Here is a 56,685-nt window from a genome sequence, read left to right as displayed (position 1 = left end):
GCCTGGTGTCCGGCGGGACCCTTCTGGCAGCACGACCAGGAGTTGTGCGGATGTGGTGCGCCGTTCACCCCGCCGGCCCATGCTGTGTGCACTGCCGGTGAAATGCGAGGTGTCGATGCCGAACCTCTTCAGCTGACGACTGATGTGCGCGTGCGAGCCGCCGCTGACGCGTACGCCGAGCAGCCGCATCACCTCGGTGATGTTGCGCGCGGCGGCGGCTGCGGCGGCCAGCGCCTCCGGCGTGTATTTGTAGCGAACCATTGACGGACCGTAGCGGCCCGGTGTGACAGTCAGTCCAGGCCGAGGTCGCGGCGGAGTTTGGCGACGTGTCCGGTGGCCTTGACGTTGTAGAGCGCTCGCTCGATCTTGCCGTCGGCGTCGATCACGAACGTCGAGCGGATCACGCCGGTGACGGTCTTGCCGTACAGCTGCTTCTCGCCGTACGCGCCGTAGGCGCTCAGCACCGCCCGGTCCGGGTCGGACACCAGCGGGAAGGTGATCGCGTCGCGCTCGCGGAACTTCGCCAGCTTTGCCGGCTTGTCCGGGGAGATGCCGACGACCTCGTAGCCGGCGGCCTGGAGCGAGGCGAGCGAGTCGCGGAAGTCGCAGGCCTGCTTGGTGCAGCCGGTGGTCATCGCGGCCGGGTAGGCGTACAGGACCACCTTGCGGCCGCGCAGGTCGGCGAGGGAGAGCTGGTCGCCGGTGTCGGTGGCGAGGGTGAACTCGGGCGCGGGGTCACCGGGGGAGAGGCGGTCGGGCGTGGTCATGGCCCGACGATACCGCCGGCCGGGCGGGTGCCGTCGGCGGCGAGGCAGGGCAGCTCGGTGCGGAGCTGGGGATCTGGTGAAGCCACGACCCGCCTGCCGATCGCACGGGCCACCCGCGAGCCCGTCGGCGTCGCCGGCTGGTGATCGACTCGTCGTCCAGGAAATCGGGGCGTCCCGGGGTCGCGGACACCCCGACATCAGGGAAGGCGAGTTGATCACGTCGTGGACGCGCCGGGTTTCAGGAAGGCGAGTTGATCACGTCGTGGACGCGCCGGGTTTCAGGAAGGCGAGTTGATCACGTCGTGGGCGCGCCGGGTCTCTGGATGGCGGGTCGATCACCCGGGTGACCGAGCGCCGCCGCGTTTGGCCGGCCGAAAGGTGATCATCACCTCGCGTTGTTGCCAGGCTCTGGCAACAACGACTCATGGGAAATAGGCTGACGCTCGCTGGCCGGGTCGGGCCCGCTGACGTGTGGGAGGTCGCGTGGAAACAGTTGCGATGCACATCTCGAACGGGATCATCGACGGTCCCGTGGCGGCGATCTTCGCTGCGCTCGCTCTTGCCGCGCTAACCGTCTGTGTCCTGCGCGGCCGGCGCGACCTGGATGACCGGCTGGCCCCGATGGCGGGCCTGGTGGCCGCGTTCATCTTCGCCGTCCAGATGCTCAACTTCCCGATCTTCACGGCCGGCGTGAGTGGTCACCTGCTCGGCGGCGCGCTCGCCGCCATGCTCGTCGGCCCGTGGGTCGGCGCCCTCTGCGTGTCCGTGGTCCTGGTGGTGCAGGCACTGATCTTCGGTGACGGCGGCGTGGCGATGCTCGGCCTCAACATCACGAACATGGCGCTGATCGGCACCGCCGCGGCGTACGTGCTGATCGCCGTGCTGCTGCGGGTGCTGCCCCGTACGCGGGCAGGTCTGGCCGTGACCGCGTTCGTCGCCGCGACGCTCAGCGTGGTGGTCGCGTCGCAGGGCTTCGTCCTGCAGTACTGGCTTGGCGGCACCACCGACCTGGGGAGCAACCTGACCGGTCTGGCTGGCACGATGGCCGGCGTCCACCTGCTGATCGGCATCGGCGAGGGCCTGATCACCGCGACCACCGTGCTCACCGTCGCGAAGGTGCGACCCGACCTGGTGTACGCGCTGCGCTCGCTGCGCACCCCCGCCGCCCCCGCTGTCCCGGTCGCTGGAGGTGTCCGATGAAGAATCGCTCGTGGGTGTTCCTGGCCGGTGGCCTGCTTGTCGCACTCCTGCTCGCCGGGGTGGTGAGCAACTACGCCTCGTCCCACCCGGACGGGCTGGATTCGTCCCTGCTCAAGGGCTGCACGGTCGACGCCGACGACAACATCGTCGGCGGTAGTTGCCCGGCTCAGCAGGCCCGCGACCACGAGTTCGCCGACAGCCCGCTTGCCGACTACGGCGTGCGCGGCGTGTCCAACAGCTTCGTCTCCACGGGCCTCTCCGGGGTGCTCGGGGTGCTTGTCACATTCGCGATCGGCGCCGGTGGGTTCTGGCTGCTGCGCCGCCGAGGCGCCACGCCGTCCGACGGCACGACGCCGTCCGACGGAGGCACGACGACACCCGCCGAGGGCGACGCCGGCGACGTCCGGCGCCGCGCCGACGCGACGAGCTGAGCAGGGGTACGCGCGATGGGTGCCGGTCACGGGCATGTGCTGTACCGCGAGTCGGACTCGCCGGTGCACCGGCTCCCGCCCGAAGTCAAGATCGTGGCGATGGTGGTTTTCACCATCGCCGTGGTGGCCACCCCACGTACGGCGTTCTGGGCCTTCGGCGCGTACGCCGTGCTGGTGGCGGTCGTGGCGGCGCTGGCCCGGGTGGGGCCGCGGTGGCTGCTCAGCCGAGCGCTGATCGAGCTGCCGTTCGTGCTGTTCGCCGTGGCGCTGCCGTTCCTCGGCAGCGGCGACCGGGTCGAGGTGCTGGGCCTGCGGTTGTCCGAGGACGGCCTGCACGGCGCGTGGAACATCCTGGCCAAGGGCACCCTGGGCGTGCTCGCGTCGCTGCTGCTCGCCGCGACCACCACCACCCGGGACCTGATCGTGGGGTTGGACCGGTTGCGCTGCCCGCAGGTGCTCACCCAGATCGCCACGTTCATGCTGCGCTACCTCGACGTGCTTGTCGGTGAGGCGCGGCGGATGCGGGTGGCTCGGATCTCCCGGGGCGACGATCCGCGCTTCCTGTGGCAGTTGCGCGGCTTCGCCGCCGGGATCGGGGCGTTGTTCCTGCGCGCGTTCGAACGCGGTGAGCGGGTCTACCTGGCGATGCTGTCGCGTGGTTACACCGGGCGGATGCCCGCCGTGTGGCAGGGCGACGGCGCTGCCAGCGCCGGTCAGTGGTTTGTCGCGTCGACAGTGCCGGTGTTGGCCGCCTCCATCGCCGCCACCGCCGTCGTGCTGTCATGATCGGTGTCGTGCAGACCGCTCTCTCGCTGGACGTTCGTGGCGTTCGGTACGCGTACCCGGATGGGCACGTCGCCCTGCACGGGGTGGACCTGAGCGTGCCGCGCGGCGAGCGGGTGGCGCTGCTCGGGCCCAACGGCGCCGGCAAGACCACGCTCGTGCTGCACCTCAACGGGATCCTCGCCCCGATCGAGGGCAGCGTGAGCGTCGGCGGCCTGACGGTCACGCCGGACCGGGCCACCCTGGCCGAGGTGCGTCGCCGGGTGGGCATCGTCTTCCAGGACCCGGACGACCAGTTGTTCCTGCCCACGGTGGCGGAGGACGTGGCGTTCGGGCCGGCGAACCTGGGGCTGCGCGGGGCGGAGCTGGCCGCCCGGGTGGACGAGGCGCTCGACGCGGTGGGGATGGCTGCGCACCGCGACCGGGCCCCGCAGCACCTCTCCTTCGGCCAGCGCCGCCGGGTGGCGGTGGCCACCGTGCTCGCCATGCACCCGGAGATCCTGGTGCTCGACGAGCCGTCGTCGAACCTGGACCCTGCCGCCCGTCGTGAGCTGGCCGAGATCCTGCGCGGCCTGCCGGTGACGCTGCTGATGGTCACGCACGACCTGCCGTACGCGGCGGAGCTGTGCGAACGATCGGTGATCCTGGACGGCGGCCGAATCGTCGCCGACGCCCCCACCCCGGCCCTGCTGAACAACGCGCCCCTGCTGGCTCAACACCGCCTAGAACTCCCCCAAGGCTTCACCCCACCCCCACCCCACCCCCGTTGATCATGAGGTTATCGCCCTTCTCTCGGCGTGTCGGGGGCAATAACCTCATGATCAACGGGGGTGGGTGGGGCGGGGGCCGGTGGGGTGGGTTGGGGGGTGCGGGAGGTTGCGTGTAGGCGGAGGACTCCTGCTGCTGTTGCTCCGGTGCCCGTGATCAGCACCAGCGCGACCATCACCCGGGCGACCTCGGCCGGCCAGGGGACTGGGGCGATGGATCGGGCGAACACGGCGGCGTTCGCCGCACCGGCGAACAGTGCCACGCAGGCCCCGGCCAGCGTCACCGCGAAGTCGGCGGCCGGTCGGCGGGCCAGCGCGTACCACCCGGCGGCGATCGCGCCGAGGCCGGTGAGCAGCGACCAGATCTGCCCGGACAGCAGCCCGAGAAGCACCCCGCCCACACCCTGGGCGCCCGCGTCCAGCTCCCGTCCCACCGGGTAGCCGACGGCCGCCACGCCGCCGGCGATCAGCAGCGCCCCGAGCACGGACAGCGCGCGACCGCCGGCCGGGGCCGCGGCGGCGACCAGGCCGAGCGCGCCCACCGCGAGCAGCCCGACGATCGTCACCGCCCACCAGGTGTAGGCGTCCGGCGGCGGCACCCAGTCCAGCGTCCCGCCGATCGCCACCGGGTCGGCGCCGTCTCGCAGGGGGATCGTCCAGTCCCGGACCCGGTGCTCCCGGTCCGGTGCGGCGCGGACCGCCGCCGGTGGTGCCGACTCCTGCCACAGCGCGCGCTGGTCGTGCCAGCGCACGGTGGTCCCGTCGGCGATCCGCCGCCAGGTCGGCGGGGCGGCCGGGTCGGCCTCGGCCGGGAGCGCGGTGTCCCCGGCGATGGTGCGGTTGAGGTAGGTGGCGGGGGAGCGGCTGTTCTCGAAGACCCCGTCCGGGGTGACCCGCAGGTACGGTTCGCCGGAGTAGCCGATGACCTCGACGGCCCGACCGGTGTCGTTCGTCAGCTCCAGTCGGGCGCCCGCCTCGACGACGCGTACCTCCAGTCCTGGCCGCTGCGGCGTGACCCCGGTGGTCCGGGTGCGGTAGTCGGTGCCGTCGGGGGCGTCCGCGCCGTGCGCGGCGGCGGGCGCCGCGGTGAGCAGGGTCGCCACGCCGGCGGCGGCGACGACCAGGCCGGCGCGAGCCAGCAGGGTACGCATCACTTGCCGGCCGCCGCCACGGCCGCGGTGAGGCTTTCCGGGGTCGGGCTGGTGAGCGGCTGACCGTTGACCATGACCGTCGGGGTGCCGGTGACCTTGCTCCGGCCGGCCTCGTCGGTGACGTGTTCGGTCCAGGTCTTGTACGTGCCGTCCTTGACGCAGCCCCCGAACGAGCCCCGGTCGAGGCCCACGCCGGTGCCGATGTCGATCAGCTGGTCGTCGGGGAGCCCGGCGCTGCCCTCCGGCGGCTGCCTGTCGAAGAGCGCCTTGGCGTACTCCCGGAACTTGCCTCCCGCCGCGGCGCAGCCGGAGGCGGCCGAGGACCGGGAGGAGTATTCGGTGGTGGAGAAGCGGTTGAGGAACGCCACCGGGTGGTAGACCACGGTCGCCTTGTTGTCGGCCACCAACTGCTCGAGCGTCGTCCCGGTGGCCTGCTCGAACTGCTTGCAGACCGGGCAGAGGAAGTCCTCGTAGACGTCGACGGTGACGGGGCCGCCACCGGTGACGATGCCGGTGCCGGCCGCGTTCGCGCCGGGCGGGGTGGTGAAGGTGTCGGAGCGCTGGTTGGACCAGACGACCCAGCCGACGACACCGGCGATGACCAGGACGACGACCGCCGTGGCGGAGACCCAGATCGTGCGGCGGCGCCGTCGTTCGCGGGCGAGCTGCTCGCGGACCACCCGGGCGGAGTCCCGCTTTCCCTTGCGACTACTCATCCTCGTCCTCCACAGCGGGTTCGCCGGACAACCATCCGTCCACCGATACCGGCGTACGTGGCCAGATCAGCAGAAATCCGGCCAGTACCAAGAATCCCAGGTCCCGAAGGATCTCCGGGAGGTAACTGGGTGCCTGCCCCTCGCCCAACTGCCCGCCGCTGCCGAAGCAGCCGCAGTCGATGGCCAGCCCTCGTGCCCAGGCCGAGGCGATCCCGACGATGAAGACCACCAGCAGCGCGGCCGACACCCCGGCGACGAGCCGGGTGGCCAGCCCGAGCAGCAACAGCACGCCCAACGCCAGCTCGACGAAGGGCAGGGCCGCGCCGATCACCGTCGCCACGTCGTACGGCAGCACCTGGTACGCGTTGACGGCACGCCCGGAGGCGGCGAGGTCACCGACCTTCGACGCGCCGGCGACGAGCCAGACGGCGGCGAGGCCGAGCCGTGCCGCCGTGCCGAGCCAGGGCCGGACGACCGGCCAACGGCCGACCGGAGGGGAAGGTGCGGTCACGCTCATTTGTCGTCCCGTCTGCGCCGGAAGTTCCCCGGTCAGCCGGTCAGGGCGTCGCCGACCGCCTCGACCAGCTCGTCGCGGGCCCGGGCGACCCGGGAGCGGATGGTGCCCACCGGCACCCCGACGACGTCGGCCGCCTCGACGTAGGACAGGCCGAGCAACTGGGTGAGCACGAACGCGGCACGACGCTCGGCGCTGAGCCGGCGGACCAGGTCCGCCGCGCCGAACTGGCCGGCCGGGTCCGGGTGCGGGCGGTCGGTGTACGCGTTCGCGGCCAGCCGCTCGTCGAGCCGCCGGCGGCGGATCACCGTGCGCAGGTGGTCGGCGCAGGCCCGCCGGGCGATGCCGAGCAGCCAGGTGCGGACGCTGGAACGGCCCTCGAACGCGGGCAGCGCCCGAAACGCCCGCAGGTAGGTCTCCTGGGTCAGGTCGTCGGCGCTGTCCGGGTCGACGAGCGCGGCGGCGAACCGCCAGACCTCGCTCTGGGTCAGCCGGACGAACGCCGCCTGGGCGCTCGGGTCACCGTCGCGGGCGATCAGCGCCCACTCGGTCGCCGGGTCCCGGGCGACGTCACCGGCCGGCTCTGCCGGACCGGCGGCACCTGTGTCACGCGGGACGGGGATCACGACAAATCAGGTTACGCGGTACCCGACGCAGCGTCACGGTCCTTTGGCGCCTGGATGGTCTGCACCACGTCGGGAACTTTCTCGGCACCCGGACCGACTACCTGCTCATGACACGCGATCCCCTCCCGCGCGGCGCTGGCGGCTGAGCAGCGTTGAGCCCTTTGCCCGACTCGGGTCGCCGAGATCCACACGTGTCGGCGACCATGGCTGGCATGACTGTCGCCCCCCGCCGCTGGATCACCCGGCTGGCTGCCGCCGCAGGCCTGCTGGTCGCCGTCGTCGCCCTGTTGATCGCGCCAGCCACCCCGGCCAGCGCCCACGCGGTGCTGGAAAGCACCAGCCCGGCCACCTCCTCCGTCGTGCCGAGCGCGCCGTCGGAGGTGGTCCTGCGGTTCAGTGAGTCGGTCCGCAAGGTGCCCGGCAAGATCAGGGTCATCGCGCCGGACGGCTCCCGCGCCGACCGGGGTGAGCCGTCCTTCGACGGCGGCGCGGTGCGCATCCCGGTGGACCCGGCCGGCGGGCGCGGCACCTACCTGGTCAGCTTCCGGGTGATCTCCGCCGACAGCCACCCGGTGTCCGGGGCGTTCACCTACTCGGTCGGCGCGCCCTCGACGCCGCCCGTCGACTCCGGCACGGACAGCCGCGCCAACCCGGTGGTGGGTACGGCCGTGAAGGTGGCGCGTTTCCTCGGCTACCTCGGTCTGGTCCTGCTGGTCGGGCCCGCGCTTGTGCTCGCCGCGCTGTGGCCGCGACGGCTCTCCCGGCGGGGGCCGGCGCGGCTGGCCTGGACGGGCCTCGGCCTGGTGACCGTCGCCACCCTCGCCGACCTGTGGTTGCAGGTGCCCTACACGGCCGGCGGTGGTCTCTTCGAGGTGACAGGTGAGGGGTTCGGCAGTGTGTTCGGCAGCACCTTCGGCGCCGCCCACCTGGTCCGACTCGGCCTGCTGGCGGCCTCCGTCTTCCTGCTCCGGCCGCTGCTGACCCGGCCGGCCGGCCGCACCGACGCGACCATCCTGGCCGTGCTCGGCGGCGCCGCCCTGCTGACCTGGCCACTGGCCGGGCACCCGGCGGCCTCCCCGGCGCCGGCGGTCTCCGTGGTGGTCGACGCGGTCCACCTGGGCAGCATGGCGGTCTGGCTGGGTGGTCTGCTGATGCTCGCCACGTTCCTGCTGCGCCAGGCCGACGAGCGGGAGCTGGGCGCGATCCTGCCCATCTGGTCGCGCTGGGCGGCGCTCGCCGTCTCGGCGCTGCTGCTGGCCGGCACCGTCCAGGCGCTGATCGAGGTGGCCACACCGCAGGCGCTGATCGAGACCACGTACGGACGGCTGCTGCTGGCCAAGATCGGGCTGTTCGCGGTGGTGATCGGCGTGGCCGCGTACTCCCGGCAGTTGGTGCGTCGACGCGTCGCGGCGCAGCGCCCGGCGCCGGTCCGCCGGGCGGTCTGGGTGGAGTTGGCCGTCACCGTGGTGGTGCTGGGCCTGTCCGCCACGCTCGTGCAGACCACGCCCGCCCGCACCGCGGTGGCCGGGCCGTCCAGCACCGAGGCCAGCTCCTTCAGCACCAAGCTGTCCAGTTCGCTCTACGAGATGGAGATCGAGGTGAGCCCGGCCCAGCGGGGCAACAACTCGGTGCACCTGTACGCCTACGACAAGAACAACCAGCCGCTGCCGGTGGTGGAGTGGAAGGCGACCGCGGCGCTGCCCTCGGCCGGGATCGAACCGATCGACGTCCCGCTGCTGCCGTTGACGGACAACCACGCCTACGGCGACATCAGTCTGCCGGCCGCCGGCGACTGGCAAATCAAGATCACCGCCCGAACGACAGACATCGACCAGGCCACGGTGACCGCCACCGTGCCGATCCGTTAGAGAGGCTCGCGAAACCCATGACCCGATTCCGGCGTACCGCAACCGCCGCTGCCGCCCTGGCGTTCACCGCCGCCGCCACCGCTGTGCTCGGCTTCGCCGGACCGGCGTCCGCGCATGTCACGGTCAACCCGAAGGAGGCGGCCCAGGGCGGGTACGCCCGGGTGGCGTTCCGGGTGCCCAACGAGAGCGACACCGCCTCGACCAACAAGATCGAGGTGACGCTGCCGGAGAACGCCCCGGTCGGCTCGGTGTCGACGATGCCGGTGCCCGGCTGGACGGTCGCGACGGAGAAGCGCAAGGTGGACCCGCCGATCGAGGTGCACGGCAGCCAGCTCACCGAGGCGATTTCCAAGATCACTTGGACGGCCACCGGCGACGCGGCCGTGAAGCCCGGCCAGTTCCAGGAGTTCCCCGTCTCGATGGGGCCGCTGCCGAAGGTCGACTCGATGGTCTTCAAGGTCCTGCAGACCTACTCGGACGGCGAGATCTCGCGCTGGATCGACCCGCCGGCGCAGGGTGGCGAGGAGCCGGAGCACCCGGCGCCGGTTCTCACCCTGGCCGCCGCCGCCGCGGCGCCGGCAGGCTCGGCCCCGGCCAGTGCCGCCGCCATTTCGTCGTCGGACGACGACGATGACGACGACGGCAACGGGCTCGCGGTCGGCCTCGGTGTGGCCGGTCTCGTCGCCGGGCTGGCTGGTCTGGTGCTGGGCGGGCTGGCGTTCTCCCGGACCCGTCGGGAGCCGGTCGCCAGGTCCTGACCCCCGTCCCACCCGCTGGCCCGCCGTCACGTTCCGGCGGGCCAGCGCGCTTTCCGCCGTCCGACCCGGCGGTGCCGTGGATATCCCCTGATCACCGCGCCTACGTCGGTAAGGTCGGCCGAGTATCTGGCTACGGAGGGAGACGGTGCGAATGCGTGTCGTGCGGGCGATCGTCGGTGTGCTGCTGGTGGCCATGGGGATTCCGGCGCTGTTCGCCGGTGGCGCGTTGTGGTTTGTGACACGACACGCCGACCCCGACGGGGCCTTCGCCGCCCGCCTCGAGACGGTCCGCACGCCCGGTCACGCGGTCGTGGTCACCGACCTCGACCGCCTGCTGCGCCAGGAGGCGCCGTTCGCGCGTACCGGGCAGACCCGGCTGCGACTGGACGCCCGCACCTCGGACGGCCCGGCCTTCGTGGGGCTCGCGCCCACCGCCGAGGTGCGGAGCTGGCTGGCGTCGGTGCCGCACGCCGTGGTCCGTCGGGTGGCGCTGGCCCGGGGCCCGCTGCCGGTTCGGCTGGACCCGGCCAATCCCGCCGCTGGCGACCCGGTCGATCCGACCGCCGTCGCGCCGGTCGGCCCGCCGACTCGGCCGTCCTGGGTACGCCAGGGTGTCGGCTCGCTGGAGTGGAGCGCGGACGACCTGGCCGGTGAGCCCATGAGTCTGGTGCTGATGCGCCCCGACGGCGTCGCCGACCTGACGCTGGACCTGCGCGCCGAGGTGCGGGCGGGCTGGACCGGGCCCGCCACCTGGAGTCTGCTGGCCGCTGGCGTCCTGCTGGTGGCGTGCGCCCTGCTGCTCCTGCTGCGACCGTTGCGCCCGCGTGAGGTCATCTTCGTGGTGGAGCCGGATCAGGTCCCGGTGCTCGCCGGCCGGCTCGGGGTCACCTCGCTGAGTGGCCTGGGCGCTCGGGACCCCGCACCGGCCTCGCCGTTTCCGGCCGTGCGGCAGCTCACCATGGTCGGTTCGGGTGCGGGGATCGGCGCCGATCCGGCCCGGTCCGCGACCCGCGCCGACTCGGAGAGGCCGGTCCGGGTGCCCCGACCACCGGAGGTGACGCTGAGTCTCGCCTGGCCGCCGGCCGGCGCGAAGGCCGCGGCGCGGCCGGTGGCGGTCGACGAAACGGCGGGTGGCCCTCCGCGCTGCCGACGCGGAGGGCCACCCTCACCGGGGGATCGGTGCTACCCGAGCGACGCTTGAGGTAGATGAGTCCAGATTAGCGCCGGTGGCGGCTACTGGGTAGATCTGTCCATTTGGTGCGATTTTTCCTCAGGGTGTGGTTGCTCGGCGCGGCGACGGCGACCGGCGCGCACCGGCAGGACCGCGAGCAGCAGCAGGCAGAGCAGCACGTAGGTGTTCTGCAGGACGAAGTCCGCCGGGTCGTGCGTGCGGATCGATCCCGCGCCCCATTTCTGGAACGTCACCACGCCGTAGACGATCACGGCGGTGATGCCCAGCGCGAGCCCGGCCAGCCACCGACGTCGACGTGCCTCGTCCGGGCGGTCGGCGCTCAACGCCGCGTCGGCGAGCAGCACCACCGCGGGCACGAACCAGTAGATGTGGTGCGTCCAGGTGATCGGGCTCGCCAGGGAACCGACCAACCCGGTCAACGTCAGCCCCGTCAACGGGTCACCGGCCCGCGCCGCGCGGGAGGCCCGCCACAGCCCGTAGGCGGCGACCACGGCGACCAGCAGCAGCCAGACCAGGCGATCCGGCTTCTCCGGCGCGGTGAATCGGCTGAGCAGGCCGAACAGCGACTGGTTGCCGACGATGTCGCTGCGTCCGACCCGCTCGGTGGTCCACAGCTCGTGCGTCCAGAACCGCCACGAGTCACGCGGGGCGATCGCCGCCGCGAGCAGGGTCGCCGCCGCCGCGGTCGCGCTCGCCACCGCGGCGGCCCGCCACCGCCTGGTCGCCAGCAGGTACACGATGAAGATGCCGGGGAAGAGCTTGAGCGCCGTCGCCAGCCCCACGCCGACGCCGGCCCAGCGCCGCGCCTGCGGTACGGCGAACAGGAGGTCGGCCAGGATCAGCACGACCAGCAGCATGTTGATCTGCCCGAAGGTGATCGTCTCTCGGGTGCTCTCCACGGCCAGCACCAGCAGCACGGCGACGATAAGCGTGAACGCCCGGGGCAGGTCGTGCCGGGCGATGACCGGCATCATCAGCCAGTGGGTGGTCAGCACCACGGCCAGCACGGTGAGCACCGTGAAGATCGCCACGGTGGCGTCGAGCCGCAGCAGGCCGAACGGCCACAGCAGCAGCGCGCTGAAGGGCGGGTAGGTGAAGTACAACTCGCCCTGCACCCGGTCGGGTTGGACGTAGTCGTAGAGCGGGTGGCCGACGCGCCACCAGTCGACCGCCGACATGTAGATCTTGAGGTCGAGGAATTTGTGGTTCAGGCCCGGCAGGTAGAGCGCTGGCAGCACGGCGATGAGGGCCACCACCGTGACCAGGCGACGGACCGTACGGCCGCCGGGATCGTCGTCCGTGACGGCGGGCGGTGCTACGGAATCGGCTGGCACCCCGAAACCCTAGCGGTCTGGTCCGCCGAGAGCGCGCAGCCGCGGGGTGTGGGCTGCGCGTAGGCTGTGCCGGTGGCTGATCTCCTTGTCTGGATCGACTGTGAGATGACCGGGCTCGACCTTGGCAGGGACAAACTGATCGAGGTTGCGGCACTGGTCACCGATCCCGATCTCAACGTGCTCGGTGACGGGGTCGACGTGGTGATCCACGCCGACGAGGCGGCGCTGGAGGGGATGCCGGAGATCGTCCAGACGATGCACGCCAAGTCCGGCCTCACCGACGAGGTCCGCCGTTCGGTGGTCACCCTCGCCGAGGCGGAGGACCTGGTCCTGGACTACGTCCGCACCTTCGTCAAAGATCCGCGGACGGCGCCGTTGTGCGGCAACTCGATCGCCACCGACCGGGGCTTCATCGCCCGCGACATGCCACGCCTCGACGCCCACCTGCACTACCGGATGATCGACGTCTCGTCGATCAAGGAGCTGTGCCGGCGCTGGTACCCGCGCGTCTACTTCGGCCAGCCGCAGAAGGGCCTCGCGCACCGGGCGCTGGCCGACGTCCGGGAGAGCATCCGGGAGTTGGAGTACTACCGGCGCACGCTCTTCGTCCCGCTGCCCGGCCCGGACGTCGAGACCGCCAAGGCGATCGCCGCCGAACTCTGACCCCCGCTCGGGCGGCCCCGGATACCCGCTGGACGGGGACGACCGCGGTGCGGCTATTATTGGTCCGCACCCCGCCCGGGGCGATCGACCGGGCGACGGCGGCATGGTGGCTGTAGCTCAGTTGGCAGAGCACCGGGTTGTGGTCCCGGTTGTCGTGGGTTCAATTCCCATCAGTCACCCAGTTTGGTTGTGCTGCTCAGGCCCCCTCTTCGGAGGGGGCCTGAGTCGTTGTGGGGGTGCGATCGGGGACCACGCGAAAGCCCCCTCCGAAGAGGGGGCTTTCGCATCGCTCGGGTCAGGCGGTCGGCGTGGGCGACGGGGTGACCGCGCCGTCCGGGGTCGGGGTGGCGGCCGGGTCGGCCGGCGGCTCGTACGGGAGGGCGCTGCCCTTGACGTACTCGTCCCAGCTCATGTTCCAGTCGGTCCAGCCGTTGCCGTTCTGCAGCTTGCGCTCGGTGCCCTTGACCGTGATCGGGTCGCCGACCTGCGTGTTGCTGAACAGCCAGTTGCCGTTGGCCATCGACACGTTCACGCAGCCGTGCGAGACGTTCACGCTGCCCTGCTGCCCCTCGGACCAGGGGGCCGCGTGGATGAACTCCCCGCCCCAGGTGAGACGCTGCGCGAAGTCGATGTTGGTGCGGTAACCCTCCTCCGGGCCCAGTTCCTCCATCGTGTCGAAGACCGTCTTGCGCAGCTTCTCCATCACCACCATGGTGCCGCTCGACGACGGGGTGCTCTTCTTGCCCAGGCTGACCGGGATGGTCTTGATCACAGCGCCGTTGCGGGTCACCGTCATCCGCTTGGTCTTGTTGTCCACCGTCATGATCACCGAAGGGCCGATCTTGACGTCTACCGCCAGGTCGGCGCGGCCGTACCAGCCCTCACCCATCGGCAGGCCGCCGGCCCGCACCCGGTAGGAGACCTTGCTGTTGGCCTTCCAGAACTCCTTCGGCCGGTACCGGACCTCGGTGGGGCTGACCCAGTGCCAGACACCCTCCTGGGCCGGAGTCGAGGTCACCGTCATCCGGCGCTGCACGTCGTCGCGGTAGTCCTCCGGGATGGCCCGGCTGAACTTCACGATCAGCGGCATGCCGACCCCGACCACCTGGTTGTCCCCGAGGAAGCTGCTCACCCGTACCTGGTTGTCGGGCTTGGCCATGGTGGTGAAGGTGTTGGTCACGGTGGCCGGACGACCGTCGTCGCCGGTGGCGGTCACGGTCGCGGTGTAGCTCGTGCCGTACGCCAACGTGCCGGCCGGCTGCCACGTCTTGCCGTCCGCGGCGACTGCGCCCTCGACCGCCTTGCCGGCCGCGTCCTTGAGCGCGACCGCGGTCTCCACGGCATCCTTCGTGGTGAAGGTGATGCCGGTCGAGGCGGGGACGTCCTTGGCGTCGGCCGCCGGCTCGCTGATCGTCGCCGCGGCCTTCGGTGGCGGGGCCTCGTCGCCGCCGTGCCACGAGGATGGCTTGCCGCCGTCGCCGTCGGTGCAGGCGGCGGTGAAGGCCAGCGCCACGGCGAGGAACCCCGCCGCGAACACGCGACGTCGTCCACGGCGCCTGATCAGCTGATCCTGGCTAGCTCGCATGATTCCCTCACAGTCGTGGTCGCTGCCCCATCGTCTCTTACTGACGCGCCAGAGCCGGCCCCGGTTGCCGAGGGTGAACCGAAACACGCCGATTACGCTGCCGGATTTTTGCTATTATCCGGCGTTTCGTGAGCGTGGCTCGTCTCCACGCGGGGGGCGCTGGGGTCGCCGCGGCATCGTCGCCTCGCCGGAGTGCAAGGGTACGCGCCGACCCTGCCATCGGCAGGGCCGGCGCGAGAAGGCCGACAGGGCTCAGAGCAGAGGGCCGGCCCCACCACTGGGTACGGGCAGCGCGCTGCCCTTGATGAACGCCGACCAGCTCAGGCTCCACGCCGTCCAGCCGTTGCCGGCGGCGATCTTGCGTTCGGTGCCCTTCACCGTGATCGGGTCGCCGATCCGCGTCTTCTCGAACAGCCACCGGGCGTTCGCCGTCGACACGTTCACGCAGCCGTGCGAGACGTTCTGCCGCCCCTGCACGTGCTCCGACCAGGGCGCGGCGTGAATGTACTCGCCACCCCAGGTGAGCCGCTGGGCGAACTGGATGTCGGTGACGTAGCGGTTGGCCGGGTCCGGATCGTCGCGGGTGTCGAAGACCGTGGCCTCCTTCTTCTCCATCACGACCATGGTGCCGCTCGACGACGGCGTGCTCTTCTTGCCCAGGCTCACCGGAATGGTGCGTACCAGCGCGCCGTTCTCGAACACGGTCATCTTCTTGTTGGCGTTGTCGACCTTCATCTGGAGCGACCGGCCGATCTTGGCGGTGGCCTTACGGTCCATGTCGCCGTATTTGCCGTTGCTCAGCGGCATCCCGGCCAGAGCGATCCGTACCGCGATGGTCGTGCCGGGCTTCCAGTACTCCGGGGCCCGGTAGTAGGCCTGCGTACCGTTGTCGACCCAGTGCCAGGCCCCCGGCTGCGGCGGATCGGTGCGGACGAACATCCGCTTCTGCACCGCCGCCCGGTCCTTCTTCGGGATGCCGGGGTGGAACTCGGTGACCACCGGCATGGCCACCCCGTAGCTCTTGTCGTCGAAGAGGTACAGGCCGGATCCGATTGTCGACTTCGGCTTGGCCATCGTGGTGAAGCTGCTGGTGCCCTGGCTGCTCGTCCCGTCGGCGGCGCTCGCCGTCACCGTGGCCGTGTAACGGGTGCCGAACTTCAGCGGGGCGGACGGCACCCAGGCGGAGCCGTCGATGCGCAGCTTGCCCTCCACCGCGCCCCCGCCGTCCGCGGTCAGGGTGACCGCGGACACCTTTCCGCCGTCCGGCAGCTTCGCGCTGATCTCCGTGCTCACCGGTCGGTTGTTCGCGCCGTTGGCCGGGCTCAGCGTGAGTGTCGGCCCGCTCGGCTCGCTCGGTGTGGAAGGTGCCGAGGGCGCGGAGGAGCCAGGTGCGGCGCCCGCGTCCGCCACCGGCGTTCCGCCGACGAATGTCGGCTGCTTCTGCTTGTCGCCGCACCCGGTCAGTGCCAGCGACGCCACCAGAGTCAGAGCGCCCACCACCGCCCCGGCTCGCGTGAACCGTGTCATCCCCACCTCTGTTCTCGCGTACCTGGCGGACATCGTGCCGCATCATCGCGCCAACCCACGCCCCCGTCGTGAGCGCCCTGGTAGGTTTGCGGGTTTTTGCCCGCAAAGCTCGACCGAAGGGGGGAGCCGGGTAACCGGATTGGAGCCCGGCTCAGGCGGGTGCTAATGTTTTCTCCGTTGCCGAACGAGCGCCGCTAGCTCAACTGGCAGAGCAGCGGACTCTTAATCCGCGGGTTCGGGGTTCGAGTCCCTGGCGGCGCACCAACGATCAAGGTCCTGACCTGGTATTCACACCCGGTCGGGGCCTTTTTCGTGTACGTGGGCGGCGGGTGGTCGCTCGGTGGGTGCTCGGCAGCCGTTGGACCCGGCCGTCGTCCTCTTGGATGCCTGGCTGTCGCCGTGGACGCACGGGTCAGATGCGTGGCTGTCTGTCCGTCGCACCGCCGGACCGCCTCGCCCTCCTCGGCGTCGACCCGCAGCGCGCGGTAGCGTCGATCGACGCGGCTGAGTTCGACAGATCGCCGGCTGGAGTATCCGAGGCCGCCGGCTCTCCGGTGTCGCACTGCGGTCATGCGACCTCAGCGATCTGGAACTGGACTCCTGCCGTCTCGACGGCGCCGATCTGCGGGGCAGCCGCCCGCACGCCTTCACGGCACCACTGGACAACCTTCAGGGCATCGCCCTCACCGAGGACCAGCTTCCGAGTTGACCCGGATGGCCGTCCTCGCGCTCAGCATCGAGGTCCGCGCGGATGCGGCGCACGGCCACGACCACTGAGTGGCGACCAGCTTGGCTACGCTGCTGGGGGTAGCAGGCTGCCAGGTGAGATCATGTTGGTGAGGTGACGATATGAAGCCCCGTTACGCCACTGACGACGGGCTGATGAGTATGCCGCCGCCGGATGCTCCCTGCCTGGTGTGCCACGCCTATACCCCCCGGCAGGCTGTCACGACGCCGCAGGGCAGGGTTTGGCAGTGCAAGCGGTGCCTGACCAACGCTGAGGACGAGAGCTACGAGTTCGACCCCCGGCGGGTGCCGTCCGGTCGGGAGCAGGGCAACGCGGCGGTGCGGGTGTTGCAGCTACTGGTGATCGGCCTGCGTAACGGGCAGGACGGCCCACTGGATGCGGACGACCTCTACGAGGTGCTGCGGCCCTACTTTGACGCTGGCTGGTGCGTCCGGGACGTGCGGCACGCACTAAATCAGCTGCCCAACGGCGCCCCTCACCCAGACACCGGTTGGAACGACCGTCTGCCACGCAAGCAACTGCTCTACCGGGTCCGGCGACGGTTGAGGGAATGGCGGTGGGCCGAAGGTGAAGACGCTGACGCCATCATGCCGGGCGGCTGGAGCGAGATGCGCAAGGCGATGGGAGTTGCCGCGCGCCGCCAAGAGGAACACTCGCGGGCCCGCGACGCGATTTGGCACGAACAGGAGGCGATTGCCCGTCAGGCCGCTTCGGCGAGCGCCCGCCAGGCAGCCCGCCGGATCGCCGTCGGCGCTGCCGCCCGTGCCCGGCACATACGTGCCGAGGGCGAGCGGCGTAGCCAGGAGGCAACTGCCCAAGCCGCTACCCATGCGCGGCGGGCCACGCAGGATGCGTTACAGAAGCTGGCACAGTTCACTGACCAAACGGACCTTCCTGACGGCCGCTGACACCGACATGTTCCTCTTCGGACAATGACCGGGGTATGCAGCGCGTCGAGAGTTGTCTAGGTTCGCGAGCATGACCACGGATCCTTCCTTCCCGGATCTAATCGCCGATCGCGCTCGCGCGACGTTGGGCAGCTTGATCAGCGGCATGGAGGATCCACCTTCTACTGCCATGCTTGAACAGCTTGTGCAGCGCAGTGTGCAGCTAGCATTCGGCTGCACCTGCCGCCAGTTGAGCAACGGCGAGTCAGTGGGCCCGCAGCAGAGCGCATGCCCGGTGCACGATCGATCGCAGCGCGTTCACGACCATGACGAGGCTGTCATGCCCTCGCAGGCCACGTCGTGGGAGGACGACCCTTACTACGACCACACCCGGATGGAGCGGCGCGAGGATGTGCAAGCCAGGCTCCGCGCCGCCGCCGAGTTCAGCAGGACATTCCGCGGGGAGCTGGCAGCCACGGTCCGGCGTGGGCAGATAGCGCAAGAGCAGCTTGAGAACGCAATCGAACACGCCCTATTTAGCGGTGGTCTTACCCACTCGGAGTTGGAGATGGCCGAGATGGCGTTGTCGGCGCTGGAATACGCGTTGAGACAGCTCTACGTCGCAGGCAACCATGTGGGCGACCAGCCGGGAATTGATCAGTACCGCTGATGACCGCCAGCACCAGCTCCACGGATTCCATGGCGCCGAACGCTTCGGCTCGGAGCCGCGTCACGTGAGACGCAGTGACGGTCCCTGGCGATCCAATGTGCTCTCGACAAGCACTTTCAGCTCGATGACCTTGTCGGTGTAGCCGAGCTGGGCGTAGAGGGCCTCGGCGTCGACGAAGTTCTGTCGAGCCGCACGCGCGTCGATGCCGAGGTACGCCTTCCCCAGGGTCGTCAGCGAAGCCGCCTGGAAGGAGTGCCATCCCCGGGTCCGCCAGATGGCGACGGAAGCCTCGAGATGCCGAATCGCGCGGGCGGAACGGCCGTCCCGCAGCTCGATCTCACCGAGGATCGCGTACGCCTCGGCGAGATGGTGCCGCATGTGGTACTTGCGGCTGAGCAGCAGGGCGGTCTCGGCGGCCTCGCGCGCCGCGCTGTCGCCGCGTTCCAGGTGCAGGCGCGCCAGTGCGAGGACGGTGAGCACCTCCGGGTAGTGATCGCGGTGCGCGCGGGAGATGGCCAGCGACTCGTTGAGCATCCGCTCGCTGGTGTCGTGGTCACCGAGTTGCCGGTAGGCGATCCCGAGGTACTGCAGACCGGTGGCGACCCAGCGCATGTTGCCCAACGCGCGCGCGTTCTCCAGTGCGGCGACACCGTGGCCGATGGCGAGGTCGACGTGTTGTTGCTCGTAGTAGGCCATGGCCAGCGCGAGGTTGCTCCGCGCCTGACCGCCGAGATGATCCGAGCGTTCGGCCAGGGTCAGCGCGCGGGTCGCCACGGCCACCGCCTCCGCGTAGGCGCCGCCGGCGCTCAGTGCCCACGAGTACATGACGGCGGCGTCGGAGGCGCCCGCGTCGTGCTTTAGGGCGGTGAACATCTCCAACAGGCGGCGGGCCTCGACACTCGATCGGGCCATCACGTCACCGTCGCGGCTGTCGGTGATCCAGGTGCTCACGTCGAGCAGACCGCGGAGCATCACGGCCTCACCCAACCGGTTGCCGGCGACGCGGCAGACCGCCAACACCTCGGTGTTGAGGTGTGTCCACTCGGTGTACCTGCCACGCAGGTCGAAGTACTTCTCCAGACTGCCGGCCAGGTCGAACGCCAGGTCGTCGAGGCCGAGCCGGCACGCTTGGCGGACTCCCGCCTGGAGCGCGGCGCACTCGGCGTCGAACCAGTCCGCGGGGGAGACACGCTCGGTGTAGTCGTCCGCCCAGTCGAGCGTGGTGTGGCGAGCGTGGCCACTGATGGCCGCGTAGCAGGGGCCCGGGATCCATCGGGCCATCCGTCGCGCCAGCGCCAGCCAGCCGCCCAGCCCACGCTGCACCGCCTGCGCGCGTTCGCCTGGTGCCTCCTCCAACTCGGCGCACCTGGCGGCGAAGAGCCGCGTCAGGTCGTGGAACCGGTACCGGGTCTGCCCGGCGACGTCAAGTGCGTCCACGGTGAGGAGTTGGGCGTCGACGAGGGCTTCGACGTGCTCGATCGCCTGTTCCACCCGACATTGGAGGACCGTGGCGGCCAGTGTCGCGGCAAAGTCCGGCACCTCGAAGAGGCCGAGCAGTCGGAACAGGCGGCGGGACTCCGGCGCCAGCGCCCGGTAGCTGGAGGCCAGGGAGGCCCGTACTGCCAGGTCTCCGGTCACCAGCCAGTCCAGGCGCCGCTGTTCGTCGCCGAGCAGTCCGACGAGATGCGCGAGTTGCAGGGTGGGCCGCGCGGCCAGGCGTGCCCCGGCGATCCGCACCGCGAGGGGTAGGTACCCACACAGCTCCACCAGATCGGCCGCCGCCGTTTCCTGCCCCACCACCCGTTCGTCGTCGGCGAGCCGGGCCAGGAACTGGACCGCCTCGGTGGGCGGAAACACGTCGAGGTCGATCCGCCGGATGCCCTCGACTCCGGTCAGCCGGGCCCGACCGGTGATCAGCACGGCACACGGGGCCGCACCGGGCAGCAGGGACCGGACCTGCTCCTCGGAGACCGCGTTGTCCAGCACCACCAACACCCGGCGGTTGGCCGTCCGGGTCCGGTACGCCTCGGCGCGCTCCGCCGGGCAGGCCGGGATGGCGCGGTACGGCATGCCGAGCGCCCGCAGAAACCGACCCAACACCTCTGCCGGGTCTACCGGGCTGGCATCCGCGTTCGTCAGGTTGGCCCAGAGCTGACCATCCGGGTACGCCGCCCGGACCAGGTGCGCGACGTGCGTCGCGAGTGCGGTCTTGCCCACCCCGCCCATGCCCGCGATGGTGGTGACCGGCAGCGCGGCGGGCGCGCAGCCGCTGGCGTGCTCGGCGGTCAGTCGGTCGACAAGCGTCCGCACCTCGACGGCGCGTCCGGTGAAATCGGCGATGTCCGGTGGGAGCATGGCCGGTGCCGGCCAGGCCGGTTCGCCGGGCAGCACGTCGGACCCCTCGTCCCGAACGGCACCGGAACCCGCCTGTGCGGTGTCGACCACGAGCGCGTTGCGCTCCCGTACCCATCGGGCGACCGACGCTTCGTCCAGGCCGCAGGCCCGGACGAACGACGCCACGAACTCCCGCCTCGGCAGGCTGGTGCGGCTCAGCACGGAAGCGATCGTGCCGAATGGGAGTATCTCCCCGGAGGCCGCCGCGTTTGCCGCGAGTTGTCGGTATGTGAAGCCTGACCAGAGGCGCAACTGCCGCAGCGCGCCGACGAACTCCATTGCGGTGGCCGTGCCCTCGGGTGCCGGTGGACTACCGTAAAGGTCGGGCTCCATCTGCTGATCTTCCCCGAATTATCGACTCAGTGCATCCGCTGACACCGCGTGGCGGTGCCGAGACGCGCTTGCTGACCAAGCCTCGAAGATATGCCCGGACGCGTCAACGAGGAGCCGCGAGGCTTGCTGGAATTTTGAGCTGGGGAGGAGCGCCGAGGGGGCCGCCAACGGCCGGCTGTCCGATGCCCGAACCCTTGACGTACAGGCGATCCGGTCCTCGTCTGCCCCTGCGGCCCCGGGTCGTCGACCGCGTTTCGCGCACGCGGTAACAGCAGGTCAGGTGAATCTCGAACACTCCCGAACATTCGCAAACACTGCCCAGCTTGCAGGGTTGAGTCTGCCGTCATAACTTCGGCCTGGTGGGGCTCTCGCCTGATTCGGCTCCGGTCCGCGGACGATATCGAGCCCCAGGATCAAGGTAATTGACGCGGCTCGGACGCCAATCAGCTTTTCGGTGTCGAGTGGAGGCCGACTGGACTGGACCCGGTGCCACCGACCGGCAGGGCTATGCAACGGGGAGGAAGCTGTGCTTGACGACCGCACCCTTGATCTCAACTGGGCGCCGCGAGCCAACGGTTACGCGCCGCACGAACCAGCCCATGACGACCCCCCACTGCGGTACCGGATGCTCGGTCCGGTCGAGGTCCGCAGTGCCGGTGACTGGATCTCACTGCCGCAGGCCAAGTGTCGGGCGGTGCTCGCCGTACTGCTGGTGAACGCCAACCAGGTCGTCTCGACCGACGCGCTCTGCCAGCAGCTCTGGCCGTGCTCGGCTCCGCGCACCGCGGCGAAGTTGATCCAGCAGTACGTTCACCAGGTGCGCCGGGCCCTGGGCGACCCGGACGGGCGACAGTTGTGCACGCGCGCGCCGGGCTACCTGCTCACCGCGGATCGGGACGACGTGGACGGGGACCGCTTCATCGACCTCGCGGCACTCGGACAGCGTGCGCTTGCCGACGGCGACGCCGAGACCGCCGCCAGGGTCCTGCGCCGGGCGCTGGCGCTGTGGCGCGGGCCGGCGCTGGTCGACGTCCCCGACACGCTTGCGACCGGTGCGGAGGCCAACCGGCTGGAGGGCTGCCGACTGTCCGCGATGGAGGCCTGGATCGAAGCCGAGCTGATCTGCGGGCAACACGCCCGGCTCACCCCGGTGATCGAGACGCTTGTCGCCGTCCACCCCCTGCGCGAGCAACTCCGCGTCCACCTGATGCTGGCGCTCTTCCGTTCCGGCCGACGTGCCGATGCGCTCGAGGCCTTCCGAGATCTCAATCGCACCCTGGACGACGAACTCGGCCTCCACCCGAGTGCCGAGGCGCAGCAGTTGCACCAGGCGATCCTGTGCGACGAGGATCTGTTGGACCGGCCGTCGTCGAGTGCCGTTCCGTTCGGCTCGGAGTCGGCGTCCCAGCACTGACCGGGAAACCCGGGCCTCGGTGCCGACACCTGGTTCACATCCCGGGTGTCGGCACGGCGGCCGGGTCAGGCGGCCGGCACTGGCACGGCGGAGGCGGTGCGGTTACCGTCGCTGGTGCCCGGCCGGTCGGCGAGACCGATCGGATCGAGCAGCAGGACGTTCGGGATCCGCTCCGGCATTACCGTGCGGAGGAGTCCGTAGCCGATTCCGGCGAGCCCCATCAGCAGGCCGGGGGTGGTGACGCCCTGCGGTACACCCGGCCGAGCGCCGCCCGCGACGACCTGTTCGGCGACCGCCCGCGCGGCCTGACGACCGACGAGCGTCAGCGTCGGGTCGGCGAGTACCGAGCCCGTCGTCAGCAACGTCTCGACCAACCCGAGATCACCGTGGCAGATGGAGTCGTTGCCGATGCCCACGTACCTGCCGTCGACGACGAGGTCTTCGCACACCGTCCCGATCGCGACGTCCAGATCCGCTCGGGCGAGGTCGTGCCAGGGAGCGAGACCCGGAAGGCGGAGCATGGCGGCGCGGGTCATCGCGATTCCGCCGGCGCCGTGGCACCAGGCGTCCATGAAGGCGTCCGGACCACTGATCGTCCGTAGATCGGGCCAGTTCCCGCGGGTACGCGACAGGTGGTGCCGCTCGAAGTGCAACGCCTGCCCGCACAGCTCGTTCAACTGCTCCTCGCCGGTCACCTCGGCGATGCTGGCCAACGCGTACGCGATGCCGCTGGCGCCGTGGGCGAACCCGAGCAACGAACGCTCGGCCTCGAACTCGGTTATCCAACCGGTCCCGCCCGGGACGGGCACGGCGCGGGCGGCCAACCTCGCCCCGGCCTCCCGGAGGCAGTCGACGGTCCAGTCGTCGGGTCGGAGGCGATGGAGCGTGAGGATGGCCAGGGCGGTCCCGGCGGTCCCACCGATGACGTCGAGGGTGGTGTCCTCGGCGATCCGGGGTCGGCACAGCAGGGCGGCCTGGTGGGCCGCGTCGAGCAGTGCCGGTTCGCACCACAGCTCGGCGAGTTGGCTCAGCACGTAGACCAGGCCACCGAGCTCACCGAACCCGCCGATCGACAGCGTCGCTCCACGGTCCGCGGTGGTGGCCAGTTGCCCGGTCACGTCGACCAGTTGGGCGACCAACTGCTCGGCGGGACGCTGGAACCGCTCGTCGCCGGTGACCGCTCCGAGCTGCGCCAGGAAGAGCGCGATACCGGTGACCCCGCTGTAGAGATCGAGGCCGGCGTGGCCGACCGTCCAGTAACGGTCGCCGAGGAAGTTCAGCGAGAGCCAGGACGGCGCGTCCGCTTCGGTGATCATCGCGGCGTCCAGCAGCAGGTCGCCGACCGACCGCGCGGCCCGGACCGCCAACTCCGCATCGAGTGGTGGGGAGGGCAGGGCCCGGGACTCGACCGGCGCGGCGCGCAGCGCGCCCACCGTGAGGCCGGACATCGAGGCCCGGATGCACCAGAGTTGGCTGCGCAGATCGTCGTCGCCGAACTCCGTCAGGCGCCTGCGCACCGCCGCCATCCCGCTGCTCTCCAGGAAGCCTGTCGCGACAAGGCCGTACCCGTCGTGCAGGTCCGTGGATCCGGGGGTGGTGTGGAAGGACGGCACGTCCTGCTCGGCGATCTGGCGCTGCTCGCTCGCCAGCAGGAGGTCGCGGTCGGGCACATCGGCGAAGCCGGCCGACAACGCCTCGGTGAAGATCTCCCGGTCGAGTCCGTCGCGAAGCAGGTCCGGATGCCAGGTCTCGTGCTGCAATCGGACGTAGGTGAGCGTGGGCCGTGGGATGAAACGCACCTCGTCGTTCTCGAACGCCTCGATCACGCCGCCGGCGGCGAGCAGTTCCTCGCGCTGCGCGCGGATGAGGCGGTAGCAGTCCTCGAAGCCAGCGGTGAGAACGTCCGCGTGGGCCAGGGGGTCGACCGGTCGCCCGGTCAGGCGTGCACGGTTGTCGGTTTCCGGCATCCTCGTTCGGGCGCGTACCACCCGCACCTGGTCGGTGCCGCTGTCGGCGTACGTCGGGACGCGCAGCGGAGAGAGCTGCCCGCCACCACCGGCGAGGCCGCTGACCTCGGCGTCGTATACGCCGTCCTCGTCGACGGCGATGATGCGTTCGGGCAGTAGTCCGATCCGGAGCACCGAATCCCGGACCACCCGAGGCGCGGCTCCGGCGACGAGGGGCGGCGGTGTGTCGGCGGTGAGCCGGGGAGCGGTCTGGAAGAGCGCCTCAAGATCGACGATGACCGGGTGTTCTCCGGCCGCGATCACGTTCTCCAGGTGCATGTCGGAACCGCAGAGGGCGTAGATGAGCGCAAGGTAGGCGCCGTGTCGCCAGAAGAACCGGTCCACCTGCTCCTCGTCCTGACACGACTCCGGCGCCACGTACTCCACCCAGCCGTGCCCACCACGGTCGAGCACGACCAACGGTCGCAGTGGATGACGGAGACCCTTGGCGTTGAGCCAGCGCAGCACCTGGTTGAAGTGGATCTCGACCTGCAGGCTGCGCGGCTTGTACACGAGCTTGCGGCCGTCGGTGAAGGTCAGGATCGCCACGCTGCGCCCGCCGGCGTGCGTGTCCCCCCGACCGAAGTCGACGTCCGCCAGGTCCGCCAGCCCCTGCCAGCCACCACCGAACGTCTCCCGGATCGCCGGCAGATCGGCGAGGAACTGGGCGGCAAACTCGAGTCTGACCCGCACCGTCGTCCGCACACAGCGGACCAGTTCCCGGGCGAGCACCGGGTACTCGGCGAGGATGGCCAGTGCGGTGGCTGGCTCACGGAGTTGCTCGACGAACGAGGCCATCCGCTCCGCCGATGACTCCCCGACCAGGCGACCTTCCAACCGGGCGACGTGCACCTCCAGGATCATGACGGGGATGATCATCGGGATGAGCTGAGCCGTCGGCGGCGCGCATAGGGGATGGCCGGGCGACAGTTCCTCGTCGACCCCCTGGCGGGCGGACTGTTCGGCCAACCGGACCGTCAACTCGTCGCGGCACCAGGCCAGCAACGGCGCGATCCCGGTGAGGTACACCGCCTTCTGGGTGTCCTCCGGACGCAGACCAGGCGCCTGCCCCGGGCCATCATCGGGCTGCGCGCCGACGGACACCGGCTCCGGCGGTTCGGCCGGCCCGAACCGCCGCCAGGCATCGGCGATGACCTCCACCCACGGCGGCCGGCCGGGGAAACGCGCGGCGAGCGATTCGGCGGGCTCGGCGAGCAACTCGACGAGACGCTCCTCGGTCAGCCCGAGTCGATCCCAGCGGTCCAGTGCGATGGCCCGTCCCCGCAGGATCCGGCCGTCCTGCCAGGCTTCGCGGCGTCGCCGGCCATGGTCGAGTTGCTCGCTGCCGACCGATACGTGCCCCTCGGCCCGCTGCGTCAGTGTCAGGCCACGCCACCAGTCGGGCGCATCGAGAATGTGATCAAACATGGTGTCCTGCCTCGGCGGTGAGATCGAAACGCGATGAGCGCTGGCCGCTCCTGGTCTCGTGCGGCTCGCGGCTGCACGGTTCCGGGGGTGGGCACTGGTTGCGGTGCCCACCCCCGGGTGGATTCACGAACGAGCGGCACCAGGCGAAGACCGGCGCGACTCCCTCGTCAACAGGTGCCGACGCGGCGCGATCAGCAGCCGCAGGTGAAGCAGGTGCGGAACGTGATGATCTGGGTCTGGCAGCAACCGAAGGTCATGTTGGCCTCGCTGCCGAAGCCCCGGGTCTCGTCGAGGCCCAACTCGTCGAGCTCGACGTCGCCGACCGGGTGAGCGGGAAGCGCGGCGAGGTCGGCGTCGGTGAGCGTCGCACGGTAGATGGGATCCTTCCACGCCTTCACTGCTTCAGTCATGACATTCCTCCTCGGTCGGGATTCATCAGGGTGGTCCACTGCTTCTCGCCCGAATTGGCGACGAAGAGCGCCGTCGGAGAACCGACGCTTACGGGGGATGAAGGCATTTACCAAACACCCCTCGGCTCAACCAGAAAGCAATGCGTCCGAACGGCGGTGAGTCCATGTTTGACGTTGGCTCTGCTTGCGGTCAAGGGCCTGTCACCCGGAATCTACCGACGCTATACCTGAACCGATACGGGCGTCGACCGCAGCCGGACCGCCAGTCGACTCGGCTTTGCGAAGCTGATTTCGCTCAGCCAGAACAACGGCGGAACTACTGTCGAAAGGGAAGGTTAATCATGACCGGCAACGAGGACTTCATGGACGACTCGATCGGCGAGATGGACCTGACGGATCTCGAGTTCGACGACGTCAACGGCGGCACGCACCCCACCGTAATCCCGGTGGTCACGCTTCTGGCCTGCACCCGCAACACCCTCTGCGGCACCTGTGGCGTGGCCAGCGTGGGCTGCTGCTGACCTGCCGAACGGCGATCGGCAACCCGATCGTCGACCTGGATGGGCGGAAATCGGCAACGGTTTCCGCCCACCCGGCTTTCCGTAGACAGTGACGACCGAAATGGAGCAATGATGGTCTCGCCCATTACCGCAACTGGCCCCAGGACCGACAACAGTTTTGATGTGTTGGCTAGCGCGGACTGGTGGGCCGCGTTGCGACTCGACGAGCGGAGAACCCGGCCGGTGCCCCCGGCCGCTGAGCCACGTGATCGGGGCGCCCGCCGCCTCTCGGCCTGGCAGACCGAAAGGGCGGTGACCGGCGGCCTCGAACCGGACCTCTCCCGGTGGCGCGAATCCGGGCTGGGTGAGGAGGAGCTGATCCTGCTGCTCGGCGAAACGCCCGACAACCTGCGAGCCCGCCTGCCCGAGGAACTGTCGTGGTTGACCACCATCGCGCAGGCCTGGTCGGTCGAGGCGGCAGAGCGTCCCCCGCTCGACGACGAGACGCTCGGTGAATACGGTCCGTCCGCGGCGTTCCTGGCACTGGTCCACCCACTGTCCTCGTGGTACCAGACGCGACTGCACGCCGAACTCACCATGCTCGCCCGTGAGCACGGCCACCAGCAGGTCATGCCACGCCAGCACCCCCTGCTCAGGCCGAACCACGGCACCCACATCGCGATGGTTACCTCGGTGCTCGCGGTCCAGCTACGGCTCGCGAGCCGGGACGGCACGCTCACCGGCGACACGCCGAGCCACCGGTTCGCCGACTTCGCGCAGCGGCTCGAAGACCCCGCGTACGCGCTGCGGATCCTGGCCCGATACCCGACGCTCGCCCGGGAACTCGTCGACGAGTTGGAGAAATGGGCGGACGTACGGCGTGAGCTGGCGACGCGGACGCTCTCCGATCTGACCGCCCTGGGTGCGGCGTTCGGCGTGGCCAGCGACTCGCTCGACGATCTCGTCGAGATTCAGATGGGCGCTGGCGACACCCATCGCGGTGGACGCAGCGTCGCGATCCTGACCTTCACCGGCGGTGCCAAGGTGGTCTACAAGCCGCGGGTCCTCGCCGTGGAGTCGCATTTCTACGAGCTGATCGATGTGCTCAACGAGAAGGGGCTGACCCATCCGCTGCGCCGGCTGCGCATCCTCAACCGTGACGACTACGGCTGGGTGGAGTTCGTCCGCGGGGAGGGCTGCTCCGACGAGGAAGGGCTGCGACACTTCTTCTGGCGCCAGGGCGCGTACCTCAGCCTGCTCTATCTGCTCCGCGGCTCCGACATCCACCTTGAGAACGTCATCGCGGCCGGAGAGCAGCCCGTGATCGTCGATTTGGAGGCGCTCTTCCAGCAACCCAGGCCGACCCTGCCCGATCAGGTCACGGGGATACCGGAGGAGGCGGCACGACTCGTGGAGGAGTCCGTGTTGGCAATCGGGCTGCTCCCGCAGCGCCTGCTGCGCCAGGAGGGCGACGATCTGGTGTCCACCGAGTTGTCCGGGATGACCGGCGGCGCTGGTGAGCTCACGCCGATGCGAGTGCCACGGTGGCATGACGTCGGGACCGACCAGATGCGGCGTACCAGGGACCGGGCGGCGATCGTCGAGGCACTCAATCGGCCCACACTGGGCGGCGCCACTGTGGATCCGGCACGGTACCGGGACGAGCTGGTCGCCGGATTCGAGTCCTGCTACCGGCTGCTGCTCACCCTCCGGAACGAACTGAGCGCGGCCGACGGGCCGATCGCCGCGTTCGCCGCCGACGAGATCCGCGTCATCGTGCAGCCAACAATGGTCTACGCCCGAATCCTCTCGGAGTCGTGGCACCCCAGAGTGCTCGGCGACGCACTGGACCGGGAGTGTCTGTTCGAGGTTGTCCTCGGCCGCCACCCCGAACTGGTGGCAAGCGTTCCCGTCGCGGCGAGCGAGATCCGGCAGCTCGCCCGGCAGGACATCCCGTACTTCTGGACCCGGCCCAACTCACGTGACCTCCACGACGACCAGGGCGTCGTCGTCGTGCCCGACTTTCTGCCCCACAGCGGGCTGGCGCTCGTCCAGGACCGGGTGGCCCGGCTCTCCGCCGATGACCTCCGCCAGCAGAGCTGGACGGTGACCGCGTCGATGGCCGCGATGCAGATCGGTGACGGCCAGCGCGAAGCGCAGCCGCGTGTCCGCGACCTGCCTGCGGCGGAGGTCGACGAGTCGGTCGCCTGCCGCGCCGCCATCCGTCTCGGCGACAAACTCCTGTCGACAGCGGTCGGTGGGTCGCCACACCGTCCGGTGTGGCTGACGCTCGGCCTGGTGGCCGACCGTTACTGGAACGTCATACCCACCGGTTTCGACAGCTTCAGCGGAATCTGCGGAATCTCGATTTTCCTGGGCCAGCTCGGCGAGCAGACCGGTCTGTTGAGATTCCGATCGGCGGCGGAGGCGACCGCGACGATGCTCAGCCGGCACGTCGACTCGGTGCTCGACTGGCGCGAGCGCGACCGGGACAGGTTGAACATCGGTGGCTTCGGCGAGTTGGGGAGCTACGTGCACGCGCTGACGCACCTCGGTGCCCTGTGGCGCTCGGAGCCGCTGCTGGCCCAGGCGCGTCGACTGGCGTCCGAGTTGGCCCGGCGGATCCCCGAGGACCGCAACCTCGACGTGATGACCGGCACGGCGGGGGCGGCTCTCGCGCTGCGTGCGCTGCACACGGTGGACCCGAGCGACCGGACGCTTGTCGCTCTGCACCTGGCGGGTGAACAACTCCTCGCCACCGCCGAGGAGTCGGCCGACGGGCTTGCCTGGCGCGCGCTGGTCGGCGCGCGGTCACCCCTGCTCGGCTTCTCACACGGCGTCTCCGGTTTCGCCTACGCCCTGGCGGAGATCGGCCGGGCGACGGGTGAGCAACGCTTCATCGACGCGGCTGGACGAGCCGTCCGGTACGAGCACCGACGGTACGACGCTGCCGCCGGCAACTGGCCCGACCACCGGGACATCACGCCGGAGGGTGTCTTCATGAACGCGTGGTGCCACGGCGCGGCCGGTATCGCCCTGGCTCGCGCCGCGATGCTCGACTCGGTCGACATCCCCGAGGTGCGGATGGACCTCGCCGCCGCGGTAGCCACCGTACGCCGGGATCTCCTGGCCGATGACCAGTTGACGGGCACCGGCAACGACTGCCTGTGCCACGGCGACCTCGGTCTGGTCGAGGCCCTGCTCAGCGCGGCTCGGCACACCGGAGACAGCACGCTTGCCGCACTGGCCGGGCGATCCGCGCGGTCGGTCGCGGAGACCGTCCTCGCGGGCGAGGAGCGGACCGGCGTACCCCTCGGGCTGCACGTGCCGGGGCTGCTGATGGGTGCCGCCGGCATCGGTTACGGCCTGCTCCGGACCGCCCGCCCGGACCTGGCGCCGAACGTCCTGCTGCTCGAACCGCCCAACACCGCACGCTCCCCGCGCCCGGCAGCAGTCGTCCCGGTGAGCGCCGGCACCGAGGAGGCGTCATGCCACGCGTACCGGTGATCATTCAGACGCACTCCACCGAGTGTGGGCCGAGCTGCCTGGCCATGGTGCTCGGTGGTCTGGGCCGGACCACCGAGGTCCGGGAACTGCGGCCCCAGTTCGGTGTCGGCCGCGACGGCACCAGTGCGCGCCGGATCATCGAGGTGGCCGGCGACTACGGGCTGACCGGGCGCGGTCTGCGGGTGGACGCCGAAGGTCTGGCCGACGTCCGCCTGCCGGCCATCGCCCACTGGGGCAAGGACCATTTCACGGTTGTCGAGAAGGTCGAGCGCCGTCGGATCAGTGTTGTCGACCCGGGGCTGGGCCGGCGGCGACTGACCCGACAGGAGTTCTTCGCGGACTTCTCCGGGACGATCATGGAGTTCACCGCGTCGGCCGAGCTGGAGCACAAACGGTCCCGGTTGCGCGACCATCTCGCGATCCGGTTCATGCGTGATCTGTTCCGGCTCGCGCCGGGGCTGATCATCCTGGCGATCGCCCTGTCCGCCGTGGTGCAGGTGCTCGGCCTCGCCTCGGCCTGGGCGACGAAGTACGGCGTGGACGACCTCGTCGGCAAGGGTGCCGACACGCTGCGTGTCTTCGCGGTCTGCGTCGTGGCGTACGTCCTGACGCAGGGGCTCGTCACGCTGTCCCGAGGCATGTCGTTGCTGTTACTGCAACGGCATCTCGACGGCTATCTGGGTCGACGTTTCATGACCCACCTGATGCGGCTGCCGTACGCCTATTTCCAGACCCGGGGCGCGGGTGACCTGATGACCCGCCTGGGCAGCAACATGGCGGTCCGCGAGATGCTCACCTCGCAGGTGTTCACGATGCTGCTGGACGTCCTGTTCGTCCTCGTCTACGCCGTCATCCTGCTGACGGTGAGCCCTTCGCACGCCGCCATCGTCGCGGTGCTGGCGGTGGCCCAGGCGAGCATCATCCTGCTCACCCTGCGGCCGGTGCACGAACGCGCCCAGCGTGAACTCAACGCCGACGGGAAGGCGCAGAGCAGTGCGATCGACACCCTTGCCGGGGCCGAGTTCCTGAAGAGCTCCGGGCTCTCCGAGTGGGCGCTGCGCAGGTGGAACGACAGGTTCAGCGATTCGGTCCAGGCGTCGTTCAAGCGGCGCCAGGTCGACGTGTTCACCGATTCGGCGATGGGCATCTTCCAGAGCGCCGCACCCCTGACCCTGCTCATCTTCGGGATCATCCAGGTCGTCGACAACGGGATGTCGCTCGGCACCATGCTCGGTCTGAACGTCATCGCCGGCCTCCTCCTCGCACCCATCACCCAGCTGATGGGCGGGCTGCGGTTCCTGCAGACGATCGGCTCCCACCTGGACCGCATCTACGACGTCCTGGGCGAGGAGCCCGAGCCGACCCGCCCTCAGGGCCTCCAGCCGAGCAGCCTCCGCGGCGACATCGAGCTGCGGGGCATCAATTTCCGGTACGACCTCGGAGCGCCGCTGGTGCTCAGGGACATCGACCTGAGGGTGGCGGCCGGCACCAAGGTCGCCATCGTCGGCTCCACCGGCTCCGGCAAGACGACGCTCGTGCGTCTGCTCACCGGTATGCTGGCACCCACGTCCGGCGAGCTGCTGGTGGACGGCCGAACGCTCGACGAGTACGACCTGGAACCCCTGCGCCACCGCTTTGGTGTGGTCACCCAGTTCCCGTACATCTTCGGTGGTTCGATTCGCGACAACCTGATCCTCGGACGCACGGACCTCGACGACGACGAGCTTCTCGCCGCGTTGGGGAAGGCACAGTTCCTCCCGGATCTCCAGCGGATGCCGATGGGTCTGGAGACCCGGGTGGGCGAGGGCGGCGGCTCGCTCTCCGGCGGGCAGCGGCAGCGGATCGCGATCGCCCGTGCGCTGCTCTCCAGGACCAACGTGTTGCTGCTCGACGAGGCGACGAGCCATCTCGACGCCCTGACCGAGGCGGCCATCGCCGACGAGCTGTCGTCGCTGGGCTGCACGAGGATCGTGGTCGCCCATCGTTTCAGCACGATCAGTGACGCGGACCAGATCGTCGTGCTGCACCACGGCGAGATCATCGAGCGCGGTGACCACCAGGAGTTGATGGCGCTGGGTGGCCGGTATGCCGCGCTGGTGCGGCGCCAGACCCCCAATCTGGCCGGAAAGTCGTCGTAGTGGACGTCGATGTCGGTGGCGCCTACCGGGCCGAATGGCCGGCAGGCGACTCACCGTAGCCAGCGGACGCGTTCTTCGATCCCGCGGACCGCTTTTCGCCACACCGTGCTGGCCTGCGCTCCTTGCAGAGACGCGAGGTGGCGGCGCGCGCCCCACCCGGCGAGTGGCCGGTGCGCGCGCCGGAACAGATCGTCGAGTTGATCCAGGGGCGAACCCGCGGCCAGCAGGTTCAGCACGTCGTCGAGGCTGAACGCCTCCGCGATCTCGCCGATGATGTCCCGGTGGGCGATGAACAGTGCCGGCACCCACTGCATGGGCGGGAAGCGCAGGCTGTGCAGGATGAGGTCGAACTCGTAGAAGTGTTCGTCGTCGGGCTCGATGGTTGTGTCGCCGAGCCGGTCCAGAAGGCTTTCCCAGCCCGGAACGCCCGACAGTTCATGTGCCTCGACCCGGGTCAGATACGTGCGCATCGAGGCGAGGGATCTGAACAGGAGGAGGTGACCCTGGGCGCCGAGGAAGGCCGCCTCGCCGCGCTGGTCGTCGAAATAGGCGCGAAGGGTGTAACCGACCTCGCCGTGCCGCAGGGCGATCGCCACCGGTTGAACGCTCGACGTCGTGCCCCACGGCGTGCCCTGCTGGCTGGTGCCACCGCATCGGGGGTGCGTCCACCGCGCCCTCGGGTGTTCGCGTTCGCGGGTCTCGCGTTCACGATCCTGGCGTTCCTTGCGCAGACGTTCGGGATCCTGCCGTTCCCGGGCCTCGCGTTCTCGGTCCTGCCGCTCCCGGTCCTGCCGCTCCCGGTCCTGCCGCTCCCGGTTCTGGCGTTCACGGTCCTTCCGCTCCCGGTCCTGGCGTTCACGGTTCTGGCGTTCTCGGTTCTGGCGTTCGCGGTTCTGTCGATCCCGGGCCTGGCGTGCACGGGCTTCACGCTCGTGGGCGTCGGTCAGGTTCTTGTACGCCGCGTTGATCCACTGCATTTGCCGGGTGACTTCGTCGCGGACACTCTCCGGGCTGGACTGATGCCGGTCGGGATGCCAGATCTGCACGAGAACGAGATAGCGCTCCCGAATCTCCGCGAGCGACGAATCGCGTGTCACGCCGAGGAGAGTGTACGGATCCTGTCCGTCAGAGGGCATGGATTCCACCGGATCTCATTGATGATCGGGTCACGCACACCGCGGCGATGGTAACAGCACCGTCGATGCGCCAGTGCCCGTCGCGGTGCGCCGTGCCTGCCGCACCGAGACCCGCGGTGCTCGGTGCAGAGAACCGGGTTGGACGCCCGGGGTATTGCCTGCTCATTGGCGCGCATCTATAGTTGCGCGGATCACAACAATCATGGCCGTGGTGGTTGCGGCCGGATTGTCGAAGCGCTTCGACGATCCGTCGTCCAGGCCCGTCAGCCGGGTGTCGAGCCTGGCCACGCCGGTCGGGGCGTCCTTTGGGCGTCTGTCGTACGACATGAGGAGAAGCAAATGGGGAACAAGCGCCTTCGGCGCGGAATCGCCGTGCTCGCGCTCGTCCTGCTGGCCCTACCGGCCGTTCCCGGCACTGCCCTCGCCGAACCCACCTACCCCTTCCGCGACCCGCACCTACCGGTGCCGGCCCGGGTCGACGACCTGCTCGGCCGGCTCACCCTGGACGAGAAGATCTCCTGGCTGCACCAGTACCAGCCGGCCGTTCCCCGGCTGGGCATCGGCCTGTTCAAGACCGGCACCGAGGCCCTGCACGGGGTGGCCTGGTCGACCGACATCGACAACAACGGCGCCGTCGTCAAGGCCCGCGGCACGACATTCCCCCAGCCGGTGGGCATGGCGAGCACCTGGAACACCGACCTGATCAACCGGGTCGGCTCGGCCGTCGGCGACGAGGCGCGCGGCTACCACGCGCAGAACCCCCGGGTGTGGGGTCTCAACCTCTGGGCGCCGGTGGTCAACCTGCTGCGCGACCCCCGCTGGGGCCGCAACGAGGAGGGCTACTCCGAGGACCCGCTGCTCACCGCCGCGATGTCCACCGCGTACGGCTCGGGGATGACCGGCGGCGATCCCGACCACCTGAAGAGCGCGCCGACCCTGAAGCACTACCTGGCCTACAACAACGAGATCCGGCGTGACGTGACCTCGTCGAACGTGCCGCCTCGGGTGCTCAACGAGTACGAGCGCGCCGCGTTCAAGCCGGCCATCGCGGCCGATGCGGCGACCGGCGTGATGGCCGCGTACAACCTGATCAACGGACGGCCCGCCACCGTGGATCCGGACCTGGCCACCGTGGTCCGCGGCTGGACGGACCAGCCGCTGATGAACGTCACCGACGCCTGGGCACCGAACAACCTCGTCGCCTCCCAGGGCTACTACGCCACCCAGCCCGAGGCGAACGCCGCGATCGTCAAGGCCGGCCTCAACAGCTTCATCACCGACGACACGAACGCCCAACCGACGGTGACGGCCATCAAGCAGGCGCTCGCGACAGGCCTGCTGACCGAGGCGGACATCGACGCCCGGATCCGGGAGATCCTGAACGTGCGGTTCCGGCTGGGCGAGTTCGACCCGGGCGGAGGTCGCCACGGCGGCATCACCCCGGACGTCATCAACAGCCCGGAACACCAGCGGCTGGCCCGGCAGGCCGCCGGCGAGGCGATGGTGCTGCTGAAGAACTCCCGGCAGGCTCTTCCGCTGGACCCGGCCCGGACCCGCAAGGTGGCCGTGCTCGGTCCGCTGGCCGACACCCTCTACTCCGACTGGTACGGCGGTGACCTGCCGTACCAGGTGACCGCGCTCGACGGCATCCGCGAGCGGCTGGGCAACTCCGCGAGCGTCAACGGGCTCGACGGGGCGGACCGGATCGCCCTGAAGGACGCGGCGACCGGCCGGTACGTCACGGCCACCGGCACCACCGACGCCGACCCGGTCGCCGCCACCGGTGCCACGGCGACGCCCGCCGCCCAGTTCGACGTGGTGGACTGGGGCCAGGACGTGGTGACGCTGCGCAACGCCGCCAACGGCCGTTACCTCGGCTACAACTGGGGGCCGTTCATCACCCGCGACGAGCAGCCGAACGGCTGGTACGTCCAGCAGCAGTTCAAGCTGGAGCCGCAGGACGACGGCACGGTGGTGCTGCGATACGCCGGCTACGAGACCAAGGAGAGTTGGTTCGCCGCCGAGAAGTACGTCACGGTCGGCGACGACGGCGCGCTCAAGCTCGGCGCGTCCACCCCGGCCGCGGCGACGCGCTTCAGCCGCGAGGTGATCAGCAGCGGAATCGACCGGGCGGTGGCGGCGGCCAAGGCGGCCGACACCGCCGTGCTGGTCGTGGGCAGCAACCCGTTCATCAACGGACGCGAGGCGCACGACCGCGCCTCCACCGCCCTCAGCGCCGGCCAGGAGGCACTTGTCAAGGCCGTCGTCCGGGCCAACCCGCGTACCGTCCTGGTGCTCCAGACGAGCTACCCGGTCACCATGACCTGGGAGCAGGAGCACGTCCCGGCGATCGTGTGGACCACCCACGCGGGCGCCGAGACCGGGCACGCCGTGGCCGACGTCCTGTTCGGCGACCGCAACCCGTCCGGCCGGCTGACCCAGACCTGGTACCGCTCGGACGGGCAACTGCCACCGGACCTGCTGGAGTACGACATCATCTCGTCCGGGCAGACCTACCTGTACAGCAACGCGAAGCCGCTCTACCCGTTCGGCTACGGGTTGTCGTACTCCCGGTTCCGCTACGGTGCGGCCCGCACCGGCGACCGGCCGGTCGCGGCCGACGGCACCATCACGGTGAGCGTCGACGTGACAAACACCGGCAGCCGGGCCGGGTCCGAGGTGGTCCAGCTCTACACCCACCAGCGCACCTCGCGGGTCAAGACCCCGAACCGTGCGCTCAAGGCGTTCCAGCGGGTGAACCTCGCACCCGGGCAGACCCGGACCGTGACGTTGCGCCTGCCCGCCGCCGACCTGGCGCACTGGGACGTGACCCGGAGCCGGTGGGTGGTCGAATCGTCTACCTACGACCTGCTGGTGGGGGCGTCCGCCGAGGACATCCGGGCCCGCGCCGCGATTCGGGTACGCGGTGAGACGGTCCCGGCCCGGGATCTGTCCCGGACCACCCGGGCGGAGAACTTCGACAGGTACGCCGGGGTCCGGCTTGTCGACGAGACGAAGGCCAAGGGTACGGCCGTCGGCGCGACCGCGGCGGGCCAGTGGATCTCGTTCGCCGGTTCGGCGCTGCGCCCGGGCGCCGACACCTTCACCGCGACCGTCGCCAGGGCCGGCGCGGAAGCCGGCACGATCCAGGTGCGCCTGGGCTCGCCCACCGGTCGGCTGCTCGGTACGGCCACCGTGCCCAGCACCGGCGACGACTACCGGTACGTCAGCGTCACCGCCGAGTTGGCCCGCGCCGCCGGCGCCCACGACGTGTACCTGGTGTTCGACTCCCCGCTGCGGCTGGCCGAGTTCTCCATCAGGTGACCGCAACCCGGGCCGGGACGACAGTCGTCCCGTCCCGGCCCGGCCCGGCCCGGCCCGGCCCGGCCCGGCCCGGCCCGGCCCGGCCCGGCGCACGCGCACGCCCGCGTTGATCATGGGGTTATAGCCACTCGCCCCGGCGTGTCGCGCCGCTAACCTCATGATCACCGAGAGTCGAAGGGCGCCCCGAGTAGCAGGATGACCAGGGGGCCGACGCCGGCGATCCGCACCTCCGCGCCCGGGTCGCGCGGCCAGACATGGGGTCGCCGGCGCGACCGTCCGGGGCGGTGTTAACGTCTCTTCCCGTTGCCGGCGAGCGCCGCTAGCTCAACTGGCAGAGCAGCGGACTCTTAATCCGCGGGTTCGGGGTTCGAGTCCCTGGCGGCGCACCAGCGATATCCAGGGGGCATGGCTCATCAGCCATGCCCCCTGGATCATGTCCCGGCCCGGCTACCGCACTGTGCAGCGAACCTGGCCCGCGAGCACCCGTTGTAGTCGTAGCAGAGGTGTCATCATCGGCCGATGAGTCGTTGCAGGTCTTCGCGGGTGGGAAGGCCGGACGGTACCGTCGCGGCCCTGGAGGACATCGTGCGTGCCACCGGTTCCGGTCGGGGCACCGGGTCGCACTTCACGTCGGACGTGCGGCCGGGGAGCCGGGCGGGCAGCTCACCCGTCGCGATGTACGCGGCGATCTTGAGGTCGGTGCAGGCGACGCCGGTGAGTGACCCGGAATGGTGGGTGCCGTTGACACCCTCGATGAGGACCGACTGGGGAAAGCGACTGCGTACTTCGAGACTGCCTTCGAGCGGCGTGGCGGCGTCCAGCGTCTCCCCGATGAGCAGGATTGGCGGGACGTCGGCACCGGTCACCGTGACCGGCGTGCCGGGTGCTGCTCCCCAGTTGAGGCACGGTGCGTTGAACCAGGTGTTGTCCCACGTCTCGAACGGGGCCTTGGCGAAGGTCAGCCAGCTGTCGGTCCGCCAGCGGCTCCACTGGGTCGGCCACGGGGCGTCGGTGCATTCCACGCCGAGGTAGACGGCGGTGACGTTGTCCGTGCCGGGACCGTGAGGGTTGCCGGAGTCGTACAACGCCCGCACTGTCTGCCAGTCTCCGTTGTTGACGTATCCGGAGAATGCCTCGGCGATGGCCGGCCAGCCGACGACGAAATACGCCGCCGGTAGGAACGTGTCCGCCCACTCGTCGGGGCCGATGACGCCGCCGGCTGGTTTGTTGATCAGCTTTGCCTGCTCGGCGTAGTAGCGCCTCTCCACCGCGTTGCCGGACGTGCCCAGGTGGTACACGTCGTCGTGGTCGGCGATCCACTGGAAGAAGATCTTGATGTTGCGGTCGAAGCCGAGGTCCTGGTTCAGGTTCGTCTGGTACCAGACCGTACGGGGATCGACGTTGCCGTCCAGCACCATGCGTCGGACCCGGTCGGGGTAGCGGGTGGCGTAGACCTGGCCGAGGTAGGTGCCGTACGAGAAGCCGTAGTAATTGATCTGGGTCTGTCCGAGTGCCTTGCGGATGCTCTCCATGTCCGCGGCCGAGTCGGTCGTCTTGAGGTGGTCGAGCAACTCGCCGCCGGCCCGGTCGCACGCCTCGGCGTAGGCCTTCGTCCGATCGAGCCAGGTCTTCTCCAGCTTCGGGGTGATCGGCACGTAGTACGGCCGGTTGTAGCCGACGTGGTTTCCGTCGCAGGTCAGGGAGGGCTGGCTTGCGCCGACGCCGCGCGGGTCGAAGCCGATCCAGTCGTAGGACATGCCCGCGCCGCCGGGCACGTAGGCGCCGAGGACGGAGAACAGCAGTCCGGATCCGCCGGGGCCGCCCGGGTTGACCAGCATGACGCCCTGGTACTGCGCGTCCGGGGAGGCGTGCCGCAACCGGGACACGGCCAGCTTGATCTTCGTGCCGTCCGGGCGGTCGTAGTCGAGGGGCACCTCGACGAAGCCGCACTGCACGCCCACGCTTGCCAGTACTGCGTTCTCGCAGGTTCCCCAGGAGACGGCGGGCGGGACGTAGCCGGCCTCCGCCGGTGGTGCGGCCTGCGGGGTATTGGTGCCGCCGCCGACGGCGATCAGCAGGGTGACCACGGATATGACGGATGCGAGTGATTTCATGTCGTGCCTTTCGACGAGGCGCCGTTCGTGACGAACGCTGCACCTCATCCGACCACCCGTGCCGATGGTGATCAGCCCGCAATTAGTTGCTACCAGGGGGCAGGAAAAGGCCCGCCGGTCCACTTGAGGGGGAACAAGTGGACCGGCGGACGTTCCGGGGCGGTGTCAGATGATGGTGCAGTTCGCCCCGGGCGCAACGAACGTGGCCTCCTCCGGCGCGCCCGGCGTGGTGCTGCAGAGGGCCAGGACGACGCCGTAGTTGACCAGCTGAACGCCCAGGGTGCGTTGCATCGGAACCGCCCCGGGACCGCATTGACGGCTTGAGTTCACCCCGGTGCCGAGCAGGCTTGTCGGCAGGTAGTACCGCACGTAGTAGCACTGGCCGTCGTTCTCGGAGACGGTAAGCGTTCCGGTGACGCTGTAGGAGCCGGGCCAGCCGGCCCGGAACACCAGGGTGCCGCTGGCCGTCGCCGAGCCCCGGGCGGCCTGAAACCCTCCCGGAACCGTGGCCGTCGATGCCGCCTGCGCCGGGCTCGCCCAGGCGATCGCCGCGACCGCCGCCGTTGCTGCCAGGGTTGCTGCCTTACGGCTTACTCGCATTCTTCCTCCCATGTGTCGTACGCGTGTGCGGTCGGCCCGCGGAGCGGGCTATCTAGACGTCGCGCCGGTTGAGGGTCCAGCCGGCTGCTCCGAGTAACACCGCCACCACTCCGGTGAAAATGATCAGGGCGACGGTCGGTGACCAGGTGAACGGCAGACCCTGCCTGTCACCAAGGAAAAAGTGGGCGTTCGCGAAGGGCAGGAACGTGGCGATCCGGTCCCCGAACTCGGGAATCAAGCTGGCCAGTCCCTCCAGCAGCAGCGGCCAGATGATCACGACTGCCACCAGGCCGGCGGTGCGCCGGATCAGGAAGGCCAGCCCTACCGCGCCGGCCCCGGCGAGAGCCGCGATCAGTGGGACGCCCCAGTAGAGCCGGTGTACGCCGCCGGTCGACGGAATCGGATAGCCGGACACCGCGGCGCCCACCACGAGCGCGACCGGAGTGAGGGCGGCGGCGACGACGGCGGACAACACGGCGATCAGCACCGCTTTGGCGGCGAGGATCCGGGTACGACCGCGCTGCACCGCGAGCGACACCCGGATGGTGCCGTTGCCGTACTCGTTGCTGACGCTCATGCCGCCGAGCACCATGAGGATGATGAGGCCGTAACCGAGCAGGCCGGCGAGCACCTGGCTCGGAATCGGCGCGGTGTGTTGGCTGCGCCCGAGCGAACCCAGGGCGGCGGCGATCAGCACGGTCGCGGCGACGACGCTCAGCAGGCAGAGGTAGGGCGATCGGGTCGAGCGCAGCTTCAGCCACTCGGCATGCAGTGTCTGGATCATCGTGAGGTCCCTTCCCCGATGAGGTGTGGCGTGGCGCCGGGGCCGCGGTACTCGACGGCCTCGTCGGTGGCCTTCAGGAAGGCCTCCTCCAGCGAGATCCGGTTGGTGAACAACTCCCAGACGGTGCAGTCGGCCGCTCTGGCCAGGGTGCCCACCTCGTCGGTCGCGGCACCGACGACGACGAGGACCGGGCGGCCCTGGTCATCGGTCTCCGCGCGTACCGGAAGGTTCTGCTTCGCCAGGGCGGCGTGCAGGTGGTCCGGACGGTCGACCCGGGCCCGGACCTCGGCCGGGCCGGACGCCGCGAGGAAGTCCGCGATCGGCTGGTCCGCGATCAACCGGCCCTTGCCGATCAGGATGATCTGGTCGACCGTGCCGGCCACCTCGGCGAGCAGGTGACTGGAGAGCAGCACCGTGCGGCCCCCGGCCGCGTAGTCGCGGACGAGCCGACGGAGCCAGAGGATGCCGTCCGGGTCGAGGCCGTTCGCCGGTTCGTCAAGGATGAGGACGCCAGGCTCACCCAGCAGGGCGCCGGCGATGCCCAGCCGCTGGCGCATGCCGAGCGAGAACGCGCCGACACTGCGCCTGGCCACCGGGGTGAGGCCGACCTGTTCGAGCACGGCGTCGACGCGGCTCGTCGGAATCGCGTTGGCTGCGGCGATCCAACGCAGGTGGCTGCGCGCCGAGCGGTTGGGATGCACCCAGTTGGCGTCGAGCACGGCACCGACGTGCCGAGCGGGCCTGTCAATCTCGCCGTACGGTCGTCCGTCGACGGTCGCGCGGCCGGACGTCGGGCGGTCCAGGCCGAGGATCATGCGCATGGTGGTCGACTTGCCGGCGCCGTTCGGACCTAGGAAACCGGTGACGATGCCGGGTCGCACGGTGAAGGACAGCTCGTCGACCGCTGTCACCGCACCGAAGCGCTTCGTCAGTCGTTGCACGTCAATCATCGCGCTCCATCCGTTCCGTTGCTCGGCGTGCGACCGCCGGCGGGCACCAGGACCCGGTCGGGGCCGTCGCTCGCGTACAGGGAGAGGTACAGGCCGCCCCGCGCGCACAGGTCGTCGTGCGTGCCGGCCTCGACGACCTCGCCGTCCCGCATCACCACGATGAGGTCCGCGTCGACGACCGAGGTGAGCCGGTGTGCGATGACGACGCGGGTGGTCCCCAGATCGTCGAAGTGGGACGTGACCAACGACTGGGAGACGTTGTCGAGGGAACTGGTCGCCTCGTCGAGCACCACGATGGATGCCCGCTTCAGGGCGGCGCGGGCGAGCGCGATGCGTTGCCGCTGCCCGCCGGAGAAGTTCTTGCCGAGGGCGGCGACCGGGGTGTGGTAGCCGAGCGGCAGCGCGTCCACCTGCTCGTGCAGCCCGACCTGCCCTGCGGCTTCGAGGACCCGTGCGTCGTCGACGTCGCCGCAGCCCCAGACGATGTTGTCGCGGATGGTGCCGTGGCCGAGTTCCACGTTCTGCGGCACGTAGGCGATGGCGTCGTAGAAGCGGTTGCGGTCGTAGTCACCGATGTCGTGCCCACCGATGCGGATCTGCCCGGTCGTGGGGCGGTGCAGACCGACGAGCAACCGGGCGAGGGTGCTCTTGCCGCATCCGGAGGGGCCGACGATGGCGACCTTGGCGCCGGCCGGCACGCGCAGCGAGGCGCCGCGCAGTACGGGCCGGGCGAACGTTCCATAGGCGAAGGTGACGTTGTCGACCTCGATGTCGCCGGCCGGGGCCCGCCGTACGGTGCCCTGGAACCGGTCGTCGGCCGGGCGGAGTAGGACATCCTCCACCCGGTGCAGCAGCGCGCCGCTCTGCACCGACCGCGACAGCGCCGACACCACCGAGCTGACCTGGCTGAGAAGCACCGCGCTGAGTGCCTGCACCGAGACCAGGGTCGCCGCGTCGACCTGGCCGCCGCGAGCGTGGGTGATGGCGGTCAGGACGGCGATCGGCCCGATGAACATGACCCCCGCCGTCGCCGCGGTGATCGCACCCTGGACGGCCTGCAGTGCCGCGAAGTGCCGCAGGACGCGGTTGTTCTCCGTGGACCAGCGGCGCAGGTAGGTGTCCTCCATTCCGTTGGTGCGGATCGCCTCCAGGCCGGCGATCGCGGACACCTGGGTGGATTGCAGTTGGGCACGGGCGCGGGTCTCGGCCAGCGAGAACCGCCGGACGAGTGTCGTGGCGCCCAGCGTCAGCAGGACGGTCCCGACGACCAACCCGAAGGTCACCACCAGCGCGGACAGCGAGACCGTACCGAGCCAGCCGAGCAGGACCGCCGCGAGCACCGAACCCACCAGGGCCTGGACGAGATCGGTGCAGACCACCGACCGAAGTTGGTGTACCGAGTCCAGGGTGAACAGCAGATCACCGGTGGAGCGGACCTCGCAGAAGTCGTACGGCAGCCGGAGCAGACGGTCGAAGACGGCCACCGACAGTGACCGGCCGACGGCCACGGAGGCGACCATCGCGACGACCGTGCGTAGGAACATCACGAGGGTGAACGCCAGGCCCGCACCGAGCAGCAGCAGGCCCGTGCCGTATTCGGTTGTGCCGCCCAGCACCCCGGCCAGCAGCTGGGGGATACCCAGTGGCAGCAGCGCCGAGACGAGTGACACGACAAGCGCCAACGTGAGGCGGCCGCGCTGCGCGAAGGCGAAGCTGGCGAGCAGCGGCCGGCGTCGGGTCGACGGGTACGCCGCCACGCCGTGATCGACCGTGATCGCGAGCCCGGAGAAGCCCTCCGCGAACTCGGCGGCGCTCACGCGACGACGGCCGTTGCCCGGGTCGAGCAGGGTCGCGCCGCGCCGGTCGTTGCTGAGCACGACGACGTAGTGCGACTGCTGCCAGTGGCAGATCGCCGGCCGACCGAGCGCGGCGACGCCGGCAGTCGTGGTGCGGTAGACGTGTGGTGTCCCGCCTTCGGAGGTGAGCACCCGGACCAGGTCGGCGACCGTCAGCCCGTCCCGGCCGACGGTGTAGCGGCTGCGCAGGTCGTGGATGGACACGGGCAGACCCGCCGCGTTCAGCAGCATGGCGCTGCAGCACAGGCCGCACTCCGTCTGGGCGATCTGCTCGACGAGTCGTATCCGGCGGCGCACCATGGCGCTCACCGCCCCTCGACCGGGCGGCTGAAGCTGAGCGGGGACGCGACGGCCTCGCCGCTCAGGGCGATCAGGCCGTATCCGATCCCGGCCAGGCCGACGTACAGGGAGTTGTTGAGCACCGTCCGCGAGCAGCGGGCGGCCAGCAGGTCCGGGATCAGGTCGCGGCAGAGCTGGCCGTGCCGCTCTGTCACGTACCGGGCGGTCGCACCCGAGTCGTCGTACGCGGCGGCCCGACGCAGGATCTCCAGGTTGCCGAGGTCGCCATGGCACAGGGTGGGGTTCAGGCCCAGTCCGGCCGTGGCCACTTCGCCGGTCAGCTCGGCCACCCCGGCGAATCCGTCGAGCGGCAGGCCGGCGTCGGCCAGCTCGCAGGCCCCGAGCAGGATGCCCGGCGTGCCGTGGCACCAGCCACGGCCGGACCGGTCGCCCGCGTGATCGCTGATCGGCCACTGCCCGGCGCTCTCGTCGTACAGGCCGCGGTGAACGTCCAGCACATGCGCGAGGGTGTCACCGCCCTGACCGGTGACCACCAGGTGCCGGGCGACGGCGGCCGCCGTACCGCTGGTGCCGTGCGCGAAGCCGCTGAACAACGCGCCGCCGCTGGTCGGGGCGGCGGCCACGCGCTGGTACGCCGCGTCGGCGACCGCCCGGGCCGGGGCGTCGGAGCGGCCGTGCGTACGCAGTACCGCAGCGACATCGTGCGCCGCTGCCAGCACGCCGGCCGGGCCGAGCAGGAAGTCGTAGCCCGTGCCGAGCAGCGCCATGTCGTCGGTGAGGTGCGCCCAGAGTTGCGCGCCCGCGTCCAACAGCGCATGGTCACCGCTGAGCCGGCCGGCCTCGATGGCCGCGTACGCGAGACCGGGATATCCGCCGGCCATGCCGCCGGTGGCCCGTTGGGCCCGGCGGGTCGGCTCGGTCAGCAACGCCTCGACGCGTGCCGACAGCGCGCGCAGCCCGAGCCGGGTGGTTCCCGTCTCGCCCAGGTAGGTCCCGGCCGCGGCCAGGAACAGGGCGATTCCGGGTACGCCGGCGTAGAGGTCGTCGCCCAGCGGCTCCACGCGCCAGGGGTGACGCAGCGTGGTGTTGCGGATGGTGGCGCCCACCCAGGTGACCGGCTGCCCGTCGGTGATCGTGGCGCTCTCGCGCAGCTCGCCCGCGATCCCGGCGACGATCCGCCGAGTCGCCGCGGCCACGGTCGAGGGTCGGGACCGGGCGCCGGCCGGACGGTACCGCGGAACGTCGTGGTCGGCGGCGACCTTGTCCACGTACGCGGCACGGATGACGCGCAGGTTGTTGCGCAGCAGCGTGGGGGACAGCTCGCGGATCCCGGTCAGGACGCTGTCCAGCGGGGCGCGATCGAGCACGTCGCCGAGAGCCGTGCCGTCCCAGTGGTAGACGGCGGTGGTGTCGGTGCGCAGCGAGAAGTACGGCACGTCGCCGAGCAGCAGGTCGTCGATCTCCGCCCGGACCACCGCGGGGGTGACGTGGGCGATGCGGCCGACGCCGACCCGGTGGTAGAGCACCTTCTTCAGCGCGGTGGACTGCTGGAAGATCGGGTGGCTGCCGGTCTGGAGCAACCGGGTGTAGTTGCGGGTCGCGTCGAGAACCGAGCGGACCGCGACGCCTGTGAAGTCGGCACGGATCCAGGTCTCGAGCTGGCCGCGGTGTGTCAGCGCCCACTCGTACACCTGGGTGAAGCCGGCGCAGACGGCGGCCAGTTCCGCCGTGCGGTCGGCGCTGTCCGGCCGGACCGCGGGAGCCGCCATGTCGCCGGTCAGGTACTCGATGCGGAGCCGTTCGCCGTCGCCGGCGGTCACGACCGGGGCGGCGGTGACCGCCTCCTGACCCGGCTCGTAGCCGAGGAAGCCGATGTCCATGGAGCGGTCCTCGTCGGCCGGGTCGGTGAGCCGGGTCGGCAGCATGCCGACCGAGAACGCGGTGCCCGCCAGGGCCCAGACCCCGGCGTCGCCGTCGCCGCCGACTCGGCGGTTCACGCTGAACAGCGACTCGGCGTCGACCACGACGGGTCCGCCGCAGTGGTTCAGGACGTTCTCGAAATGCATGTCGGACGCGCGCAGTAGGTGGAGGACGGCGAGCAGATGGCCGCAGGCGCGGTAGTAATGGTCCGGCTCGCCGGGGGCGCTGCCGTCGGCGTGTTCCTGCCAACCGCATCCCGGTGCGCACCAGACCCGCAGCACGGGCAGATCGAGGCCGGTGGCCGAGTTGATCCGGGTGACGAAGCGGTTGAAGGCGCGTTCGATCTCCATCTGGCGCGGCTTGTAGACCAGCCGGCGGCCGTCGGCGAAGGTCAGTAGGCTGACCGCCCGGCCACCGGCGTGGGTGTCCCCGAGTCCGTAGGTGATGTCGGAGAGTTCGGTGGGTCGGCCGCTCAGTGGGCCGGCCGGCCCGGCGGTGGCGCCGCTCGTCGCGGCGAGCATGTCCCGCAGGTGTTGCAGGGCGTTGTCGGTCAGGACGCGCAGCTGCCGGTCGAGTTCCGGAAAGACTCGCAGGACGCAGGTGCGGAACGCGGGCTGGGCCGCGGCCCAGCCGAACACCCGCAGCCGTTCGGCCGGGCTCGTTGCCGGCAGATGGCCACCGATCTGCAACTGGTCGAGGACGGCCACGAGGGTACGCAGCGACGCCTGGTGCGCCCGGCCGGCGAGCCAGCCGAGGAAGCCGTTGGCGAGGTCGCCGGATCGGGTCCGGGTGAGCGCCGACTGGGTGAAGGCCGCCACCACGGTGTCGTGGTGTTGGCGGGCGTACGCGCGGGCGAATGATTCGAAGCCCGACGTCTCCTGGTCACCGACCGGGCCGGCCTCGCGGCACAGTCGACCGAGGCTGGCCAGCTCGGCGGTCCGGTCCACCGGTGCCGGTGAGCTGCTCACCAGGTCGCCGGAGACGTCGGTGAGCAGGCGCAGAACGTCGGCGTCCGTGCGGTACTCCGGGAACAGCTGCCGGATCTCGGTGATCTTCATGGTCTCCACCTGGTCGCGGTCGGGCATCCGGGACGGTGCGGGCGTGGCCCCGGGGACGCGGTGTCCCCCGGGGCCGCCGCCACCTCTTGGTCAGCCGATCCCGCAGGGGATGTGCAGCGCGTTGCACTCGGCCGAGACGGTGCACACGTAGCCGATGGTGCTGGTGGTCGGAATGGTCCAGGTGCCGCCCGCGGCCTGCGCGGCGTCCAGGTCGATCTCCTGGTCGGTGAGTTCGCGCAGGATGTCGCCGGCGGCGTCGAACTTGGTGTTCTCGAACATGGTTTCCTCCTCTAGGAAACGGTGCCCACAATCCCGATATGAATGAGTGGGCGATCTGGGTTGGCGATTGCCGCAGAGTCCGTCAGTCGTGACCCCGTAACGCGCCGCCGCATTTTCGGACGACGCATTCGGCCTTCGTGGTATTCAATGTGGTCGGTGTCGGCTGTCATCTGCCATAGCAGGTACCTGCCCGTGCCCCGTGCTCGTCGTGGCGGCGCGTGAGGACCGGCACGCCGCTCCGGTCGTTTGAGAACAGTCGTTCTTGACTGACCGTTCTCGAACTGGCTAGTATGGTCCACATGGGAAGACCACGAGGGTTCGACGAGGAGCAGGCGGTGGCGGCGACAGCCGAGCTGTTCGCCCGGCGCAGTTACGACGGCACCTCCGTCGACGATCTCGTCAACCAGACCGGCGTGCACCGCGGCAGCCTCTACAAGACCTTCGGCAGCAAGCGAGGTCTCTACCTGGCCGCACTGCGACACCACGTCGACCATGAAGTGACCCGGTTCGCCGCAGGCATCGCCGACGCCGGCGGCTCACCCTCGGCCGTGCGCCGTGCCCTCGTCGCGGACACCCCCGATCTCGACCTGGCTTTCCTGCTCCTGGCCGCCGTCGAGCGGGCGGCCGCCGACGAGGACGTCGCAAAGGAGGTGGACCGCGCCTTCGGTCTGCTCGACGCGGCGATCCGCCCACTGCTCACCGACCCGGACGCGGCGGCGCTCGCGTCCGGGCTGACCGCGGTCACGCTGGGCCTGCTGCTTCGGGCCCGCGTGAATCCCGCCAGCACCACCGACGCCGCCCAGGCGTTGCTCACCCGGCTCGTCTGAGCCTCAACACCGACGGAGGAGATTGACATGGCGCAGGTTGGCATCGACGGCGAGACTCTTGTGGTCAACGTCGAAGGACTGGACAAGTTGTGGGCGCTCAAGAGCCGCCTCGCGATCCCGCTCGCCAACGTGCGGGGCGCCACCCAGGACCCGGGCATCGTCAACGACGCCAAGGGGGTACGAGGACCGGGCACCAACGTGCCCGGCGTGATCGTCGCGGGCACCTTCCGCGCCGACGGCGAACGGGTCTTCTGGGACGTCCGCGATCCCGCGAAGGCGCTGGTCATCGAGCTTTCCGACGAGCGCTACACCCGGCTCGTCATCGAGGTCGACGACCCCCGGGCGACGGTGGAACTCATCGAGCGGGCGAAGCGCTCGGCATGAGCGACACGCGGATCCGCCCGACGCCAACCGCGCGTGCCGGACCCGGCCCGGCGACCGCGCTGGCGTTCCTGCTCGTACCGGTCGTGACCGCTGTGGTCGCGGCAGTGGTGGTCGGCGGACCCGCCTGGGGTGCGGCCGGGCTGGGCGCCCTGGGCTGGTTGGCGTCCATGTGGCTGCGCATCCCCGTGGTCCTGGTCGCCCGCAAGCTCACCGGTGACAAGGGCCGGGTCGCCACCGCCGTCAGCCTGGCGTCCGGCCCGGCGGAGGAGATCGTCCGCGTGGTGGGCGTGACGCTCCTCGTCGCCGCCCTGCCGCGCGCCGTCTGGTTCGGACTCGGCTGGGCGGCGGTCGAGGTCGTCTTCGCGGCGGCGAACGCGGTCGTCGTACCGATCCTGCTGCGCCGCGGCGACGAGAAGTCACGTGAGATCAAGGAGATTCTGGAGAGCCAGGGCGTGCTCGGCGCCGCACCGGCGTACGGCGTGCTCGAGCGGGTCTCGGCGACGGCGCTGCACCTCGGGTTCACCCTGCTCGTCTTCGCCAACCCCTGGTACGCGGTGGCCACCGCTGTCGTACACAGCGCGGCAAACCTCGCCATCACCGTGCTGGTCAGGCGCTCGGTGCCGCGTGGGGAGCTGGTCTTCGCCGGCATCGCGGTGATCGTCCTGGCCCTCGCGGTCCAGGCAGCTGCTTGAGCTGCCCGGCGAGCACGCTGCCGACACACGAATAGGGTGGTCGCCGGGGCGGTGACGGAGGTATGAACCAACTCCGCCTACGCCCCGGCGCCACCAGGCCCCTCGTCAGAGGGGGTCGGACGGGCGGCTGGGATGTCCCGGCCGGCGTCCAGCTTTCAGGATCAGAGCGACCAGGAGATCGACCAGGAGACCGACACCGAGTAGGAGACGGACAGCGACAGCGAGATGCTGGTCGCGGGGGCCTGCTCGTTGGCCACCAGGTTGGTGGCCTCCTCGGCGATGGCCAGCGGGCTGGCGTAGGCCACGTAGCCACCCATGAGGTCTGCGTTCATTGTGGTTCTCCTTCAGGAAATGTTTGAGGTTTCCCCCGGGACTCCGCTGCGGCGTCCTGCCACCAATAAGACAGGCTCGCCGGCCCTCGGAACAGCGGCAGAACCGTGTCATTGTCTCGGACCGGTCTGCTAACAGACGCTGGTATTGCCCCCAGGCCTGCCGCCGCTGGCAGACAATTGTTTCTACGGCTGACCCACGCGCGCCGATAACGTCGCCGGCATGGAAACCTCGGTTGTACGCGTAAGCGATTCCAAAGGCATGGTGGAGCCCGTACCGCCCGATCGTGTTCCGGCGCTCGCGCAGGTCATGACCGGGCTCACCCTGGGCATCTTCGACAACGCCGACGTGGCCGGCTACCTCGGCCGCAACGACAACTGGGCCGGGCGTACCGACGCGGGCCGCGACGTGTTCGTCAAGCGGCTCAACGGCGCGGGCGCCGAGGCGCGGTTCGACCGCACCACCGCATTCGAAAGGTTCGTCGGCGAACGGTCCTTCGACGGTTGGAGTGTTCCCACCTACCTGGGCGGGGACCGGGCCAGCCGGATCGTGGCCTTCGAGCGGATCACCGACGGCGTCTCGGCCGCCGAGCTGCTGGCCGACGACACACTCGACACCGTGTTCGCCGAACGCGCCGGGCGCGCGCTGGGTGAACTCCACGCCCGCCCCGCGCCTGTCCAGGACGGGCAGCGCGGCGAACCGCGCGGTGGTGTCGGCAACCGGATGCGCGCCCTGGAACTCGCCGATTACGCGGATTGCAGCGGCGCCGACCTCGAGGCGTGGAGCCTGCTGCAGCACGACCGGCAGCTGGCCCGGGCGCTGGACCGGCTCGCCGGGCAGAGTGCCGTCGCGGCCCGCGTACCCAGTCACTGCGACCTGCGGCTCGACCAGTTCCTTCTGGTCGGCACCGAGATGTACATCGTGGACTGGGAAGAGTTCCGGCTCGCAGACGCGGCCATCGACCTCGGCTCGTTCGCCGGGGAGCTGCTGCACCGCGCGGCCGCCCAGATGTTCGCCGGCCTGGGAGGCGACGCCGACGCCGAACCCGTGATCGACGCCGGCGAGGTGCACGCCCAACTGGTCCGGCGGGGAGCCGAGGAGCTGGACAAGGTCCGGGTCCTGATCTCGGCCTTCTGGGCCGGCTACCGCGAACGCCGCGCCGATGCGGCCGACGCCTCCCTGGCCGAGCGGGCCACCGCGTACGCCGGCTGGCACCTCTTCGACCGCCTGCTGGCGGCCTCGATGTTCAGTGCCAGCCTGACCGCCGCGCAGCGCGGCATGGTCGGCATCGGCCGCAACGCCCTCGTCAACCCGGACAAGTTCGTCGGGTCCGTCGGACTCAGCCAGGAGTGATCATGAACCAGCACACCGAACTCGCCCCCGAGCTTGACACCTACCTGGACGCGCTCGTCATCGACGGCCTGCGAATCACCTCCGGTGAGCGTACGGTCACCGCCGACGACCCGGCTGAGCTGCGCCGCAAGCTCGGCAGCATGCTCTACAGCGCCTGGCACGCGGGAATGAGCGCGGACAACCCCAGTCAGCGGTCGCCCCGCCGTGACCCCGACTTCGAGCAGGTCCTGGCCGGCGTCGTACCGCACCCCACCGCCGAGACCGCGGCGACCGTCCGCAGCGCGACCCAGCAGGACGATCGGGGCGAGTACGTGATCGCCGAGATCGGCCGGGTCCGGGTCCGCGTGCCCGCCGACGTCGTCGCCGAGAAGGACCGACGACCCGGTGCCGAGATCAGCATCGCCGTGCCGGCCGCGCGGCCCGCCCTGTCCCCGGGCTTCCTGATGGTCAGCGGATCGGCGGGCGGCGTCGACGGGCCCGGGGAGGTGCTCCGGATGTACCTGCACGTCACCGACTCCGACGAGGTCGCCCCGGTGTGGCAGGCGACACTGAGCGCGCTGGAGGAGCACGGCGCCCGGTACCGGGCGAAGGTGCTCTCGCGGCGTACGTCGTTCGCCCGCCGCGACGCCGTGGTGGTCTACCTGCCGGAGCCGTCATGGCCGCACGTGGCCACCGTGGCACGAGCGGTGGCCGGTCTGCCCGGAATCGGCGACTCGACCTCGAGCGTGGCGCACCGGATCGGACCGGGCGTCGCTCTGGCCTGGGACCCCCGCGACCCGCGGCCAGGCTGGCAACGGATGAGTTTCGGCCAGCACCGCACCGCCGCCATCGCCGACGGTGTGCTGCGGCACGTCGCGGGCGAGGGGCCGCTGCGGGACACCGTCGCCGCCGCGCTGCGCGACGCCTCGGCCGACCCCACCAGCCCGGCCCGTAACCTCAGCTCCCCGGAGTTCCCGGTGCTGGCCAGTGAGTTCGATCTTGCGGGAGCAGTCCGATGAGCACAGTCTCCGTGTTGTTCCCGCAACAGCCAACCGACGTCAAGGAGCTGTTGCCCTTCGGTCGACTCGTCCAGCAGTCGTCGGCACGGCGGCTCTGGATGGGCCAGTCCCTGCGGATCGAAAGCCACCCGGCGTTCGCGTACCTGGCCGGGACCGGCTGCCAGATCCCCGTCGGACTGTCCGTCGGCCTGATGGCGTTACGGCACCCGTTCGACGCCGCGCTCCAGGCCCGCTCGCTGGCCGCGCTCATGGACAACCCGGTGACCATCGGGTACGGCGCGGCCGACCCGAACTTCGTCCGTGGGCTGTACGGCGCGCCCTACGAGGCCCCGGCCGCGGCGGTCGAGGAGTATGTGACCGTGGCCCGTGGCCTGCTCACCGGTGAACAGATCGTCCACCAGGGTCGGCTGTTCACCGTCGATCAGTTCCTGCCGCCGATGAGCCACCCACCGGTGGAGATCGGGGCCGGAGTTCTGCGTCCCGCCATGGCGCGGGCAGCGGGCCGCTCGGCCGACGCGGCCATCACCTGGCTGACGCCGACGGGATATCTGCGCGACACCCTGAACCCGATGATCGCCACCGCGGCGGCGACAGCCGGCCGGGCCGCCCCGCGGGTGGTCACGGTCGTGCACGTCGCGGTCGACCGTCCGGGTCGCAGCCCGATGCTGCTGGCCCAGCACGGCTGCGGCAACCACCTGCGGGCCCCGCACTACACCGACATGCTCCGTAAGGCGGGCCTGGACGTGCACGCCTCCGACCCGATCGCCGGCGCACGCGAACTCGTCGAGGAGAACGTGTACGTCTACGGGTCCGTGTCCGAGGTGGGGGCCGCGATCCGCGCGCACTTCGACGCCGGAGTCGACGAAGTGATCCTCAACTCGACGGCCGTGTCCAACCTGCACGGCACGGACGCCGCCCTCGCGGACCTGTCCGACATCCTGACCGACTTCCGCTGACCCACGATCGGATCGGTGATCCCGATGACCACGCTCGCCTACGTACCTGCCCTGCGGACCCTGCGGCGGGCGGTGCTCGGACGGCCGCTCGTCGCCGGCGGCGCCGTCCTGCTCGGCGTACTGTCCGGCGCAGTCTCGCTCGCCTCACCCCTGCTGGTGCGGGCTCTCGTCGTCGACTTCGCCGAGCACCGCTCCCCGGTCCTGGGCGCACTTCAACTGGCGGCCACAGTGCTGCTCGGCGCGATCGCGGCGGGCGTCTCGTCGTTCCTGCTCGCCTCGGTCGGCGAGCGGGGAGTGGCCGCCGTTCGCGACGCCGTGGTCACCCACCTGCTGCGCCTGCCCCCGGCGGCCATCCGCCGACTCGGCGTGGGCGACATGGTGGCCCGGGTGACCGCGGACGCCGCCGCGCTGCGGTCGCTGACCGACGTCGGCGTCACAGCCCTGCCGGTCTCCGCCCTGGTGGTGCTGGTCTCCCTGGTGCTGATGGGCACGCTGGACTGGGTGCTGCTGATCGTCGTGATCGCCACCTTCGCCGTGGCCGCGGTCGCGATGCGCGCCTTCCTGCGCCGGATGCGCAGCGGCAACGCCGCCCAGCAGGAGGCGTTGGGTGCGCTCGCGGAACGCCTGGCGGCTGCGCTGTCCACGCTGACCGTGATCAAGGCGTACCGGGCCGAACAGCACGTCCGGGCGCCGATCATGGCGCACTCCGACGCCGCCGCGGATGCCGCGATCTCGGGTGCCCGGGCGCAGGCGTTCCTGACTCCGCTGATGGGTGTGGCCCAGCAGATCGCCATCATCGGCGTGTTGGCCGGCAGCGGGGCGCGGCTCAGCTCCGGGCAGCTCAGCGCGGCCGACTTCGTGGCCTTCATGATGTACCTGTTCCAGATCGTGAGCCCGCTCACCATGGTCGCCTCCGGTTTCGGCCGCCTCCAGCAGGGGCTGGCCGCGGTCGGACGACTGGACGCGCTGGGCGCGCAGCAGCCGGAGGATCCGGGCGCGGAGCGGAATCCGGACGTGGTGCCCGGCGCCCCCGCGCTCGAGCTGCGGTCCGTGTCGGCCGGCTACGACCAGGGCGACGTCCTGCACGGCGTCAGCTTCACCGTCGCCCCCCGCGGGCTCACCGCTGTGGTCGGTGGATCCGGCGCCGGCAAATCCACAGTGCTCAACGTGCTCGAACGCTTCGTGGACGTCCGCAGTGGCGCCGCTCTGCTACACGGCCGACCGCTCGCACACTGGCCGACGGCTGCGCTGCGCGCCCGAATCGCGTACGTCGACCAGTCGTTCACGCTGCTCGCCGGCTCGGTTCGGGAGAACCTGACCCTCGGCGGCGACCCGTCGACGCCCGACGACGTACTGCTGCGGGCGCTGGCCGAGGTCGGTATGGAGGCGGCCGTGCGGGCACTGCCCGACGGACTGGACACCGTCATCGGTGCCGCCACGGACCTCTCCGGCGGCCAACGCCAGCGACTGGCCCTGGCCCGGGCCCTGCTGTCGGCGGCCGACGTGGTCCTGCTCGACGAGCCGAGTTCGCAGCTCGACGGGCTGAACGAGCAACGCCTCGTGGAGGTCGTCGACCGCCTGATCGCGGACCGGGCTGTGGTCATGGTCGCCCATCGGTTGAGCACCGTGCGCCACGCCGACCAGGTCGTCTTCCTGGATCAGGGCCGGGTGGCCGGCGTCGGCACGCACGACGAGTTGAGGCGCCACTGCGCCGGCTACCGGGATCTGGTCGGCTTCCAGACGGTCGAGAACGTCGACCTCGCGAAGGCGGTCGCGGCGTGAGCACCGCCGCCCGTTTTCCGATCGCCCGGACCCGACTGGACAACGGACTGCGGGTGGCCGTGTGCCCGGACCGCGGCGTGCCCGTCGTCGCGGTCAACCTCTGGTACGGCGTCGGCGCCGCACATGATCCGGCCGGCCGCAGCGGTGCCGCCCACCTGTGCGAGCACCTGATGTTCGACGGTTCGCGGCACGTCCGGTCAGGAGAACACCAGTTGCTCGTTCACCGAGCGGGCGGCAGCGGCAACGCCACCACCGGCTACGACCGGACCAACTACTTCACCCAGGCGCCGACCGGCGCTCTCGACCTCGTCCTCTGGCTCGAGGCGGACCGGATGGCCTCGGCCGCCCAGGGGGTGACACCGGCCGCGCTCGACACCCAGCGCCGGGTCATCGGCCAGGAGAAGGAGCAACGCCGGGCTGCCGGTCCTGCGGCGAACGGCGTCCAAGCGGCCCTTCGGGAACTGCTGCCGGCCGCACATCCCTACCGTCGGGCACCGATCGGATCCGTGTCGGACCTCGCCGAGACGACGGTGGCAGAGGTGAGCGACTTCCACGGCCGGTACTACCGGCCGGCCAACGCGGTGCTGAGCGTCGTGGGCGACGTCGACCCGGACGAGGCACTCGGTCTGGCCCACCGCTACTTCGGCGACGTCCAGGGCGTGTCGGCTGCCGGCCCCGCCGATCCTGCTCCCGCGCACGGATCCGGCCCTGGCCGGGCCGCCCTGACAGGCCACGACCTGATCCAGTACGTGTTCCTCCTGCCGGCTGACGACGCGGCGACCGGTCGGGACCTCGACGCCGCCGAGATCGCGCTCGATGTGCTCGCCGGGGGCGCGTACGCCCGGCTGTACCGCCGGCTCGTGATCAGCGGGCTCGCCGCCCAGGTCACGGCCTCCGTCAGCCGGCTCGCCGGCGTCTCGTTCGGCACTCTCACCGCGCGGCCCGCACCCGGGCGGGACAGCTCCGCGCTGTCGGCCGCGATCGAAACCGCGATCGAGGATGTCGCCCAGTTCGGGCCGACGGACGCGGAACTGGCAATCGCCCGGGCGCGGCTGGAGCACGGCTGGTTGTTGCGGGTCGGCAACCGGATCGGCCGGGCCGACGAGCTGTCCCGGCTCGCGTGGCGGGCCGGTGACCCGGGCCTGCTGAACGAACGGCTGCCCGCACTGGATGCGGTAACCGTCCGGGACGTCACGCGTGCGGCCCGGAATTGGCTGGCGGTGCCTACCACCGAGGTAGCCGCAACGGAGCTGGTCAGGAGTGCCACATGAGCAACCATCGCCCCGCCGTCCGCCCGCCCGCGCCGTGGCGGTTCCCACCGACCGTGCGCCACCAGGTCGGCGCCGGTCTGACGGTGGACACGATCGACCTGCGGGGTCAGTACCTGGCGTCGATCGTGATCCTGCTCGACGTACCACTGGACAGCGAACCGCGCGGCCTGGACGGGGTCGTGGCCGCGATGGCGAACCTGCTCAACGAGGGCGCCGCCGGGATGAGCGGCCGGCAGTTCCTGCAACGACTGGAGGCGATCGGAGCGACCTGGCGACCGGCCGCCTCGCTCGACGGCGTCCGGATCACCGTGGACCTGCCGGTATCGCGGCTTGCCGATGCCCTGGCGTTGATCGCGACCGCTCTGCGCGCGCCCCGGTTCAGCGCCGAGGCGGTCGACAGGTACTCCCGCGCGGCACACACCCAGCTCGCCCATGACCTCGCCGATCCCGCGGCCTGCGCCGCTCTCGCCTTCCACGCGGCTGTCGCCCCACCCGGCAGCCGGGCCGGCCGACGCCTCGACGGTGACGCGGATTCCCTCGGCCGGCTCAGCCCGGAGAACATCGCAGAAGCGCACCGGCGGAACGTCGCACCGGCTCGGACGACCCTTGTTCTCGCCGGCGACCTCAGCGGCGTGGACGTGCCGGCTGCCGTCGAGCGCGCGTTCGCCGGTTGGGACACCAGCACTGAACCCGCCGTACCGGGCACCGGCCTGCCACCTGGTGCGGGCGAGCCACTCATCGTGGTGGACCGACCCGGGGCGGCGCAGACCCAGCTCATGCTCGGCTGCCGCAGCGCTGACCGCCGCTCCCCGGACTGGCTGGCACTGCGGATCGCCGCACTGGTGCTGGGCCGCGGCATGAGTTCCCGGATCAACGCGGCCCTACGCCAGACGAGCGGCTACACGTACGGCCTGGACGCGCGGTTCGTGCCGCTGCGCCGCGGTGGCACCTTCTTCGTGGCCGGCGCGGTGGCTACGGCGATGACCGGGCCGGCCCTGGCCGATCTGCGCGCGATCCTCGTGGACGCCTACGAGAACGGCTTCACCGATGACGAGTGCATGGCCGCGGCCGCACACCTGGTGCACTCGGCGCCGGCCACCTTCGAAACCGCGCAGGCGGTCGCCCGGCAGCGCGCCGAACTCGTCAGCGCCGACCTTGACGACGACTTCCTGGACCGATACATGTCGGCGCTGCCGCTTCAGTCCGCTGACGACGTCTCGGACGCGTTCGCCCGGCACGTCGACGTGCCGGGGCTCACCCTCGCCGCCGTGGGTGACGCGACCACGGTGACAACCGTTGTGGCCTGAGTCCGAGAGACCCACGACACGGGATCGCAGTTCCACCCGCTGACGGAGGTGGGCGCCCCCCCGGGCGGCCCCCCCCCGCGGTTGCGCCCCGGGGGCGCAGCCGGGCGGGTGGCCCCCCCCGGCCCCCCGCCCCCGGGACGCGCCCGC

Annotated in this window: 46 protein-coding genes, 3 tRNA genes and 1 pseudogene (1 of these 50 running past the window's edge); 28 read left to right on the top strand and 22 right to left on the bottom strand. The window is 70.6% G+C overall.

The genetic code is table 11. The annotated features are described in order from the left end of the window. On the bottom strand, window positions 1–261 hold the 5' portion of the coding sequence (locus ACLQ29_RS00305) for a hypothetical protein (RefSeq protein WP_425769653.1). It extends 663 nt beyond the left edge of the window; only the first 261 of its 924 coding nucleotides appear in the window; its start codon is at window positions 259–261; its stop codon lies beyond the left edge, outside the window. A 29-nt stretch (window positions 262–290) separates the two neighbouring features. Further along, window positions 291–767 carry a thioredoxin-dependent thiol peroxidase gene (gene bcp / locus ACLQ29_RS00300; protein WP_425769652.1) on the bottom strand — a complete coding sequence of 159 codons (477 nt, stop codon included), beginning with the start codon at window positions 765–767 and terminating at the stop codon, window positions 291–293. Window positions 768–1,250: 483 nt separating this feature from the next. Between bcp and ACLQ29_RS00295 the strand changes: the two genes are divergently transcribed. The 4 genes from ACLQ29_RS00295 to ACLQ29_RS00280 are packed head-to-tail and all read left to right on the top strand — an operon-like array spanning window position 1,251 to window position 3,951. After that, window positions 1,251–1,967 carry an energy-coupling factor ABC transporter permease gene (locus ACLQ29_RS00295; protein WP_425769651.1) on the top strand — a complete coding sequence of 239 codons (717 nt, stop codon included), beginning with the start codon at window positions 1,251–1,253 and terminating at the stop codon, window positions 1,965–1,967. Beyond that, window positions 1,964–2,398, top strand: coding sequence for a PDGLE domain-containing protein (locus ACLQ29_RS00290; RefSeq protein WP_425769650.1), 435 nt, complete (start codon window positions 1,964–1,966; stop codon window positions 2,396–2,398). The genes ACLQ29_RS00295 and ACLQ29_RS00290 overlap by 4 nt, the downstream gene beginning before the upstream one ends. 15 nt (window positions 2,399–2,413) lie before the next feature. Continuing rightward, window positions 2,414–3,184: a cobalt ECF transporter T component CbiQ gene (gene cbiQ, locus ACLQ29_RS00285; protein ID WP_425769649.1), complete on the top strand. Its 771-nt coding sequence runs from the start codon at window positions 2,414–2,416 to the stop codon at window positions 3,182–3,184. Next, the gene (locus tag ACLQ29_RS00280) at window positions 3,181–3,951 is read left to right on the top strand and encodes an energy-coupling factor ABC transporter ATP-binding protein (protein ID WP_425769648.1); all 771 of its coding nucleotides are present in this window, start codon (window positions 3,181–3,183) and stop codon (window positions 3,949–3,951) included. The genes cbiQ and ACLQ29_RS00280 overlap by 4 nt, the downstream gene beginning before the upstream one ends. A gap of 8 nt (window positions 3,952–3,959) precedes the next feature. Here ACLQ29_RS00280 and ACLQ29_RS00275 read toward each other — a convergent pair whose 3' ends face one another. The 4 genes from ACLQ29_RS00275 to ACLQ29_RS00260 are packed head-to-tail and all read right to left on the bottom strand — an operon-like array spanning window position 3,960 to window position 6,955. Continuing rightward, a complete protein-coding gene (locus tag ACLQ29_RS00275; RefSeq protein ID WP_425769647.1) occupies window positions 3,960–5,099 on the bottom strand; it encodes a hypothetical protein in 1,140 nt (379 codons plus the stop codon). Next, entirely contained in the window at window positions 5,099–5,815 is a 717-nt protein-coding gene (locus tag ACLQ29_RS00270; protein WP_425769646.1) for a DsbA family protein, read from the bottom strand. Before ACLQ29_RS00270 ends, ACLQ29_RS00275 begins: the two co-directional genes overlap by 1 nt. Further along, the gene (locus ACLQ29_RS00265) at window positions 5,808–6,332 is read right to left on the bottom strand and encodes a MauE/DoxX family redox-associated membrane protein (protein WP_425769645.1); all 525 of its coding nucleotides are present in this window, start codon (window positions 6,330–6,332) and stop codon (window positions 5,808–5,810) included. The genes ACLQ29_RS00270 and ACLQ29_RS00265 overlap by 8 nt, the downstream gene beginning before the upstream one ends. Window positions 6,333–6,364: 32 nt before the next feature. After that, window positions 6,365–6,955 carry a sigma-70 family RNA polymerase sigma factor gene (locus ACLQ29_RS00260; protein ID WP_425769644.1) on the bottom strand — a complete coding sequence of 197 codons (591 nt, stop codon included), beginning with the start codon at window positions 6,953–6,955 and terminating at the stop codon, window positions 6,365–6,367. A gap of 203 nt (window positions 6,956–7,158) precedes the next feature. On the opposite strand from ACLQ29_RS00260, the gene ACLQ29_RS00255 reads away from it, so the two are divergent. The 3 genes from ACLQ29_RS00255 to ACLQ29_RS00245 all read left to right on the top strand — a co-directional run bounded on the left by ACLQ29_RS00255 (window position 7,159) and on the right by ACLQ29_RS00245 (window position 10,782). Continuing rightward, complete coding sequence (locus ACLQ29_RS00255) at window positions 7,159–8,823, top strand: copper resistance CopC/CopD family protein (protein ID WP_425769643.1); 1,665 nt, start codon at window positions 7,159–7,161, stop codon at window positions 8,821–8,823. Window positions 8,824–8,840: 17 nt separating this feature from the next. Beyond that, a complete protein-coding gene (locus tag ACLQ29_RS00250; protein WP_425769642.1) occupies window positions 8,841–9,581 on the top strand; it encodes a YcnI family protein in 741 nt (246 codons plus the stop codon). A gap of 151 nt (window positions 9,582–9,732) precedes the next feature. Continuing rightward, window positions 9,733–10,782, top strand: a complete 1,050-nt coding sequence (locus tag ACLQ29_RS00245; RefSeq protein WP_425769641.1) for a hypothetical protein — start codon at window positions 9,733–9,735, stop codon at window positions 10,780–10,782. A gap of 32 nt (window positions 10,783–10,814) precedes the next feature. Here the strand turns inward: ACLQ29_RS00245 and ACLQ29_RS00240 are convergent, their stop codons facing one another. Next, window positions 10,815–12,107 carry a glycosyltransferase family 87 protein gene (locus ACLQ29_RS00240; protein ID WP_425769640.1) on the bottom strand — a complete coding sequence of 431 codons (1,293 nt, stop codon included), beginning with the start codon at window positions 12,105–12,107 and terminating at the stop codon, window positions 10,815–10,817. Between the two features lie 66 nt (window positions 12,108–12,173). On the opposite strand from ACLQ29_RS00240, the gene orn reads away from it, so the two are divergent. Continuing rightward, window positions 12,174–12,770, top strand: a complete 597-nt coding sequence (orn, locus tag ACLQ29_RS00235) for an oligoribonuclease (RefSeq protein ID WP_425769639.1) — start codon at window positions 12,174–12,176, stop codon at window positions 12,768–12,770. A 106-nt stretch (window positions 12,771–12,876) separates the two neighbouring features. Next, window positions 12,877–12,949, top strand: a tRNA-His gene (locus ACLQ29_RS00230). Window positions 12,950–13,065: 116 nt separating this feature from the next. Here ACLQ29_RS00230 and ACLQ29_RS00225 read toward each other — a convergent pair. Together ACLQ29_RS00225 and ACLQ29_RS00220 are read right to left on the bottom strand one after the other, a co-directional pair. Continuing rightward, window positions 13,066–14,355 carry an Ig-like domain-containing protein gene (locus ACLQ29_RS00225; RefSeq protein WP_425769638.1) on the bottom strand — a complete coding sequence of 430 codons (1,290 nt, stop codon included), beginning with the start codon at window positions 14,353–14,355 and terminating at the stop codon, window positions 13,066–13,068. 252 nt (window positions 14,356–14,607) lie between these two features. After that, window positions 14,608–15,882 (bottom strand): Ig-like domain-containing protein, encoded by a 1,275-nt coding sequence (locus ACLQ29_RS00220; RefSeq protein ID WP_425769637.1) that lies wholly within the window; start codon window positions 15,880–15,882, stop codon window positions 14,608–14,610. A 188-nt stretch (window positions 15,883–16,070) separates the two neighbouring features. Between ACLQ29_RS00220 and ACLQ29_RS00215 the strand changes: the two genes are divergently transcribed. From ACLQ29_RS00215 to ACLQ29_RS00200, 4 genes and pseudogenes are all read left to right on the top strand, one after another. Next, window positions 16,071–16,146, top strand: a tRNA-Lys gene (locus tag ACLQ29_RS00215). Between the two features lie 280 nt (window positions 16,147–16,426). Then, a pseudogene (locus ACLQ29_RS00210) lies at window positions 16,427–16,659 on the top strand (pentapeptide repeat-containing protein); the annotation flags it as partial. Between the two features lie 72 nt (window positions 16,660–16,731). Beyond that, window positions 16,732–17,538: a hypothetical protein gene (locus ACLQ29_RS00205; RefSeq protein WP_425769636.1), complete on the top strand. Its 807-nt coding sequence runs from the start codon at window positions 16,732–16,734 to the stop codon at window positions 17,536–17,538. Window positions 17,539–17,608: 70 nt separating this feature from the next. Beyond that, a complete protein-coding gene (locus ACLQ29_RS00200; protein ID WP_425769635.1) occupies window positions 17,609–18,187 on the top strand; it encodes a hypothetical protein in 579 nt (192 codons plus the stop codon). A gap of 60 nt (window positions 18,188–18,247) precedes the next feature. Here ACLQ29_RS00200 and ACLQ29_RS00195 read toward each other — a convergent pair whose 3' ends face one another. Beyond that, window positions 18,248–20,914 carry an ATP-binding protein gene (locus ACLQ29_RS00195; RefSeq protein WP_425769634.1) on the bottom strand — a complete coding sequence of 889 codons (2,667 nt, stop codon included), beginning with the start codon at window positions 20,912–20,914 and terminating at the stop codon, window positions 18,248–18,250. Between the two features lie 526 nt (window positions 20,915–21,440). Between ACLQ29_RS00195 and ACLQ29_RS00190 the strand changes: the two genes are divergently transcribed. Continuing rightward, window positions 21,441–22,328: an AfsR/SARP family transcriptional regulator gene (locus tag ACLQ29_RS00190; protein WP_425769633.1), complete on the top strand. Its 888-nt coding sequence runs from the start codon at window positions 21,441–21,443 to the stop codon at window positions 22,326–22,328. A gap of 65 nt (window positions 22,329–22,393) precedes the next feature. Here the strand turns inward: ACLQ29_RS00190 and ACLQ29_RS00185 are convergent, their stop codons facing one another. After that, on the bottom strand, window positions 22,394–25,762 hold the full coding sequence (locus ACLQ29_RS00185; protein ID WP_425769632.1) for a type 2 lanthipeptide synthetase LanM family protein: 3,369 nt from the start codon (window positions 25,760–25,762) through the stop codon (window positions 22,394–22,396). 191 nt (window positions 25,763–25,953) lie between these two features. After that, complete coding sequence (locus tag ACLQ29_RS00180; RefSeq protein ID WP_425769631.1) at window positions 25,954–26,172, bottom strand: mersacidin/lichenicidin family type 2 lantibiotic; 219 nt, start codon at window positions 26,170–26,172, stop codon at window positions 25,954–25,956. Window positions 26,173–26,513: 341 nt separating this feature from the next. Between ACLQ29_RS00180 and ACLQ29_RS00175 the strand changes: the two genes are divergently transcribed. The 3 genes from ACLQ29_RS00175 to ACLQ29_RS00165 all read left to right on the top strand — a co-directional run bounded on the left by ACLQ29_RS00175 (window position 26,514) and on the right by ACLQ29_RS00165 (window position 32,317). After that, entirely contained in the window at window positions 26,514–26,693 is a 180-nt protein-coding gene (locus ACLQ29_RS00175; protein WP_425769630.1) for a hypothetical protein, read from the top strand. 162 nt (window positions 26,694–26,855) lie between these two features. Continuing rightward, window positions 26,856–30,179, top strand: a complete 3,324-nt coding sequence (locus ACLQ29_RS00170; protein WP_425769629.1) for a type 2 lanthipeptide synthetase LanM family protein — start codon at window positions 26,856–26,858, stop codon at window positions 30,177–30,179. After that, the gene (locus ACLQ29_RS00165; RefSeq protein ID WP_425769628.1) at window positions 30,161–32,317 is read left to right on the top strand and encodes a peptidase domain-containing ABC transporter; all 2,157 of its coding nucleotides are present in this window, start codon (window positions 30,161–30,163) and stop codon (window positions 32,315–32,317) included. Before ACLQ29_RS00170 ends, ACLQ29_RS00165 begins: the two co-directional genes overlap by 19 nt. A gap of 50 nt (window positions 32,318–32,367) precedes the next feature. Here ACLQ29_RS00165 and ACLQ29_RS00160 read toward each other — a convergent pair whose 3' ends face one another. Both ACLQ29_RS00160 and ACLQ29_RS00155 read right to left on the bottom strand, forming a co-directional pair. Next, window positions 32,368–33,453 (bottom strand): J domain-containing protein, encoded by a 1,086-nt coding sequence (locus tag ACLQ29_RS00160; protein WP_425769627.1) that lies wholly within the window; start codon window positions 33,451–33,453, stop codon window positions 32,368–32,370. A gap of 162 nt (window positions 33,454–33,615) precedes the next feature. Next, on the bottom strand, window positions 33,616–33,780 hold the full coding sequence (locus ACLQ29_RS00155) for a hypothetical protein (protein WP_425769626.1): 165 nt from the start codon (window positions 33,778–33,780) through the stop codon (window positions 33,616–33,618). Window positions 33,781–33,792: 12 nt separating this feature from the next. On the opposite strand from ACLQ29_RS00155, the gene ACLQ29_RS00150 reads away from it, so the two are divergent. Both ACLQ29_RS00150 and ACLQ29_RS00145 read left to right on the top strand, forming a co-directional pair. Continuing rightward, window positions 33,793–36,777: a glycoside hydrolase family 3 C-terminal domain-containing protein gene (locus tag ACLQ29_RS00150; protein WP_425769625.1), complete on the top strand. Its 2,985-nt coding sequence runs from the start codon at window positions 33,793–33,795 to the stop codon at window positions 36,775–36,777. Between the two features lie 313 nt (window positions 36,778–37,090). Then, window positions 37,091–37,166 (top strand) — tRNA-Lys (locus ACLQ29_RS00145). A gap of 120 nt (window positions 37,167–37,286) precedes the next feature. Here ACLQ29_RS00145 and ACLQ29_RS00140 read toward each other — a convergent pair. From ACLQ29_RS00140 to ACLQ29_RS00110, 7 genes are all read right to left on the bottom strand, one after another. Next, window positions 37,287–38,891: an alpha/beta fold hydrolase gene (locus ACLQ29_RS00140; RefSeq protein ID WP_425769624.1), complete on the bottom strand. Its 1,605-nt coding sequence runs from the start codon at window positions 38,889–38,891 to the stop codon at window positions 37,287–37,289. Window positions 38,892–39,056: 165 nt separating this feature from the next. Next, window positions 39,057–39,491, bottom strand: coding sequence for a hypothetical protein (locus tag ACLQ29_RS00135; protein WP_425769623.1), 435 nt, complete (start codon window positions 39,489–39,491; stop codon window positions 39,057–39,059). Window positions 39,492–39,543: 52 nt separating this feature from the next. Further along, the gene (locus tag ACLQ29_RS00130) at window positions 39,544–40,275 is read right to left on the bottom strand and encodes an ABC transporter permease (protein ID WP_425769622.1); all 732 of its coding nucleotides are present in this window, start codon (window positions 40,273–40,275) and stop codon (window positions 39,544–39,546) included. Continuing rightward, on the bottom strand, window positions 40,272–41,225 hold the full coding sequence (locus ACLQ29_RS00125) for an ABC transporter ATP-binding protein (protein ID WP_425769621.1): 954 nt from the start codon (window positions 41,223–41,225) through the stop codon (window positions 40,272–40,274). The genes ACLQ29_RS00130 and ACLQ29_RS00125 overlap by 4 nt, the downstream gene beginning before the upstream one ends. Beyond that, window positions 41,222–43,381: a peptidase domain-containing ABC transporter gene (locus ACLQ29_RS00120; protein ID WP_425770143.1), complete on the bottom strand. Its 2,160-nt coding sequence runs from the start codon at window positions 43,379–43,381 to the stop codon at window positions 41,222–41,224. The genes ACLQ29_RS00125 and ACLQ29_RS00120 overlap by 4 nt, the downstream gene beginning before the upstream one ends. Before the next feature lie 5 nt (window positions 43,382–43,386). Further along, on the bottom strand, window positions 43,387–46,386 hold the full coding sequence (lanM, locus tag ACLQ29_RS00115) for a type 2 lanthipeptide synthetase LanM (protein ID WP_425769620.1): 3,000 nt from the start codon (window positions 46,384–46,386) through the stop codon (window positions 43,387–43,389). 63 nt (window positions 46,387–46,449) lie between these two features. After that, the gene (locus ACLQ29_RS00110) at window positions 46,450–46,638 is read right to left on the bottom strand and encodes a plantaricin C family lantibiotic (RefSeq protein WP_425769619.1); all 189 of its coding nucleotides are present in this window, start codon (window positions 46,636–46,638) and stop codon (window positions 46,450–46,452) included. Window positions 46,639–46,937: 299 nt separating this feature from the next. Here ACLQ29_RS00110 and ACLQ29_RS00105 point away from each other — a divergent pair, with 299 nt between their 5' ends. The 3 genes from ACLQ29_RS00105 to ACLQ29_RS00095 are packed head-to-tail and all read left to right on the top strand — an operon-like array spanning window position 46,938 to window position 48,541. After that, window positions 46,938–47,465, top strand: coding sequence for a TetR/AcrR family transcriptional regulator (locus ACLQ29_RS00105; protein WP_425769618.1), 528 nt, complete (start codon window positions 46,938–46,940; stop codon window positions 47,463–47,465). Between the two features lie 27 nt (window positions 47,466–47,492). Continuing rightward, complete coding sequence (locus ACLQ29_RS00100; protein WP_425769617.1) at window positions 47,493–47,849, top strand: hypothetical protein; 357 nt, start codon at window positions 47,493–47,495, stop codon at window positions 47,847–47,849. Further along, window positions 47,846–48,541, top strand: a complete 696-nt coding sequence (locus tag ACLQ29_RS00095; RefSeq protein WP_425769616.1) for a hypothetical protein — start codon at window positions 47,846–47,848, stop codon at window positions 48,539–48,541. The genes ACLQ29_RS00100 and ACLQ29_RS00095 overlap by 4 nt, the downstream gene beginning before the upstream one ends. Before the next feature lie 161 nt (window positions 48,542–48,702). On the opposite strand, the gene ACLQ29_RS00090 is transcribed toward ACLQ29_RS00095, so the two are convergent. Beyond that, a complete protein-coding gene (locus tag ACLQ29_RS00090) occupies window positions 48,703–48,873 on the bottom strand; it encodes a hypothetical protein (RefSeq protein WP_425769615.1) in 171 nt (56 codons plus the stop codon). Between the two features lie 220 nt (window positions 48,874–49,093). Between ACLQ29_RS00090 and lxmK the strand changes: the two genes are divergently transcribed. From lxmK to ACLQ29_RS00060, 6 genes are read left to right on the top strand one after another with little or no spacing between them, the layout of a single operon-like run. Continuing rightward, window positions 49,094–50,224: a class V lanthionine synthetase subunit LxmK gene (gene lxmK, locus ACLQ29_RS00085; protein WP_425769614.1), complete on the top strand. Its 1,131-nt coding sequence runs from the start codon at window positions 49,094–49,096 to the stop codon at window positions 50,222–50,224. Window positions 50,225–50,226: 2 nt separating this feature from the next. Continuing rightward, window positions 50,227–51,222 (top strand): T3SS effector HopA1 family protein, encoded by a 996-nt coding sequence (locus ACLQ29_RS00080; protein ID WP_425769613.1) that lies wholly within the window; start codon window positions 50,227–50,229, stop codon window positions 51,220–51,222. Continuing rightward, entirely contained in the window at window positions 51,219–52,178 is a 960-nt protein-coding gene (locus tag ACLQ29_RS00075) for an LLM class flavin-dependent oxidoreductase (protein WP_425769612.1), read from the top strand. The genes ACLQ29_RS00080 and ACLQ29_RS00075 overlap by 4 nt, the downstream gene beginning before the upstream one ends. 24 nt (window positions 52,179–52,202) lie before the next feature. Next, on the top strand, window positions 52,203–53,960 hold the full coding sequence (locus ACLQ29_RS00070) for an ABC transporter ATP-binding protein (RefSeq protein WP_425770142.1): 1,758 nt from the start codon (window positions 52,203–52,205) through the stop codon (window positions 53,958–53,960). Next, the gene (locus ACLQ29_RS00065; RefSeq protein WP_425769611.1) at window positions 53,957–55,231 is read left to right on the top strand and encodes a M16 family metallopeptidase; all 1,275 of its coding nucleotides are present in this window, start codon (window positions 53,957–53,959) and stop codon (window positions 55,229–55,231) included. The genes ACLQ29_RS00070 and ACLQ29_RS00065 overlap by 4 nt, the downstream gene beginning before the upstream one ends. Further along, complete coding sequence (locus ACLQ29_RS00060) at window positions 55,228–56,538, top strand: M16 family metallopeptidase (RefSeq protein ID WP_425769610.1); 1,311 nt, start codon at window positions 55,228–55,230, stop codon at window positions 56,536–56,538. The genes ACLQ29_RS00065 and ACLQ29_RS00060 overlap by 4 nt, the downstream gene beginning before the upstream one ends. The last annotated feature ends 147 nt before the right edge of the window (window positions 56,539–56,685 follow it).

Origin of the sequence: Micromonospora sp. DT228 (assembly GCF_049841595.1) — a bacterium.
Classification (GTDB): domain Bacteria; phylum Actinomycetota; class Actinomycetes; order Mycobacteriales; family Micromonosporaceae; genus Micromonospora.
The sequence above is the reverse complement of the archived record's forward strand: the minus strand, read 5'-3'. Positions and strand labels throughout refer to the sequence as shown.

Bases quoted from the DNA above. Each gene is read 5' to 3' on its own strand.
- bcp (WP_425769652.1), bottom strand. From the start codon at position 767: ATGACCACGCCCGACCGCCTCTCCCCCGGTGACCCCGCGCCCGAGTTC.
- ACLQ29_RS00290 (WP_425769650.1), top strand. From the start codon at position 1,964: ATGAAGAATCGCTCGTGGGTGTTCCTGGCCGGTGGCCTGCTTGTCGCA.
- cbiQ (WP_425769649.1), top strand. From the start codon at position 2,414: ATGGGTGCCGGTCACGGGCATGTGCTGTACCGCGAGTCGGACTCGCCG.
- ACLQ29_RS00280 (WP_425769648.1), top strand. From the start codon at position 3,181: ATGATCGGTGTCGTGCAGACCGCTCTCTCGCTGGACGTTCGTGGCGTT.
- ACLQ29_RS00275 (WP_425769647.1), bottom strand. From the start codon at position 5,099: ATGCGTACCCTGCTGGCTCGCGCCGGCCTGGTCGTCGCCGCCGCCGGC.
- ACLQ29_RS00270 (WP_425769646.1), bottom strand. From the start codon at position 5,815: ATGAGTAGTCGCAAGGGAAAGCGGGACTCCGCCCGGGTGGTCCGCGAG.
- ACLQ29_RS00265 (WP_425769645.1), bottom strand. From the start codon at position 6,332: ATGAGCGTGACCGCACCTTCCCCTCCGGTCGGCCGTTGGCCGGTCGTC.
- ACLQ29_RS00255 (WP_425769643.1), top strand. From the start codon at position 7,159: ATGGCTGGCATGACTGTCGCCCCCCGCCGCTGGATCACCCGGCTGGCT.
- ACLQ29_RS00250 (WP_425769642.1), top strand. From the start codon at position 8,841: ATGACCCGATTCCGGCGTACCGCAACCGCCGCTGCCGCCCTGGCGTTC.
- ACLQ29_RS00245 (WP_425769641.1), top strand. From the start codon at position 9,733: ATGCGTGTCGTGCGGGCGATCGTCGGTGTGCTGCTGGTGGCCATGGGG.
- ACLQ29_RS00225 (WP_425769638.1), bottom strand. From the start codon at position 14,355: ATGCGAGCTAGCCAGGATCAGCTGATCAGGCGCCGTGGACGACGTCGC.
- ACLQ29_RS00220 (WP_425769637.1), bottom strand. From the start codon at position 15,882: ATGACACGGTTCACGCGAGCCGGGGCGGTGGTGGGCGCTCTGACTCTG.
- ACLQ29_RS00205 (WP_425769636.1), top strand. From the start codon at position 16,732: ATGAAGCCCCGTTACGCCACTGACGACGGGCTGATGAGTATGCCGCCG.
- ACLQ29_RS00200 (WP_425769635.1), top strand. From the start codon at position 17,609: ATGACCACGGATCCTTCCTTCCCGGATCTAATCGCCGATCGCGCTCGC.
- ACLQ29_RS00195 (WP_425769634.1), bottom strand. From the start codon at position 20,914: ATGGAGCCCGACCTTTACGGTAGTCCACCGGCACCCGAGGGCACGGCC.
- ACLQ29_RS00185 (WP_425769632.1), bottom strand. From the start codon at position 25,762: ATGTTTGATCACATTCTCGATGCGCCCGACTGGTGGCGTGGCCTGACA.
- ACLQ29_RS00180 (WP_425769631.1), bottom strand. From the start codon at position 26,172: ATGACTGAAGCAGTGAAGGCGTGGAAGGATCCCATCTACCGTGCGACG.
- ACLQ29_RS00175 (WP_425769630.1), top strand. From the start codon at position 26,514: ATGACCGGCAACGAGGACTTCATGGACGACTCGATCGGCGAGATGGAC.
- ACLQ29_RS00165 (WP_425769628.1), top strand. From the start codon at position 30,161: ATGCCACGCGTACCGGTGATCATTCAGACGCACTCCACCGAGTGTGGG.
- ACLQ29_RS00160 (WP_425769627.1), bottom strand. From the start codon at position 33,453: ATGCCCTCTGACGGACAGGATCCGTACACTCTCCTCGGCGTGACACGC.
- ACLQ29_RS00155 (WP_425769626.1), bottom strand. From the start codon at position 33,780: ATGTCGTACGACAGACGCCCAAAGGACGCCCCGACCGGCGTGGCCAGG.
- ACLQ29_RS00150 (WP_425769625.1), top strand. From the start codon at position 33,793: ATGGGGAACAAGCGCCTTCGGCGCGGAATCGCCGTGCTCGCGCTCGTC.
- ACLQ29_RS00140 (WP_425769624.1), bottom strand. From the start codon at position 38,891: ATGAAATCACTCGCATCCGTCATATCCGTGGTCACCCTGCTGATCGCC.
- ACLQ29_RS00135 (WP_425769623.1), bottom strand. From the start codon at position 39,491: ATGCGAGTAAGCCGTAAGGCAGCAACCCTGGCAGCAACGGCGGCGGTC.
- ACLQ29_RS00130 (WP_425769622.1), bottom strand. From the start codon at position 40,275: ATGATCCAGACACTGCATGCCGAGTGGCTGAAGCTGCGCTCGACCCGA.
- ACLQ29_RS00125 (WP_425769621.1), bottom strand. From the start codon at position 41,225: ATGATTGACGTGCAACGACTGACGAAGCGCTTCGGTGCGGTGACAGCG.
- ACLQ29_RS00120 (WP_425770143.1), bottom strand. From the start codon at position 43,381: ATGGTGCGCCGCCGGATACGACTCGTCGAGCAGATCGCCCAGACGGAG.
- lanM (WP_425769620.1), bottom strand. From the start codon at position 46,386: ATGCCCGACCGCGACCAGGTGGAGACCATGAAGATCACCGAGATCCGG.
- ACLQ29_RS00110 (WP_425769619.1), bottom strand. From the start codon at position 46,638: ATGTTCGAGAACACCAAGTTCGACGCCGCCGGCGACATCCTGCGCGAA.
- ACLQ29_RS00105 (WP_425769618.1), top strand. From the start codon at position 46,938: ATGGGAAGACCACGAGGGTTCGACGAGGAGCAGGCGGTGGCGGCGACA.
- ACLQ29_RS00100 (WP_425769617.1), top strand. From the start codon at position 47,493: ATGGCGCAGGTTGGCATCGACGGCGAGACTCTTGTGGTCAACGTCGAA.
- ACLQ29_RS00095 (WP_425769616.1), top strand. From the start codon at position 47,846: ATGAGCGACACGCGGATCCGCCCGACGCCAACCGCGCGTGCCGGACCC.
- ACLQ29_RS00090 (WP_425769615.1), bottom strand. From the start codon at position 48,873: ATGAACGCAGACCTCATGGGTGGCTACGTGGCCTACGCCAGCCCGCTG.
- lxmK (WP_425769614.1), top strand. From the start codon at position 49,094: ATGGAAACCTCGGTTGTACGCGTAAGCGATTCCAAAGGCATGGTGGAG.
- ACLQ29_RS00080 (WP_425769613.1), top strand. From the start codon at position 50,227: ATGAACCAGCACACCGAACTCGCCCCCGAGCTTGACACCTACCTGGAC.
- ACLQ29_RS00075 (WP_425769612.1), top strand. From the start codon at position 51,219: ATGAGCACAGTCTCCGTGTTGTTCCCGCAACAGCCAACCGACGTCAAG.
- ACLQ29_RS00070 (WP_425770142.1), top strand. From the start codon at position 52,203: ATGACCACGCTCGCCTACGTACCTGCCCTGCGGACCCTGCGGCGGGCG.
- ACLQ29_RS00060 (WP_425769610.1), top strand. From the start codon at position 55,228: ATGAGCAACCATCGCCCCGCCGTCCGCCCGCCCGCGCCGTGGCGGTTC.